Origin of the sequence: Mesorhizobium sp. M8A.F.Ca.ET.208.01.1.1 (assembly GCF_004791315.1) — a bacterium.
Classification (GTDB): domain Bacteria; phylum Pseudomonadota; class Alphaproteobacteria; order Rhizobiales; family Rhizobiaceae; genus Mesorhizobium.
In genome coordinates this window covers 115344-171664 of record NZ_SRUT01000007.1, presented here as the reverse complement: position 1 = coordinate 171664, position 56321 = coordinate 115344, and the positions used below count along the sequence as shown (strand labels likewise).

Genomic DNA, 56321 nt, shown 5'->3' with positions numbered 1-56321 from the left:
ACAGGCCCATCTGCTGCGAATCGACTATTCGGCGAAACTCGGCCTTCACGGGCTCAGGGGATTCATTGGCGATCAGGCGTATGGCGTCGTTCAGCGGCAGGCCGGACTTGACCGCTCGCACGATGATATCGAGCGCGTTTGGAAATTCGTTGAGGAACGCCTTGACGCGGCGGGTACGACGAAAAGAAACGAACCAACGCGGCAAGCCGAGCGCTCCGGCGAGCAATATACCGGGCAAGACGATCATCGGCGCACCGACCATGAACGCGACGATTGTCAGCGCGAGGCCGCATATGGCCGAATAGATATAGAAACGCTCGATCGGCACCTTCATCCCAGCCTGGCGCAGCTGGGCTTTCAGCGGCGGCTTCTTGACGACGCTGTCCTTGGTCTTCTGCTTCTCGTCGAGATCCTTCAGCGAATCCTGCACCGATTTGCGGCGCTTGGCCGCGTCCGCCGCCCGGTCGCGCGTCGCCTTGACGACAGAGCGGTCCGTCTCGGCGGCCTTGATCGTCTCCAGCCGCTTTCCGGCCTGTTTCTCATTGCTGATCTGGTTGAACAGAAATGCATAGGCGACCGCGCCGGCGCTGAAGCCGGCGAGCACGACAAACGCCAATACGGTGCCGTCAATTCCAAACATCGACCAGAACCTTCACGCCCGCGGATGCGTCAGTCAGCACGTTTCTCCATGGCCTCGAGCGCCGTGGCGAGACGCTGCTCCTCGCCATAGTATCGAGCCCGCTCCCAGAAATGGGGGCGGCCGATGCCGGTCGAGACGTGTTCACCCAGCAGCCTGCCGTTGGCGTCCTCGCCCTTGATGTTGTAGAGGACGATATCCTGCGTGATGATGACGTCGCCCTCCATCCCGATCACTTCGGTGATGTGGGTGATGCGGCGCGATCCATCGCGCAGGCGAGCCGCCTGGATGATCACGTCGATGGAGCCGACGACGATTTCGCGCACGGTTTTCTGCGGCAGCGAATAGCCGCCCATGGCGATCATGGATTCGATGCGGTTCAGGCATTCGCGCGGGCTGTTGGAGTGGATCGTCCCCATCGAGCCGTCATGGCCGGTGTTCATCGCCTGCAGAAGGTCGAAGACCTCGGGTCCGCGCACTTCGCCGACGATGATGCGTTCGGGCCGCATGCGCAGGCAGTTCTTGACCAGGTCGCGCATCGTCACCTCGCCCTCGCCCTCGAGGTTGGGGGGACGCGTTTCCAGGCGCACGACATGCGGCTGCTGCAGTTGCAGTTCGGCCGAGTCCTCGCAGGTGATGACGCGCTCATCACGGTCGATGTAGTTGGTCAGGCAGTTGAGCAATGTCGTCTTGCCGGAGCCGGTGCCGCCCGAAATGACGATGTTGCAGCGGACGCGGCCGATGATCTTGAGAACTTCGGCTCCCTGCGGAGAGATGGCGCCGAACTTGACCAGCTGGTCGAGCGTCAGCTTGTCTTTCTTGAATTTGCGGATGGTGAGCGCGGTGCCGTCGATGGCCAGCGGCGGTGCAATGACGTTGACGCGCGATCCGTCGGGAAGACGGGCGTCGCAGATCGGGCTGGATTCGTCGACGCGGCGGCCGACCTGGCTGACGATGCGCTGGCAGATGTTGAGCAACTGCTGGTTGTCGCGGAAGCGGATGCCGGTCTGTTCGACCTTGCCGTTGACTTCGATGTAGACGTTCTTGGACCCGTTGACCATGATGTCGGCGATGTCGTCGCGCGCGAGCAGCGGCTCAAGCGGCCCATAGCCAAGCACGTCGTTGCAGATGTCCTCGAGCAGTTCTTCCTGCTCGGCGATCGACATCGCGAAGTTCTTGATCGCGATGATATCGTTGACGATGTCGCGGATTTCCTCGCGGGCGCTTTCGGGATCGAGCTTGGCGAGTTGCGACAGGTCGATCGTATCGATCAGGGCCGAGAAAACCTGGCTCTTGGTATCGTAATAGGTTTCGCTCTTTTCGCGGCCTCTCCTCGGTTCCGGCGCCATCGGTGGCGCCTCGACCGCGCGCCTGGCGGTTGGCGCGACAGGCGCGCTCGGCTGCGGCGTGGCCGCGGGCCGGGCAAGAACCGCTGTGTCCGCCGAAACCGCGGCGGCCGGCGCGACCGGTGCCGGTGCCGGCGCCGGCTGGCGAAATTCCGGCTTGAACCGGTTGCCGTCGTCGTTGCCTCTTTTACCGAACATGACCGACTACCGACCCCATTGCGTCACTTCTTGTTGCGCGAGAGCTTGCCGAGCAGACTGCCCAGGCCAACCTTCTTTTTCGCCCTGATTTCGCTGCGGCCGGTCAGCACATGAGCAATCTCGTTGATCGTGGCCACAACCGGGTTCTTGGCGTCCATCTCGCCCAGCATGCGCCCGTTGTTTGCGGCATTGCCGAACAGCAAGGGATCAAAGCCGATGACCGACATCGGCGTCAGGCCGAGCGGCTCGGCGAAATCGGATGGCGAGATCTCCGGCCGCTTGGGCACGCCGGCCTGGTTGATGATCAATTTCGGCGGCGGGTCGTTCGGGCGAAGCCGCTTGAGCATGTCGACCAGGTTCTTTGTGTTGCGCAGATTGGCCAGCTCCGGCGTCGCCGTGATGACGATTTCGTCGGCCTTGACCAGCGTGTTCTTGGCCCATCCCGTCCAGACATGGGGAACGTCGAGAACAAGGAGCGGCACGCTGCGCTGCGCGGTATCGACAAGTTGCGCGAAGGCGTCGGGATCGAAGTCGTAGACGCGTTCCAGCGTCGAGGGTGCCGCGAGCAGCGACAGATGCTCGGCGCATTGGGTCAGCAGCCGGTCGAGATAGACTTCGTCGATGCGCTCGGGCGAGAACACTGCCTCGGCGATGCCCTGGGCCGGATCCTGATCGAAATTGATGTTGGCGGTGCCGAAGGCGAGATCGAGGTCGGCCACAACGACCTCTGATTTGAACAGGGAGGACATTGCCCAGGCAACATTGTGGGCGATCGTGGAAGAGCCGACGCCGCCCTTGGCGCCGACGAAGGCGACCGAGCGACCGAGCGGTTCAGCTTCCGGATCGACGAAGATCGACGAGACGACGCTGACGACGTCGGCCATCGACACCGGCGCGATGACATATTCGGAGATGCCGGAGCGGATGAGCTCGCGATAGAGACCAACATCATTGTAATGGCCGATCACCACCACTTTCGAGGATGGATCGCAATATTCCGAAAGCTGGGCGAGCTGCTCCAGCAATTGCTTGGGTTCGCTGCGCGATTCCAGCAGGATCAGGTTCGGTGTCGGCGCCGACTGGTAGAACTCGATTGCCGTGGGGACGCCGCCCATATGGACCTTGAGATGCGCCTTGGTCATGCGGCGGTCCTCGCCGGCGCGCTGGACCGGATTGGCAACGCCCTCCGTCTCGCAGAATGCCTGGATCGAAATGCGCGGAACCGGCCGCAACGCCTGCATCGCGGCGACGTCCTGCAGCGAGGTATCACCGCCCTCCACGGTGGCGTCATAGGCAAGGTTGCTCATGGTCATGCTCTTTCCGTGGCCTGTTCCTGACGTCGCTTCTTTCCGAGGGCGGCTTAGTAAGTCACTTCCGAGTTGCCGAGGAATTCATCCGAAATGCCCCTGTCTTGGTAGACACCGATGGCTTTGCTGCGATTGGCCGCATCAATAGTGGTGGACTTGCGCGGCCCGAGAAGATCTCCCGGATTGGCCACCTGGGCGGCAAGATTGTTCTGATAGGAGCAGCCGAAATCGGCGTAGTGCTTGTTCTCCGACGTCTCCACCAGGTCAGCGGGCCAACGACCGCATTTGTCGGTCTGTGCCCTCACCGCGATGTAGGAGACGCGAACCGGGGCTGATGCCTCGCTCGATCCCGCTTGATAGGAGACCACGACGATCCGGTCGCGCTTGATCCCGGCAGCGACCGCGAGCCGAGCGAAATCATGGCCGGCCGCCGTTGCGGCGACTTCGTTGGCCGATCCGCTTGGAATCTGGATCGTCAATGTCGGAGCGGCACTCTTGTCATAGCCGTCGAGGAAACCCAGGAGCGTGTCGCGCTGCGAGCCGGTCATGCCGCGGTCACCGGCGCCGACAGGAAGATCGATCTTCTGGTTTTTCTCGGCGATGACGATCGGATGATTGGTGCGATAGTCGTCGGGGATGGCGCCGACGGTAACGCTGTCGCGCTGGGCACAACCGGCCAGCAGAGCCGACACCGCCACCGCCATGATCGGAAGCGCTCGCAGGCCTATCCGAGAACGGCCGGAGCGCATCGCCATGGTCCTTGCCTTAAGTGCTGACTGAGACATGTCCGCTTTCCCGTTCACTTGTAGATGAAGCCGACAACGCCGTGATAGCGGCCGTTGGGCCTGTCGGTCTGCATGGTGCCGTAGACGCGATTGACGCGCCCAAGGAACATGCCGGCGCCGTCGCTCGGCGGGTTGAAATTGTCGTCCGGCTTGGCCAGCTCATTGCGCGCCACCGGCTTCACCAGATAGGGCGTGATGATGATGACGAGCTCGGTCTCGTTGCGCACGAAATCCCTGCTGCGGAAGAGCGCGCCGAGCACTGGAATCTTCGTCAGCCCGGGCAAGCCGTTGATGGCCTGCCTGACATCGTCGCGAACAAGGCCAGCGATCATCATGGAGCCGCCGGAGGGCAGTTCCACGGTCGTATCGGCAAGACGCTTGCGCAGAGACAGGATATTCGTGCCGGGACTCGTCACACCCGAGGACAGCGAAACGGACCCTTCGGTGGTCGGCTCGGAGACCGACGTTCTGACTTTCAGGCTGATGCGACCGGGAGACAGCACCACCGGCTGGAACTCCAGGCCGATGCCATATTCGATCTTGTCGATGGTATAGTTCTTCAGGCCGGTCTGGTTGTCGGTCGATACGTTCGCGGTGACGCCGCTCACCATGTTGTATTCACCGCCAACCCGGAACGTCGCCTTCTCGCCAGAAACAGCAGTCAGGGTCGGCTCGGCCAGCGTCTTCATGACCCCGGACTGTTCCATGGCGTTGATATAGGCCTGCAACCCCGAGGCGCCGATCGTGAAGCCGGAATTCGACAGTTGCTTGCCGAGGCCGGTGAAATTGTCGCTGAGCGCGCCGTAGCTGATGCCGTTGCTGCCGCCGCTGCCGACCATGTTGACACCGAGCTGCTTCATCACCGAACGGCTGACTTCGGCGACCGTCACCTTCAGCGTGACCTGATCGTCACCGATGATCTGCAGCAGATTGACGATTTGGCTGACGCGGCGCTCCTGGTCAGGGTTGTTGATGTCGACACCGCTCTGGGCCGAGCCGCCGGCAGCGGTCTGCGAATATTGTCCCGTCGTCGCTTCACCGCCGGACACAAACATGTTTGCCAGCTGTTCGGCACGCTTGGCATCCAAGGGTGTATCCACGGTGCCGGTCAGAACCACGTTGTCATTCAGCAGTTCAACCTTGACGGCCGAGGTCGGAAGGAAGCGCTTAATATAATCCTCCAGGCCGGCGACGTCGCGCTCGATGGCCAGATCCAGGCTGGCGATCTGTTCGCCGTTCGGCCCAAAGACGAAGATGTTGGTTTCGCCGACCGCCTTGCCGAAGAGGTAGATACGCCTTGCGGTGCGGGTCACCGCGTCGGCAACGGAGGGATTGGCGACAAGAATGTCATAGGCATCGCTCGGCAGGTCTATGACCACCGACTTGTTGAGGCCAAGCTTGACGCGCTGGGTGGCTGTCGTGGCCGACACCTGCGTGCTCTTCGCCTCGACGCCCTGCACATTCGCTCCGACGAGCAGCAGGCCGAATGCCGTGGCTAGGATTGCCGGCAGTTTAGCGCTTAGCCTCATTTTCTTGCTCCTACTTCGGAGACTTCGCCCGACTTGATCAGCCTCACCGTTCCCCGGCGGCCATTGCCGGAAACGAGATAGTCGGCCTCATCCACATTCTTTTCCTGGGTGTCAGCGATCGCCCGCAGGGCCAGGGTCAGGCGATCCGCCATCTGCTGGGCAACGGTGATGATCTCCGCCTGTTTGGGGGTCAGCTCCAACGTGGCGGTCTGGCCCACCCTGGTCTTCTTGCCTTCCTCGTCTTCCTGGATGGTCTGGTCGATCGCCAGGACGCGGATATTCTTGAGGATGGTCTCGGTGTTGAAGCCCGCGCCACCGGTGCTGGCATCGGCCCTGCGGGTCATGATGACGTCGACGAAATCGTTTGGAAGGATGAAGCCGCCGGCCGAGGTGTCCGCCGATATTGTCGTTGCGACCGCCCGCATCCCGGAAGGCAGGATGGACGACATGAAGCTTTGTCCCTCGCCGATCAGCTTGGAGCGCCGCACCGGCTCGCCCGCGTACATCGCCACGCGGGCAACCGACCCCTTGAGTTTCTCCAAAGCATCGGGAGCGATGGCCTTGGTGATGAAATTCGCGTTGATGCCGTCAGCCGGCCAGGATTGCCAGGCGATATTGTTCTCGAGCGCGTTGCCCATTGCGACATCGCCCGAGAGCACAAGCACGTCCTGCAGGGACACCGCGGGCGCCTGGGGGCCAGAATCGACGACGACCTGAGGCGGCGGAGCGACCATGTTTTTCGCCACATAGCCAGCTCCGCCCGCCGCGGCCACCGCCACGCTCAGAATAATCAATCGGGATGCTGGCATCTGTCCGAACCCTCGCCCTTGGCAAACCACGTAGCCAAGTCGGACTTTGCAGCGGCAATCGTCAAAACAAGGTTAATGCAATGCTTACGATCGTGATTAATTTAAGGTTTACATAAATTGGACGGATCGCGCCGCGATGCGCGGAAAGGCTGGGCCGCCGCTCCGCAAAGCCGGCGTGTAAGCCATGTCAGCCGACGAAAAATTTGATGAATTCAGCTCGCCAGCCTTGCCAGCGCCCACACCATCAAAGGCGAATCCGGGTAGGTCAGCAGGCCACCAAGGCCGAGCGCGATCCCGTAGGGAACACCGGCCGACTCTTCCGCGAAATGCCGCAGGAATGGATTGCGTCCGGTGAAAACCGCCAGCGGCGATTTCCGGTAAAGCAGGATCGCGATCGTCAGAAGGCCGCCGATGATTGTCGAGGCGACCAGATATTCGACGAGCTGCACGTTGAGCCCCATCCACACGGCCGTGGCGGCCAGCAGCTTGGCATCGCCACCGCCCATGCCACCCAAGGCGAACAGGCCGAACGTAACGGCCAGGACGATGGCGCCGGCGGCGAAATGCCAGCCATAGGCCGCCCAGTCCATGCCCGTCAGCGGCGCCACCAGGGCGAAGACGACGACAAGCAGTACCGGCACACGATTGGCGATCGTCATCGACAGCATGTCGGAGATCGCGGCAAACAGCATGCAGAACGGAAAGACGACGAAGATCAGGGCTTCAAGCATCGGCGATTGTGCCTATTGTGCGGATTCCACAGAAACTCAATCTAGGCTGGTTCGATTAACGATTGATGAGGTCAGTGGTGAAAAGACGACTGTTCCGCCGCGGTCCGAAACAAGTAAAATAAAACAGGGGCCACCCTGTGGCGGCCCCTGTCCTGAATGCGATCCGATCGATCGGCAATAAGCAGATTAGCTGCCGCTGCTGTTCAGCGTGCTGCCGATCGAAGTGAACTTGGCGTTGATGGCATTGCCGAGTGCGCCGGCGCCGGTGATGATGGCGAGCGCGATGAGGGCGGCGATCAGACCATATTCGATAGCGGTCGCGCCGGATTCGTCCTTCACGAAACGTGCAAAAAGGTTAGACATTCGAGAGCTCCTACTCCACGTGTTACAGCACTTCCGTCAACTTCTGTGATGGTTGATCGGATGCTGCCAATCTAGGGAGAAGCTCTTTCGATCGGCTTAATAAACAGCCTTACCGATTCCTTTCCCGGCTCGAACCAAGTGCGTGGTTAACTCCATACTAAGCGCTGGCTAATGTTTCGTTTCGCGGGTCAACGCCGCAAAAGGCAAGGGCTTGGGGAAGCTTGCGACCCCCCGCGCCCATCCGGCCAGGCGGGCAGCCATGCCGACCGCTCCATCCGCCGGCGGCAAGCCCACTTAACCGTTGGTTCACCAATCTCGTTCATGTTCCGTTGAACAGTCCGCTTGCGTGGAGCGCCTTGATGGCCGTGCCGAGATCCTCAATCCTGATTGCCGCGCTTCTTGCCGCCGCCAGCTTGATTACACCCGCCAGGGCTGGCGCCGACATCGAAGTCACCATGAATCAGGCCAAGATCGTGAAACTGTCGCGCCCCGCCGACACGATCGTCGTGGGCAACCCGGCAATCGCCGACGCTTCCGTCCAGGATGCCTCGACGATCGTGCTCACCGGCAAGGGTTTCGGTGTCACCAACCTCGTCGTTCTCGACCAGGAAGGCAGCCCGATCGTCGACACACAGGTTACCGTGGTTCGCCAGGCAGCCTCGTCGGTTCGCATTTACCGCCGCGCGGATGTCCAGACCATGTCATGCACGCCCTATTGCGAAAGCTCCTACAAGAGCGATGCGGAGAAATCGTCCGAAGCCGAGATGAGCGTCAGCAAATAGGCGGCACGGGAGCGCGCCATCGCCCAGGTTACCTGCTGGTTAAAACGCGTGCGCCGACTTTAACGATCATTCAAACCGGACCTCAATCGGTTTGGGTTAATACACCTGTCAGCACCGTCCAGGGATGGCAGGAACATCGCATGAGCATGGAACTCGGCTCGACAGATCAGCGCAAGGTGGAGCGTACCGGGCCTTTCCAACGCTTCGTGCGCGACCGACGCGGCAGCACGGCGCTGGAGTTCGCCTTGCTTGCCATACCGTTCGCACTCCTGGTGTTCGCCATCCTCGAGAGCTGCATCTCGTTTGCCAGCCAGGAGGTGATGGCCAACATCACCGACGATGTCGCGCGCCGGCTGCGCACCGGCCAGTTGAAGGCCGCGGACATCGCCGGGGACAATTTGAAGAACATGATCTGCGACAAGCTGGAAATCATTGTTTCCCAGGATTGTCCCAATCAGTTGAGCGTCGATCTTCGCCAATACACGACATTCGCCGACGCGGCCCTGGCCGGCTTCAGGATTCAGGGCGGTAATATTCAGCTGACGAAAAGCGGCGCGGATGTGCCCTTTACCGTCACGGCGGGTGCGGCGGAGTCAAGGAACATGCTGCGGGTCTTCTACAAATGGCCCATCATGACCAACCTGATGGCGCAGTCGATGGGAGGTAACAAAACCCTGCATTTCGCTTCGGTGACCTGGCAGAACGAGCCGTTCGACAATTGATGCTATCACGGAAGCAACAACAAGAAAAAAGGCAATGAGTATGATGCGTGCGGGGGCACATCTGGGAATTACGGGGCTTTGGGGCAAATCAGCCCGATTCTGGTCCAATCGCCGCGGCGTCGCGGCGGTCGAGTTCGCGCTTATCGCGCCTGTCCTGCTGATCATGTATTTCATGACCATGGAGGCCTCGCAGGCCATCGAGACGAGCAAGAAGGTCAGCCGCATCGGCAGCATGGTCGCCGATCTCGTCACGCAACAGCCGACCATCGTCAAGGCGGACCTCGATGCCATCATGAAGATCGGCAGCGTAACCCTTCAACCCTACAACCGCTCGGTGCCGGACATCACCATCACAGCCATACAGGTCACCACCGATCCCACGCCAAAGGTGTTGGTGGTGTGGTCACGCAAGGTGACCAGTGGTGCATACAGCGTCGGTGCAGCGGCGGGCTCGACCACTACGGTTCCGACAGCGCTCAGGGTCGCCGGGACCTTTCTCGTCCGCGTCGACAGCACCCTGGGCTACAAGCCGATCGTCGGTTGGACGACAGACACCCAACAGAAGCTTGGGTTTATCGAGACGCTCGCCAAAGGCATGACGATGAGCGAAACATATTATCTGCGCCCCCGCAGAAGCGTCACGATCCCTTGCAGCGACTGCTGAGGGCTCATTGCCGCCCACCATCGACCGACACCATCCGCACGATGGCCTCCGCCGCAGCATAGTCCTTGGGAACCACGGGCATGAAGCCGCCGGCATGCCTCGCTTCCAGAAGGTCGTAGACATCCGGCGTCGTCGATTTGAGATTGGTGAGGAACACGGTCAGCCGGCGCTTGGCTTCCGGATCGAGATCGCTGCGTACCGCATGCGGGCCGTATCTCAGCAGACCCGACGTCCACACCACCTGGGTGGCCGATGCCGAAAGGCCTGATGCCTCGAGCCTTGCCTGCGTGCCCCCGGCCAGTCGCGGCTGGCCGTCGGCCGCCGCCTTCATCCAGCCGAACATGGCGTCGGCCTGGCCGTCGACAAGCATGGTTTCGGCCGCCGACGCCGAGGCGGCGGGGACAAGAAACGGTGCATCCTCGGCGATCTCGACGTGTTCGGCGGCTAACCCCGCCAAGGGCAAAAGCGAACCGCCGACGCTGTCCGGCGGCGGCACGGCGATCCGGTGGGTCTCCATATCGGCCAGGCCGCGCAGTCTGCCATCCCGGGTCAGCAATACCGAGCGGATGCCGGCCGCACCGTCGGAATCGACCGGCGCCACGAGCGGCTCGATGCATCCGCAGCGTTGCAGCGCCGTGGCATAGGCGGTCGCCGAATAGATGGCGTATTCGATCCGTGCATTGGCCTGTCCCTCGATCAATGCCGCATAATCGCGGGCGACGACGAATTCGACCTTCATGCCGAGCGCATCGGTAAAGGCTTGCGTCAACACCGCAAGCCCCGGAACGGCGTTGCCGGCGCCGGGCTCGGCCACGACGCCGATGCGAAATGTGCCGATATCATCGCGCCAGTCCGCCCAGGCCGGTCCACACCAGAATGCGCCGTTCACAGCCATGAGGGCAGTCCAAGCCTTGAGCGCAGCCTTCATGACAGGACCGCCTTGCCCTTTGTTCCGTCCATGGACATGCCCAACTCGTCGCGGCACCTGAACTTTGCGCCTGTATCTCATTGTCCAAACCGCGCATGGATCCCTTAGCTTGTCCATGTCGTTGTCGCAAAACCGCTGCGCACTTTTGGGCGACATGGACTTGAGTATCGCGCCAAGCGGTTGCGGTTTGGTTTCCGAATTGCCAACGTCGCCGTGGAACCCTATGTCTGGGCGTCCACACTGGCAACAAATGACCCGATGGCGCGTGCTTTCCTCTTTGTCCTGGATTCCTTCGGCATCGGCGGCGCGGCCGACGCCGAAAGCTATGGCGACGCTGGCGCCAACACGTTGGCGCACATCGCCGAAGCTTGCGCGGAAGGGCGCGCGGATCGCGAAGGGCTTCGCCGAGGACCACTGTTCGTCCCCCATATGGCATCGCTGGGACTTGGAAAGGCGGCCGAAACGGCGACAGGACTGGGTTTTACGCATTTCGGAACGAACCTGCTCGCCAATGCCTTCCATGGCGCGGCGCAAGAGATTTCAAGTGGCAAGGACACGCCTTCCGGCCATTGGGAGATCGCGGGCCTGCCGGTGCGCTTCGACTGGGGTTTTTTCCCGGACACGGTTCCCGCCTTCCCGGCCGACCTGACCGAGGCGATGATCCGCGAGGGCAAGGTACCCGGCATCCTCGGCAATTGCCATGCGCCAGGTACCGAGATCATCGAGCGGTTCGGCGAGGAACACATCCGCACCGGCAAGCCGATTTGCTACACGTCGGTCGATTCCGTCCTGCAGATCGCCGCGCATGAGACCCATTTCGGCCTCGAGCGGCTCTATGAATTCTGTCAGGTGGTGCGTCGGCTGGTCGACCCGCTGAGGATCGGACGGGTGATCGCGCGTCCGTTCGTCGGCGAGACATCAGCCACCTTCGAGCGGACCTACAATCGCCGCGACTACGCCGTGCCGCCGCCCGAGCCGACATTGCTCGACCGGCTGACGGCGCGCGGCAGCCGCGTCATCGCCGTCGGCAAGATCGGCGACATCTTCGCCCATCGCGGGATTTCGCAAGTCCGCAAGGCCGCGGGCAACATGGCCATGTTCGACAAGGCGCTGGTCGCGATGGACGAGGCCACCGACGGGGACCTCGTCTTCGCCAATTTCGTCGATTTCGATACAGAATTCGGCCATCGCCGCGATGTCGCCGGTTATGCGGCCGCCCTCGAGGCCTTCGACCGGAGGCTTCCGGAGGCGTTCGCCAAGCTGAAGCAGGGCGACCTTCTCATCCTGACCGCCGATCACGGCAACGACCCGACCTGGCGCGGCACCGACCATACGCGTGAACGCATCCCGGTCATCGGCACTGGACCCGGCCTCAAAGGCGGCGACATTGGGCTGAGGGCGACATTCGCCGATATCGGCGAGACCGTTGCCGAACACCTCGCGCTGGCGCGCGGCCGTAACGGCACATCCTTCCATGCGATGATTGGCGGCCATGCCTGAACTGCCTGAAGTCGAGACCGTCCGGCGCGGGCTGCAGCCGGTGCTGGAAGGCGCCCATCTGGCCAAGGTCGAGATGAGACGGCCCGACCTGCGCTTCCCCTTCCCCGAACGGTTTTCGGAGCGGCTGACAGGCAGGACGATCACGGCGCTCGGCCGGCGGGCCAAATATCTGACCATGCATATGCAGGGCGGTCCGGTACTGATCTGCCATCTCGGCATGTCCGGCTCCTTTCGCATCGAGACCGGCGACGACGACGAGACGCCGGGCGTGTTCCACCATGAGCGCTCGAAGAGCGCGGCGCACGATCATGTCGTGTTCCATGTCGTTTCCGCGGCCGGCGGGCGGTCACGTGTCATCTTCAACGATCCGCGCCGCTTCGGTTTCATGCTGTTTGCGGAAGAGCCGCCGGAGACGCATCCGATGCTTGCCGGACTGGGCGTCGAACCCACCGGCAATGCGCTGGACGGCGTTCTGCTTGCCTCGTTACTGAAAGGCCGCAGATCGCCGCTCAAGACGGCGCTTCTCGACCAGAGGCTGATCGCCGGCTTAGGCAATATATATGTCTCGGAGGCGCTCTGGCGTGCCGGCCTGTCACCGCTGCGCGAGGCAGGCACCATTGCCAGGCCAGGCAAGAAGGCCAGGGAACAAAGCGATCGCCTCGCCGAGGCGATCCGCTCGGTCATATCGGATGCCATCGCGGCGGGAGGATCTTCACTGCGCGACTATATGCACACCGACGGATCGCTGGGTTATTTCCAGCATTCCTTTGCCGTCTACGACCGCGAAGGTGAGCCTTGCCCGAAGCCCGGCTGCGGCGGCCATGTCGAGCGCATCGTGCAGAGCGGACGCTCGACCTTCTATTGCCGGGCGTGTCAGACGTGAGCTAGACCGGTGTCGAGGAAGGAGAAGCAGCCAATGGCCTATGAGACAATCATCACCGAGAGGCGCGGCAAGGTCGGGCTGATCACGCTGAACCGGCCAAAGGCGCTCAACGCCCTCAATTCGCGGGTCATGGCCGAGGTGGTGGCGGCGGCGAAGGATTTCGGCGGCGACACGGGCATTGGCGCAATGGTCATCACCGGCTCCGACAAAGCCTTCGCGGCGGGTGCCGACATCAAGGAAATGCAGGAGATCGCGTTCGTCGATGCCTATGTGGAGGATTTCTTCGTCGGCTGGGAGGAACTGACGCGGGCGCGAAAGCCGATCATTGCGGCGGTGGCCGGCTATGCGCTCGGTGGCGGGTGCGAACTCGCCATGATGTGCGATTTCATCATTGCCGCCGACACGGCCAAATTCGGCCAGCCCGAGATCACGCTCGGTGTCATTCCCGGCATGGGCGGGTCGCAACGCCTGACCCGGTTCGTCGGCAAATCGAAGGCGATGGACATGTGCCTGACCGGACGGATGATGGATGCCGCCGAGGCAGAACGTTCGGGCCTCGTGTCGCGGGTCGTTCCGGCCGGCGAGCTAGTCGAAGAGGCCGTCAAGGCGGCCGCCAAAATCGCCGATTTCTCGCTGCCGTCGGTGATGATGGCCAAGGAAGCGGTCAACCGGGCCTATGAGACGACGCTTGCCGAGGGATTGCGCTTCGAACGCCGCCTATTCCATTCGCTTTTCGCGCTCGAAGACCAGAAGGAAGGCATGGCGGCGTTCGCCGAAAAACGGAAGCCGAATTTCACCAACCGGTAGGGTGTTGCGGGCCGGCGCCCAAAACCCGTGGCCTTGGCCAAAAAGAACGCCAGGCGGCGTTGACGCGCCGGAAAAGCTGAACTATAAGCCGCACCAACCGAGGCGGCCCCGTGGCTGCCCGTTTGTTTTTTGCGCCCTGCGGCACGCCGCGTGCGCCGACCAGATCAGAAGAGAGGCATCATGGCCAACACATCCTCGGCCAAAAAGGCAACGCGCAAGATCGCCCGCCGCGCAGCGATCAACAAGAACCGCCGCTCGCGCGTCCGCACCTACGTCCGCCAGGTCGAGGAGGCACTCGCCTCCGGCGACAAGGCCGCCGCACAGGCCGCCTTCAAGGCTGCCGAGCCGGAATTGATGCGCGCCGCGACCAAGGGCGTGATCCACAAGAACACGGCATCCCGCAAGGTGTCGCGCCTGGCCCAGCGCCTCAAGGTGCTGTCGGCCTGACATCGCCTTCCCAGGACGATCTTCTTCGAACCCGGCCGATCGCGCCGGGTTTTTTCGTTTGCCGGCAAGTACTTAAAAAGAATAGCCGCAAACAGCTGCAAATGCAGATTCCAGAGTTCGAAATGCTTTGCCGGCACATGCATGCCCGCTGATGATCGGCACGCTTGAAAAGCGGCGCCTAGAAAAATCCCGCCTCACAGAAATACCCAATATTTTTCAATTGGTTAGCGACAGTCATCCACAGCTTGTCCACAACGCGCCGAAGCGACGGGAGGACAACTGGCTGTCAAGAGAATTATTTCAGAAAATTTCGCGCCGGCCCGGCTTTTTCATATTCGTCGGAAAAGGGTTTGAATCACAATGGCTTTGTCAAAATAAGCCACTGCGGCATGGCGCTCGAACCCGCCCGAGGTAACCAGATTCCTTAAAAATCCGTTAGACGTGGCCTTGCCCTATCCACAGCGATTTCGGTAATGTCGATCTATCGAAAGGGACGGGCCTCTTGCCCTTAACCCAGCCTGACGCGGCCAGCTAAAATTGGCGGGATTTGCGACGCGGATCAAGTCCGTGGACGGGTATGGTTTGCTCTTTTTCGATACGGTAGGGGACTGGCGTAACTAGACATGGCAGGTAGGACGGCGCGCCGGCGCTCTTTCGCCGGACGGTCTCGTATTGCCCTGACATACCCAACGCGGACTGGCTTCCATGGGCCGGCACCGGTTCCCTTGGATAGTGGGCGACGTTCATTGCCAGCGGCGGCAACGGGCATCGTAGCGAAGACACGGTCGCTGGAAAAAGGATGCAGGAGGCGCATCCCCGGCGAAAAAACAGGTACAGAAAGGCAAGGAACTCGATCATGCAGAGCGGCATCGAAAGGGAGCTTACGGGCGACCTCCCATTTCCTGGAACTTTGATCGGAGCAAACGAGATGGCGGTCTCCAGCGACGCGGAACAGAAATTCGACCGGGTCAAGGCCCAGTTGAAGGCGCGCCTGGGAACCGAAGTCTATTCCAGCTGGTTCGGCCGCATGAAGGTCGCGGAAGCTTCCAAGGGCATTGTCCGCATCTCCGTGCCCACCGCGTTCCTGCGCTCGTGGATCAACGGCCACTATCACGATCTCATTTCCGAGCTGTGGAAGCAGGAGGATCCCGAGCTTCTCAAGATCGAGATCGTCGTGCGCACGGCGACCCGCCAGGGACGCAGCCAGCCTGAACCGGAATTGGCGCCGGCGCGCAAGATGACGCGGCAGACGCAGACGGCGCTGGCCGCCGGCACGGTCAGCCCAGGCAGGGTGGAGCGGTCTCCCATGCCGCGTCCGGGTGTGCCGGTCGAGAGCGAGTTCCGCCACAACGTACTGGGATCGCCGCTTGACCCGCGTTACACGTTCGGCTCCTTCATCGAAGGACCGTCGAACCGCGTGGCCTTCGCCGCCGCCAAGGCCGTGGCGGAATCGCAGTCGAGTGCGGTGCGCTTCAATCCGCTTTTCCTGCATGCTACCGTCGGGCTCGGCAAGACGCACCTCTTGCAGGCCATTGCCGCGGAATCGCTGAAGCAGAACCCGAAGTCCCGCGTCGTCTATCTCACCGCCGAGTATTTCATGTGGCGCTTCGCCACCGCGATCCGCGACAACAACGCATTGACGCTCAAGGAGCAGTTGCGCGACATCGACCTCTTGATCATCGACGACATGCAGTTCCTGCAGGGCAAGTCGATCCAGCATGAATTCTGCCATCTGATCAACATGTTGCTCGACAGCGCCAAGCAGGTCGTCGTCGCCGCCGACCGGCCACCGTCGGAGCTGGAATCGCTCGAACCGCGGGTCCGTTCGCGCCTCAATGGCGGCGTCGCGCTCGAAATGTCGGCACCCGACTTCGCCATGCGGCTCGGCATGCTCAAACTGCGCCTGGCCACGGCCAGGATCGACGATGCATCGCTCGACATTTCCGAGGAGATCCTCAACCACGTTGCCCGCACCGTGACCGGCAGCGGACGCGAACTGGAAGGCGCCTTCAACCAGCTCCTGTTTCGCCAGTCGTTCGAACCGCAGATCACGATCGACCGCATCGACGAGATCCTCGGCCATATCTACCGCACGGGCGAACCGAAGCGGGTCCGCATCGAGGACATCCAGCGCATCGTGGCGCGCCACTACAACGTCTCGAAGACGGAACTTTTGTCCAACCGGCGCACGCGCACCATCGTCAAGCCGCGGCAGGTCGCGATGTATCTGTCGAAGGTGATGACGCCGCGCTCGCTGCCGGAAATCGGACGGCGCTTCGGCGGTCGCGACCACACGACGGTGCTGCACGCCGTGCGCAAGATCGAGGATCTTTCCGGCAATGACAACACGCTGGCGCAGGAACTGGAATTGCTGAGAAGGCTGATCAACGACCAGGCCTGAGCGGCCGAAAACCGCCCGCTCGTGGGGTTGGCCAGCTTTATCCCCAGAAAGCCCGCGTAACCGGCCCGAACCGGTGGCGCGGGCTTGCGTTCACTGGTTTTTTCCTGTCAGTTTGCGTAGATTCTGAAGCCTGTTCAGAGCTTTCGCGGGGCGCCGGTAGCCGGAGACCCGTTCATTCATTCAAGCGAGCCTGTTTCGTCATGCGTGTTATCCTGGAACGGTCAAATCTCCTGAAGTCGCTCAACCACGTGCACCGCGTGGTCGAACGGCGCAACACCATACCGATCCTGTCCAACGTGCTGCTCAGCGCCGAAGGCGCCAGCCTCGAAATGAAGGCCACCGACCTCGACCTGGAGGTGACGGAAGCGACGCCCGCCAAGGTCGAGCGCGGCGGCGCGACGACGGTCCCCGCGCACCTGCTCTATGACATCGTGCGCAAGCTTTCCGACGGCGCCGAGGTGATGCTGAAGACGGATGAGGACGGCAACGCCATGACGGTGACGTCGGGCCGCTCCAGCTTCCGCCTGCAGTGCCTGCCGCAATCCGACTTTCCCGAGCTTTCGGCCGGATCCTTCTCGCACATCTTCCGCCTCGACTCGGTGGCGCTGAAGGGCCTGATCGAGAAGACGCAGTTCGCCATCTCCACCGAGGAGACGCGCTACTATCTCAACGGCATCTACCTGCACACGCATGAAGTCGGCGGCAAGCTGAAGCTGCGCTCGGTGGCGACCGACGGCCACCGCCTGGCGCGCGCCGAGATCGACGCACCGGCTGGCTCCGAGGGCATGCCGGGCATCATCATTCCGCGCAAGACGGTAAGTGAACTGCAAAAGCTGGTCGACGATCCGGACGTCGCCGTGACCACCGAATTGTCCGACACCAAGATCCGCTTCACCATCGGCAGCGTCGTGCTGACCTCGAAGCTGATCGACGGCACCTTCCCCGACTATCAGCGGGTCATCCCGACCGGCAACGACAAGAAGCTGATCCTCGACCGCCAGAGCTTCGCAGCCGCGGTCGACCGCGTCTCGACCATCTCCTCCGAACGCGGCCGCGCGGTGAAGCTCTCGATCAGCGAAGGCCAGGTGACGCTTGCCGTCAACAATCCGGATTCGGGCAGCGCAACGGAAGAACTGGCGGCAGACTATTCGGCCGACCCGATCGAGATCGGCTTCAATGCCAAATATCTGCTCGATGTCGCCGCGCAGCTGACCGGCACGGAAGCCAAATTCATGCTGGCCGACGCCGGTTCACCGACGCTGATCCACGACATGGCCGACGAGACCGCGCTTTACGTGCTGATGCCGATGCGGGTATAGCCGGCGCGGCGGCGCCTGGCGAATACGGCCGGCGGCGGGCGTTGGTTGCGGTGACTTCCACGGGCGGATAGCGGTTGCCGGCACAAACCCATATAAGTAAGCTTACGCTTACCAATTTTCGTAACTACGCGACCCTGGCGATAGATGTTGCGCCGGGCGCCGTGGTCTTTTCGGGCGACAATGGTGCCGGCAAGACCAATCTCCTCGAAGCGATCTCCTTTCTGACGCCCGGGCGCGGCTTGCGCCGCGCACCTTACGGGGATGTGGCACGTGAGGGTGGCGATGGCGGCTTTGCCCTGCATGCCCGGCTCGACGGGCCTGGCGGCGAGGTCGAGATCGGCACGGGCATCTCCGGGGGCGACACGGCGGAAAGCGGCAGGCGGGTGCGTATAAACGGAGCCGCCGCGCGGGCCGAGGGCATGCTGGAGTGGCTGCGGGTCGTGTGGCTGACGCCGGCGATGGATTCGTTGTTCACCGGACCTGCCGCGGATCGCCGGCGCTTTCTCGACCGGCTGGTGCTGGCGATCGATCCCGGACATGGCCAGCGTGCGCTCGATTACGAGAAGGCGATGCGGGGCCGTAACCGTTTGCTGACGGAAGGCTCGCGGGATGCCGGCTGGTTCGAGGCGATAGAGACGCAGATGGCAGAGACCGGCGTGGCGATCGCCGCGGCGCGCGCCGAAATGGTGCGGCTGCTGGCCGCCATGATCGGCAGGCTGCCCGACACCGGACCGTTTCCGCAGGCCGATATCGGCCTTTCGGGTGACCTGGAGGCCGAGATTGCCGGCGCCCCGGCGGTCGACGTCGAGGAGCGGTTCCGGCGGGCGCTTGCCGATGGCCGAGACCGTGACCGCGCCGCCGGACGCACCCTCGAAGGCCCGCACCGCTCAGACCTCATGGTCCGGCACCGGCCCAAGGCGACGCCGGCCGAACTCTGCTCGACCGGCGAACAGAAGGCACTGCTGGTCGGCATCGTGCTGTCGCATGCCCGGCTGACCGGGGAAATGTCCGGGCTGACGCCGATCCTGCTGCTCGACGAGATCGCGGCGCATCTCGACGGCGGACGGCGCGCGGCACTGTTCTCGATCCTGGAGGAACTGAAATGCCAGGCTTTCATGACGGGAACCGATGCGGCGCTGTTTTCCAGCCTGCGTGGACGAGCGCAGTTCCTGACTGTCGACCATGGTACGGTTGGGCCAACCGAAGACCCCTGACAAGCTTTTTCGACCACTATATGGTCCTGATATGACCACAGCGCTCACCGCCGACGAGATCGAACGCTATGCCCGCCACATCGTGCTGCCCGAGGTCGGCGGCGCGGGCCAGCAGAAGCTCAAGCAGGCGCGGGTCCTGGTGATCGGCGCCGGCGGGCTCGGTGCGCCGGTGCTTGAATATCTCGCAGCGGCCGGCGTCGGTACGCTCGGCGTGGTCGACGACGACGCCGTTTCTCTCTCCAACCTGCAGCGCCAGGTCATCCATGGCACCGATACGATCGGCATGCTGAAGACCCAAAGCGCCGAGGCGGCGATCGCTCGTATCAATCCCAACATATCAGTCGAAACGCACACATTCCGGCTGACCGCCGAGAACGCCCCCGCCCTCGTCGCCAGGTACGATGTCGTCGTCGATGGGTCCGACAATTTCGAGACGCGTTATGTGGTGGCCGATGCCTGCGCCAGCCAAGAGAAGCCGCTGGTGCATGCAGCCGTTGGACGCTTCGATGGCTCGGTGACCGTGCTGAAGCCTTTCGAAAACGGCAGTGACGGCAAGCCAAACCCGAGCTATCGGGATCTGTTTCCCGAGGCCCCGCCGCCGGGGCTTGTGCCGTCCTGCGCCGAGGCGGGGGTGCTCGGAGCGCTGACCGGGGTCGTCGGCACGCTGCAGGCGATGGAGGCGATCAAGCTGATCACCGGCATAGGCGAGCCGCTGATCGGCCGGCTGCTGCTCTATGATGCGCTGGCCGCGCGCTTCGAGACGATCCGCTACAAGAGACGCTGATCTTGGAACATTCCCATGTTTCGATCACGCGGATCCCAGCCGATTTCGGCCGCTGGGGTGATGTGCTTGCCCTCATCATGGGTGCCTTCGCCTTTATGGACGGCATCATCGACCCGCCGTCGTCGGCTCACCTGCTCACAGCCGATGCGCTGCGCACCAAGGCGCTGCGGGAGACCGGCTTCCTGGCACTCGACGGCGACAGGATCGTGGGCTGCGTTTTTGCTCTTGAAAGAGCTGACGGTCTTTATGTCGGCAAGCTCGCCGTCGCCCCGGACCGCCAGGGGCACGGCATTGGCCGACGGCTGATGCAAGCGGCCGAAGATCTGGCCCGCAGCCGCGGCAAGGCCGCCATCGAGCTCGAGACGAGGATCGAGCTCACCACCAATCTTGCCGCCTTCGCCCGGCTCGGATTTCGCGAAACCGGACGGACGGCGCATGACGGCTATGACAGGCCGACCTCCATCACCATGCGCAAAACGATCTCGTAAGCGTCGCGTTACATTGAACGGCGAGCCTGCGCCTGGACAGTTTCAGGTCCTGAGCGGCAGCACGCGGTCCGGCGGACGATGGCCGTCGACGAAGGCGCGGATATTGATGATGACCTTCTCGCCCATGTCGATGCGGCCCTCGAGCGTGGCCGAGCCCATATGCGGCAGAAGCACGACCTTGTTCCTGGCGGCGAGTTTCAAGAGCTTGGCGTTAAGGGCCGGCTCGTGCTCGTAGACGTCGAGGCCGGCGCCGGCGATCTTGCCGTCCTGGATGAGCTTGACCAGCGCTTCTTCGTCGATGATGTCGCCGCGGGCGGTGTTGACGATATAGGCGGTGGGCTGCAGCAACGCCAGCCGCCGGGCCGACAGAAGATGGAAGGTTGCCGGCGTCGACGGACAATTGACCGAGATGATGTCCATGCGGGCCAGCATCTGGTCGAGACTCTCCCAATAGGTCGCCTCCAACCCATCCTCGACCGCAGGCAGCACGCGGTGCCGGTTGTGATAGTGGATGGACAGCCCGAAGGCCTTGGCCCGCCTGGCAACGGCGGTGCCGATGCGGCCCATGCCGACAATGCCGAGCCGCTTGCCCCAGATGCGCCGGCCAAGCATCCAGGTCGGCGACCAGCCGGCCCATTTCTTGTCGCCCGTGAGCACGTTGGCGCCTTCCGCCAGCCGGCGCGGCACAGCCAGCATCAATGCCATGGTCATGTCGGCGGTATCTTCGGTGAGCACGTTGGGCGTGTTGGTGACGGTGATGCCTTTCTTGGCCGCCGCCGCCACGTCGATCTTGTCGACGCCGTTGCCGAAATTGGCGATCAGCTTGAGGTTGTCGCCGGCCTGGGCGATCAATGCGGCATCGATGTGGTCGGTCACGGTCGGCACCAGCACGTCGGCTTCCTTGACCGCGGCGACCAGTTCCGGCTGCGTCATCGGCCGGTCCTCGACATTCAGCCTTGCGTCGAACAGTTCGCGCATGCGGGTCTCGACCGGGTCGGGCAGCTTTCGCGTGATGACCACGAGAGGCTTCTTTTTGCCTGGCATTGTTTCCCTCGTTGAGACCTCTTTAACCAAGACCGGCGAAACTGAAAGCTGGTCGCGGTAGCCGATTTTACCCATGTAACAAGCGGTGCCGCCGAAGACAAAGAAAAAGGGGTGCCGCAGCCGTCGGGCCGGCGCCGAAAGGAACGAAAGTGTCTGGTTTCGCGTCGCTTCGCCTGGCCCTCAGCGCAGCATTTCTCGGCGCTCTCCTCTATTCTCCGCTTGCCGGCGCGCAGAGCGCGGCCGCCCCTGCCCAGAGCGCCATCACGCTCGGACCGAGTGGGCTGCCGCTGCCGCGATTCGTCAGCCTGAAATCCGGCCGCGTCAACTCGCGCGTCGGCCCCGGCGCCAACTATTCGGTCGACTGGATGTATATGAAGGCTGGCCTGCCGATGGAGATCATCCAGGAGTTCGATACGTGGCGGCGCGTGCGCGACGCCGATGGCTCGGAAGGATGGATCAACCAGTCGCTGCTGTCGGGCCGGCGCACGGCGATCATCGCGCCCTGGCAGCGCGGCAAGGGCGGCCAGGTCAATCTTCTGAAAGGTCCCGACAAGGATGCCAGGGTGGTGGCGATCGTCGAACCGGGCGTTATGGGCACGATCAAGTCCTGCGACGGCCAATGGTGCGAAATGACGCTCGACGGCCACACCGGCTGGCTTGCCCAGTCGGTCGTCTGGGGCGCCTATCCGGGCGAGCGGGTCAAGGACTGAACGTCTCGCGTTTGCGCCCGATAGGGCCAAGATGGGTGTCCTGAAACCCCGTTGACAGCTTCAAGCCGTAACCCAGTGCACGGTCGATTGCGATATGAGCGATCCAGATCAGTGCGATGGCGCTGCCGACCGCACTGCCGGCGAGATGCCCGGCAAGCAGCAGAAGCACCGGTACGATCAGAATGTGCAAGGCGTTGTAGGCAAGGGCGCCGATGCGAGGTCCACCGAGATAACCCAGCATCGACAGGTCCGGCGCCAGGATGAGCAACGCGAAAAGCCACCAGGAAACGCCCGTCGCGCCATAGAAGCCGATTGCGGCAACCGCCACGACGGCCCATTCGAGCCGCACTATCCAATCCAAGGGTTTCATCCACACCGATTGTTCCGGCTTCGCCGGTCATTCCGGACGCTTGGGACGCAGCCTCACCACGATATCGACATTGGCGATTTCCATGCCCTCGGGCGGGTCCGGCAGGTTGGTGACCGTGACCGGGCCGTTGGCGATGTCGAAAATCCTGTTTTCGCCTTCGATATAGAAATGGTGGTGATCGGAGGTATTGGTGTCGAAATAGGTCTTGGAACCTTCGACGGCGAGGATACGCAGCAGCCCCGCCTGGGTAAACTGGTGAAGCGCGTTGTAGACGGTGGCCAGCGACACCGGCACGCCGGCGGCCTGCGCCTCCTCGTGCAGTTCCTCAGCCGACAAATGGCGGTCGCCCTTGGCGAAAAGCAGGTCGGCCAGCGCAATGCGCTGACGCGTCGGCCTCAGGCCGGCTTCACGTACCCGCTTGTCCACAGCGACATTTTCCTTCCGGCAGCCCCGGTCCATCTGGTCTTCCAAGCTCACAGTCCCGCTTCAAGACACGCCCAGAGTGGCAAAAAAATGAATATATGCCGAACCCGGACCCCGGTTGACATATATTCTGTCGCCCGAATGCGATCAATAGCGCGCATTGACCCGGGCAGACTGGCGGGTTAAGCGCAAACGCCGGTTTCCGGCCTGAAACAGATTGTGTTAGGACACCAACGACAAGGGCGCGCTACCGCCCGGACGATATGGGGAGAAATTGATGGCGGGTTCGAAATCCAGCTACGACTACGAAGAATTGCTGGCCTGCGCCCGTGGCGAGCTGTTCGGAGAGGGCAATGCCCAGCTGCCCTACCCGCCGATGCTGATGTTCGACCGTATCACCGAAGTCAGCGAGACCGGCGGCGCCTTCGACAAGGGTTTCATCCGCGCCGAATTCGATATCAAGCCCGACCTGTGGTTCTTTGCCTGCCATTTCATCGGCAATCCGATCATGCCTGGCTGCCTCGGCCTGGACGCCCTGTGGCAATTGACAGGCTTCTATCTCGGCTGGCTCGGCGAACCCGGCAAGGGAATGGCGCTGTCGACCGGAGAGGTCAAGTTCAAGGGCATGGTCACGCCATCGGTCAAGAAGGTCGAGTATGGCGTGGATTTCAAGCGTGTAATGCGCGGCCGGCTGGTGCTCGGCATCGCTGATGGCTGGATGAAGGCGGATGGTGAGCCCATATACGCGGCGACGGACCTGAAGGTCGGTCTGTCAAAGCAGTCGGCGGTCGCTTGACCGCAGCCCTGGCCCGCACACTGGCCAGCATCCCTGGAAGGAGTTGCGAATGAGACGTGTCGTAGTCACAGGCCTCGGCATCGTGTCGTCGATCGGCAACAATGCCAATGAGGTGCAGACCTCGCTGCATGACGCCAGATCCGGCATCAGCTTTTCCGATTCCTTCGCGGAGCATGGCTTCCGCTGCCAGGTCTGGGGCGCGCCGACGCTCGACCCTTCCGCCATGATCGACCGCCGCGCGATGCGTTTCCTGAGCCAGGGCGCGGCCTGGAATCACGTTGCCATGGACCAGGCGATCGCGGATGCAGGCCTCGGCGAGAGCGACATCACCAACGAGCGCACCGGCATCGTCATGGGTTCGGGCGGTCCTTCCACCCGCACCATCGTCGAGGCCGCCGAGACCACGCTCAAGAACGGCAGCCCCAAGCGCATCGGTCCCTTCGCGGTGCCGAAGGCGATGTCGTCGACCGCGTCGGCGACGCTGGCCACCTGGTTCAAGATCCATGGCGTCAACTATTCGATCTCGTCGGCCTGCTCGACCTCGGCGCATTGCATCGGCAATGGTTACGAATTGATCCAGTGGGGCAAGCAGGACATGGTCTTTGCCGGCGGCCACGAGGATCTCGACTGGACGATGTCGGACCTGTTCGACGCCATGGGCGCCATGTCGTCGAAGTTCAACGACAGGGCCTCCACCGCATCGCGCGCCTATGACGCCAATCGCGACGGCTTCGTCATCGCCGGCGGCGCCGGCGTGCTGGTGCTGGAAGAGCTGGAACACGCCAAGGCGCGCGGCGCCAAGATCTACGCCGAGATCGTCGGCTATGGCGCGACGTCGGACGGCTACGACATGGTGGCGCCCTCGGGCGAAGGCGCGGTTCGCTGCATGCGCCAGGCGCTGGCGACGGTCTCCACGCCGGTCGACTACATCAACACCCACGGCACCTCGACCCCGGTCGGTGATTCCAAGGAAATGGGCGCGATCCGTGAAGTGTTCGGCGAGAAGATGCCGTTCATCACGTCGACGAAATCGCTGACCGGCCATTCCCTGGGCGCGGCCGGTGTGCAGGAATCCATCTATTCGATCCTGATGATGCAAGGCGGCTTCATCGGAGAAAGCGCCCATATCGAGACGCTCGATCCGGAATTCGAGGGCATGCCGATCGTGCGCAAGCGCATCGACAACGCCGCGATCGACACCGTTCTGTCGAATTCCTTCGGTTTCGGCGGCACCAACGCAACGCTCGTTTTCCAGCGCTATTCCGCATAGGGCCAAGTTTTACATAAGGATTGCCGGCCATGGACGGATTGATGAAGGGCAAGCGCGGGCTTGTCATGGGTGTCGCCAACGATCATTCGATCGCCTGGGGCATAGCCCGGAAATTATCCGAACATGGGGCGGAACTCGCCTTCACCTACCAGGGCGACGCTTTCGGCCGCCGGGTCAAGCCGCTCGCCGACAAGCTCGGCGCTTCGCTGGTCGTTCCCTGCGACGTCGAGGACAGCGCTTCGGTCGCCGCCACGTTCGAGACGCTTGGCAAGGAATGGGGCGGGTTGGACTTCGTCGTCCATGCCATCGGCTTTTCCGACAAGAACGAGTTGAAGGGCCTCTATGCCGACACCAGCCGGGACAATTTCGTCCGCACCATGGTGATCTCCTGCTATTCCTTCACCGAGGTGGCGCGCAATGCAGCGCCGCTGATGACTGCCGGCGGCTCGATGATCACGCTGACCTATGCCGGCTCGGTCCGCGTCATGCCGAACTATAATGTCATGGGCGTCGCCAAGGCCGGGCTCGAGGCCAGCGTGCGCTACCTCGCCAATGACTACGGTCCGCGCGGCATCCGCATCAACGGCATCTCGGCCGGTCCGGTGCGCACACTGGCCGGCGCCGGCATTTCGGACGCCCGCCACATGTTCTCCTACCAGCAGCGCAATTCGCCGTTGCGCCGGACCGTGACGATCGACGAGGTTGGCGGCTCCGCGCTCTATCTCCTGTCCGACCTCGCTTCCGGTGTCACCGGCGAAATCCACTATGTCGATTCCGGCTACCATATCGTCTCGATGCCGACGCTCGATGAATTGAAGCAGACGGATGGCGGCGGAGACTGAAGAGCGGTCCCGTCAAGCAGGTCCTTTTCCCAGTCAAGAAAATAATCCTCTCCAGTAAAATTGAATGCATTCGCGGAAACTCATTTTAAGAGGGTTTCCGCTATAGGGTCTCCGACCTGGGGACCTTTTCATGCCTGCCGTCAGCAACCCGAAGCGAACGCCAGTGTTCCGACTGCTCACGATAGCAAGTTCGGGCATTGGCAGTTTCGTCCTCGGCATCTGGGGCCTGAAGCACGGTCTCGGCGAGGGGTTTGCCGGCATATCAGCTGACATGATGGTCGCGATCATGGCCGCGCTTTGCGCGCTTGCGGCATCGGTGGCGGCAATGTCCTTCTTCGCAGGCATCGATGAATCGGCGGATTTCGTCTTCAACGAAACCCATTTCGACAAGCTGACCGGACTGCTGGCGCGGCCGGCCATGGTCGGCAAGATCGCCGAGGCGGCATGCGCGACAAGCCGTACCGGGGAACCGGTGTTCCTGATCGACATCGACATCGACCGGTTCAAACAGATCAACGACGCGATCGGCTACACCCAGGGCGACGAACTGATCCGCGCCTTCACCAAGCGGCTGCACAGCTGCGTGCCCGCGCGCGCGCCGATCGGACGCATCGGGGCCGGCGAGTTCGCGGTGCTGCTCCCGGACCATCTGATCCAGGGAACCTTGGAAAGCATGGTCGAGAGGCTCATCGACGAAATGATGGAGCCGTATGAACTCAGCAGCCACCAGCAATCGGTGAGCCTGTCGGTCGGCATCGTGGCGATGCCCAAGGACGGTGTCGATCCGGTCCTCATCCTGCGGCGCTCCAACCTGGCGCTGCAGAATGCGCGTGCGAGCGGAGTTGGCAACTGGTCGGTCTTCGACAGCGAGATGGGACGCGTGGCCGACCATCGCCAGTGGGTCGAATCCGAGCTGCACAGCGCCTTTGAACGCGGTGATTTCGACCTGCACTACCAGCCGCAGCTCGACCTCCCGACCGGCCGCATCGTCGGCTACGAGGCGTTGATCCGCTGGCAGCATCCCGAACGCGGCATGATCCCGCCGATGGAGTTCATCCAGATCGCCGAGGAGACCGGCATGATCAACCCGATCGGCGAATGGGTGCTGCGCAAGGCCTGCAGCGATGCCCGCCATCTGCCGGACGACTGTTTCGTCGCCGTCAACATCTCGCCGGTCCAGTTCATGACCAAGGACTTCGTCGGCCTTGTACGCGACACGATGCGGACCACGGGCATCAAGCCGTCACGGCTGGAGCTGGAAGTCACCGAGACGGCGATGATGCAGGACCGCGACCGCGCGGCCGCCATCCTGAAAGAGCTTGCCGAGATGGGCATCTCGGTCGCCGTCGATGATTTCGGCACCGGTTATTCCAACCTCAGCTATCTGATCGACTTCTCGTTCGGCAAGCTGAAGATCGATCGTTCCTTCATCAGCCGCATCGATACCGACGCCAGCTCCGGCGCCGTCGTGTCGACCATCGTCGGGCTGTCGCGGGCGCTCGGCGTCAGCATCATCGCCGAAGGCGTCGAGACCGAAAGCCAGGCGACGCTGCTCAGGGCCGCCGGCTGTGAGGTGGTGCAGGGCTACCTCTTCGGCCGGCCAGCACCGCTCGAGATCAGCGTTGGCGACGGGCATGTCGCAGACGGCATGAGGCGCGTCGCCAACCTGCATTGATGACCCGCCCGCTGCATTACCGGCGCGCCGAAAACACCTTGAACATGCCGTCACGGGCAAGCTCGGCGTGGCTGGCGAAGGCCGCTGACAGGACGGCTTCGTAAGGAAGCTGGCGGTTGGCGACCATGAACAGGCGCCCGCCGGGCTTCAGGGCCTTGGCTGCCGCGCGGATCATGCCGGCACCAATCTCAGGCTCCGCCGCACGGCTGCGATGGAAGGGCGGGTTCATGGCGATGACGTCGTAGCGGCGCTCGACAGGCTCGGCGAGCAGGTCCGTCCAGAAGAAGCCCTGTGCCAAGATGTTGCCGAGATTGCCCCTGGCCGCCTCCAGCGCGTCGAAATCGGCCTCGTACAGATCGAGCGACAAGCCCGGCGAGCGGGCGGCCATCTCCGCCGCCACATAGCCCCAGCCGGAGCAGAAATCGGCCGCGCTGCCACGCAGATCGCCTGGCAGGTTGTCGACCAGCAGTTTCGAACCGGCATCGACGCGATCGAAGGAGAACATGCCGGGCTCGGTGTGGAACCGGTCCGCAACCAGCAATGCGGGATTGGCGGTGCGAAGTACGGCGGCGGCCTGCATGTCAGCCGGGCGGCGCAGCCAGAAGGCAATGCCGTGATATTTCGGCATGTGGCCATCGAGCGGCGCAAGATCGCCAACACGCTTGCGCAGGCTGGCAATGCCATCCTCCTTGCCACCGGCAATGACGATCAATCCGCCCTCTGCCACGCGCTCCATAGCCTCGGCGATGCGCAATTCGTTCTGGCCGCGATGGCGGCCGGCGAGCACCAACGCGGCATCAAAACCGTCACCGGCCGATTGCGGCGTGACCGTGAAGCCGGCCGCCTGCAACGCACGGAAATACGGCCGGAAGCCCTGTACGAGATTGAGCGTAGCCTCGAAAGCCGGCGGCAGGCGCAGGCCGGGTTCGGCGCCAAGGAAGAGAACGCGCTGGCCCTGCCGCGGCAAGGAAAGAGCCTCGGCCTCGAACGGGTGAAAAAGCGTCTTCAGCGCTTCAGCGGACATAGCCGTGCTCCATAAACAAAAACGGGCGCGACCTAAGCCGCGCCCGCCTCGTTTTTCCGTCGGACCGATCAGGCGGCGTTTTCTTCGCCTTCGGTCTTCTTGTCGCGGGCGATTTCCTTGCCGGTGGCCTGGTCGACGACCTTCATCGACAGGCGAACCTTGCCGCGCTCGTCGAAGCCCATCAGCTTGACCCAGACCTTGTCGCCTTCCTTGACGACGTCCGAGGTCTTGGCGACCCGGTCGTTGGCGAGCTGCGAGATGTGGACGAGGCCGTCACGCGGACCGAAGAAGTTGACGAAGGCGCCGAAGTCGGCGGTCTTGACGACCGTGCCTTCGTAGATTTCGCCGACTTCCGGCTCGGCGACGATGGTGTGGATCCACTTCTTGGCCGCCTCGATCTCCTTGGCGTTCGAGGAAGCGATCTTGACCGTGCCGTCGTCCTCGATGTTGATCTTGGCGCCGGTCTTCTCGACGATCTCGCGGATGACCTTGCCGCCCGAACCGATGACGTCGCGGATCTTGTCGGTCGGGATGTGCATGACCTCGATGCGCGGCGCGAACTCGCCGAGTTCGGGACGGGCGCCGGTCAGGGCATGGGCCATTTCGCCGAGGATGTGCAGGCGGCCGTCCTTGGCCTGGCCAAGGGCGATCTTCATGATCTCCTCGGTGATGCCATCGATCTTGATGTCCATCTGCAGCGAGGTGATGCCGCCTTCGGTGCCGGCGACCTTGAAGTCCATGTCGCCGAGATGATCTTCGTCGCCAAGGATATCGGAGAGCACGGCGAAGCGCTCGCCTTCCTTGATCAGGCCCATGGCGATGCCGGCAACCGGCTTGGCCAGCGGCACGCCGGCATCCATCAGCGCCAGCGAGGTACCGCAGACGGTGGCCATCGACGACGAACCGTTGGACTCGGTGATCTCCGAGACGACGCGCAGCGTGTAGGGGAACTGGTCAGCGGAGGGCAGCATCGGACGGATGGCGCGCCAGGCGAGCTTGCCGTGGCCGATTTCGCGGCGGCCCGGCGAACCCATGCGGCCGGTCTCACCGACGGAATAGGGAGGGAAGTTGTAGTGAAGGAGGAACTTCTCCTTGTACATGCCGGTCAGGGAATCGACATACTGCTCGTCCTCGCCGGTGCCGAGCGTGGCGACGACCAGCGCCTGGGTCTCGCCGCGGGTGAACAGCGCCGAACCATGGGTGCGCGGCAGGACGCCGACTTCGGAAACGATCTTGCGAACCGTCTTGAGGTCGCGGCCATCGATGCGCGAGCCGGTGTCGAGAATGTTCCAGCGCACGACCTTGGCCTGGAGCTCCTTGAACACCGAGCCGATCTGTTCGGAGGTGTACTTTGCGTCCTCGCCTTCAGCGGGGGCAAACGCGGCCTTGACCTTCGCCTTGACGGCGTCGACCGCGGCGTAACGCTTCTGCTTGTCGACGTTCTTGTAGGCATTGCTGAGCTCGTCGCCGACGATCTTCAGCATCTCGGCCTCAAGCGCGGAATAATCCGGCGCGGTGAAGTCGCGCGGTTCCTTGGCTGCAACTTCGGCCAGCTTGATGATGGCGTCGATGACCGGCTGGAAACCCTTGTGGCCAAACATGACGGCGCCGAGCATCAGCTCTTCGCCAAGTTCCTTGGCTTCCGACTCGACCATCAGCACGGCGTCGGCGGTGCCGGCGACAACGAGGTCGAGCTTGGATTCCTGCATCTCATCGACATGCGGGTTCAGCACATATTCGCCGTTGATGTAACCGACGCGGGCGCCGCCGACCGGGCCCATGAACGGAACGCCGGAGAGCGTCAGGGCCGCCGAGGTGGCGACGATCGACAGGATGTCCGGATCATTTTCGAGATCGTGCTGCACGACGGTGACGACGATCTGCGTGTCGTTCTTGTAGCCGTCGGCGAAGAGCGGGCGGATCGGGCGGTCGATGAGGCGGGAAACCAGCGTTTCCTTTTCGCTCGGACGGCCTTCACGCTTGAAATAGCCGCCCGGGATCTTGCCGGCGGCATAGGTCTTTTCCTGGTAGTTGACGGTCAGCGGAAAGAAATCGAGGCCGGGCTTCGGCTCCTTCATCGAAACGACGGTGGCCAGCACCTTGGTCTCGCCATAAGTGGCGAGCACAGCGCCATCGGCCTGGCGCGCGATCTTGCCGGTTTCCAGGATGAGCGGACGGCCGCCCCATTCGATTTCCACTTTGTGGTGATTGAACATGTCTTGTCCTTAATAAGCGGAAAGGGGCGCGCCGTTTCACGGTGCGCGGATGCCCTTTCCCTGGCTTCCTTTCTCGGGCAGCCACGGGCAAGACAACGGGAAGCTCGGATGATTTAGGCGCGACGAGCGCGCACGAGCGTCCTGCAATCCTGCCCCATGACCGTCCATGGGCGGTTTCGAGTGGCCCTCTGCATGCTCGAAACCGGGTCTGGCCAGCCGATACGGCTGGCAGAATGCGTGACCGGCGGACTTTCCGAAGAAAGTCCGCCGGTCAATTCGTCAACGGCGCAGACCGAGCTTCTCGATCAGTGTCTGATAGCGCGTGTCATCCTTGCGCTTGAGATAATCAAGCAGGCTGCGGCGCTGGGACACGAGAGCGAGCAGACCACGGCGGGAATGGTTATCCTTCTTGTGGTCCTTGAAATGGTCGGTCAGGTTCTTGATGCGCTCGGAAAGGATGGCCACCTGGACTTCCGGAGACCCGGTATCGCCCTTGGCGGTTGCGAATTCACCCATCAATTCCTGTTTGCGCTCGGCAGTAATCGACATCGTGTTTTTCCTTATCTGTTTGAGGAAACGGGTCGCCCACAGCCGGGATGTCGTCCAGCAGGGGCCGTGCATGCAAAGCGTCAAGGCGCTATGCTGCGGCGCATATAGTGCAATTCCCCGAAAAACACCAGCCCAATTCACAAGCCGGCTTTGTCGCGGCTTTTGCGGCATGAAAGAAGCCTTTCGCCGTGGCTAAAGCCACTTCTTCCATCTGAAGAAGGCGATCAGCCCGACCGCGACGAGCAGCATGAAGACGAGTGCCGCCGGATAACCATAGTAGGATCGCAGCTCCGGCATGTTCCATGGCGAGGCGTCGGGACTGAAGTTCATGCCCCAGACGCCGACGAGGAAGGTGAGCGGCATGAAGATGACCGAGACGATGGTGAGGTAAGAGATGACGTCGTTGGTGCGCGCCTGGCTCAGCGACAGGTGCATCTCGATCAGCCCGGTCAGCATGTCGCGCTGGGTCTCGACCAGCTCGATCAGCCTGAGCGAATGGTCGAGCGTGTCGTTGAGGAAGACCTTGGTTTCAGCCCTGACATAGGACACGTCGTTGCGGATCAGCGTCGCCAGCGCATCGCGCATCGGCCACAGCACGCCTTTCAGGACATTGGCATCGCGCCGCAATTCGTGCAGCTGCCGCATCTGGTGCTTGTGCGTCGAATGCAGCATCTGGTCCTCGATGCTGTCGACCAGGTCGCCGGCAGCCTCGATCGGCGGGAAATAGCTGTCGACGATGGCGTCGATCAGCGCATAGGCGAGATAATCGGCGCCGCGAGTGCGCAAGCGGTTGGGCGCCGAACTCTCGATACGCTTGCGCACGGGATCGAAGGGATCGCCCTCGCGCTCCTGGAAGGTGACGACGAAGTTCTCGCCGAGGAAGAGAGCGATCTGCTCGTAACGATGCGACGTGACATCGTCGATCATGCGCACGACGACGAAGGCGTGATCCTCGAAGAAGTCGACTTTCGGCCGCTGGCCGGTGTTGACAACATCCTCCAGCGCCAGCGGATGCAGGCTGAAGATGCGGCCGATCTCCTCGATCAATTGGATGTTGGCGAGGCCGGTGCAGTCGAGCCAGATGACGGGCCATTTCCGGCAATTGGCCTTGACATCGTCGATGCTGGCATTCTCGATGGTCTTGAATTTCTGCGGCGAGATCAAGGTCAGCCGCAATTCGGAGCGCCGCGCCGCCGGATCGGCGATCAGCGTACCGGGCGAGGCGCCGACAGGCGGCCGCCTCGTCTTCACCGGCGCGCGCTTCTTGACCGTGTCAGCCTTTGCCATGGAGCCCCTCTGCCGCGATGTCGCACCGACATTAGATGAGTGGCATCACCCGGCAAAGACCCGCTTGGGCTTGAACATGCCTTGCTCGATCGCGCCGATGGCGACCAGCTTGCCGCGTGACGTCGCGCAGGCCTCTTCGGCCTCCACCGGTGCGTCACGGCCACGAATGATGACAGGATTGCCGAGGCGGATCTTTGTCGCCGCGTCATCGCTGATGGCGATCTGCGGCAGGCAGTCGAGAGCAGCCGAGGTGTCGACCAGAAGCGTGTCGATGGCGCCGAAGTCGACCGGCTTGGCCACTGCGTCTGCCGGTTCGGCGTCGTCGGCCGCTTCCGAATTCTCATCGCCCTTGGCGCCGAAGCGGGCGGCCTCGAGTTCGGCAATGGTGACGAAGTCCTCTGGCGTGAACGGCTCGACCTCGACCCGGCGCAGCTCGCTGATATGGCCGAAGCAGCCGAGGTCGCGGCCCATGTCGCGGGCCAGCGAACGCACATAGGTGCCCTTACCGCATGCGACTTCGAAAATCGTCTGGTCCGGCTTGTGCTCGACAATATCGAGCCGGCCGATCTCGATCTCACGGGGCGGTATGTCGACCATCTCGCCTTCGCGGGCGAGGTCGTAGGCGCGCTCGCCCGCAATCTTGATCGCCGAAAACTGCGGCGGCGTCTGCATGATGACGCCGGTGTATTTCGGCAGCAGCGCCCGCACCTCGGCTTCCGCCGGACGCAGGTCGGAGCTCTTCGTCACCGGCCCTTCAAGATCGTCGGTGGAGCGCTCATCGCCCCAGGCAACGGTGAAGCGGTAGGTCTTGGCGCCGTCCTGCACGTAGGGCACGGTCTTGGTGGCTTCGCCGAGCGCGATCGGCAGCATGCCGGAGGCAAGAGGGTCTAGCGTGCCGGCATGGCCGGCCTTTTCGGCCTGGAACAGCCATTTGATCTTGGAGACGGCTTCGGTCGAGCCCATGCCGACCGGCTTGTCCAGCACCACCCAACCGGAGACCGGCCGGCCCTTCTTCTTGCCGCGACGCGCCATCATTCTTCTTCCTTGTTGTCGTCGGTATCCAGATCGCGCGCCACTTCGGGCGATTTCAGCAGGTCGTTGATCCTGGCGAAATTGTCGAAGGAGGTATCGAGCCGGAAGCGGAATTCCGGCATGTATTTCATCTGCCTGAGCGCGCCGGAGACGCGGCCACGCACGAACTTGGCATGCTTGTTCAGCGCCTCGATCACCGCGTTGGCATCCTTGGCGCCGAGCGGAGAAACAAAGGCGGTGGCGATCTTGAGATCGGGCGACATGCGCACTTCCGAGACCGAAACGACCGAATTTTCAATCAACGGGTCGATGATTTCGCCGCGCTGCAAGGTTTCGGAGAGTGCATGGCGCACCTGCTCGCCGACGCGCAGCATGCGCTGGGATGGGCTTGATGTTGTGGAACGGGGCATTTTTCTCAATCCTGAAAGCGTGAGGCGCGGGATAGGACCGTGCCGCATGTCTCAAACGGTCATTCTCAATAGCACTGAGGCGGCGGTCTTTCGACCACCGCCCAATATCGACAAGCCACTCGAACTCAGAGTGTGCGGGTCACCATCTCGACGCGGAAGCACTCGATGATGTCGCCGACCCGCATGTCTTCGTAGTTCTGGAAGGCCATGCCGCATTCCTGGCCGCCCGGGACTTCCGAAACCTCGTCCTTGAAGCGCTTCAGGGTCTTCAGCGTGCCTTCGTGGATGACCACGTTGTCGCGGATCAGGCGCACGCCCGCGCCACGCTCGACCTTGCCCTCGGTGACACGGCAGCCGGCGATCTTGCCGACCTTGGTGATGTCGAAGATCTCGAGGATCTCGGCATTGCCGATGAAGGTCTCGCGACGCTCCGGCGACAGCAGGCCTGACAGAGCCGCCTTCACATCATCCACCAGGTTGTAGATGATCGAGTAGTAGCGGATCTCGATGCCCGCGGCCGCGGCCGCGGCACGCGCCTGCACATTGGCGCGCACGTTGAAGCCGATGATCGCCGCGCCGGACGTTTCCGCCAGCGAGACGTCGCTTTCGGTGATGGCGCCGGCGCCGGAATGAACGATGCGCGCACGCACTTCGTCGGTGCCGAGCTTGTCCAGGGCAGCATTGATCGCTTCGATCGAACCCTGCACGTCGCCCTTGATCACCAGCGGGAATTCCTTCAGCCCGCTCGTCTGCAACTGCGACATCATCTGTTCGAGCGAGCCACGCTGGCCGGCATGCCTGGCCACCGCCTTCTCGCGTGCCAGACGCTGGCGATATTCGGTGATCTCGCGGGCGCGGGCCTCGTTGTTGACCACCGCGAAGCGGTCGCCGGCCTGCGGGGTTCCCTGAAGGCCGAGCACCTCGACCGGCATCGCCGGCGGCGCTTCCTTGATCTGCTCGCCGCGATCGTTGACGAGCGCGCGCACACGGCCCCATTCGTTGCCGGCGACGAGGATGTCGCCCGGCATCAACGTGCCGGTCTGCACCAGCACGGTGGCGACGGGACCACGGCCCTTGTCGAGCTGCGCCTCGATGACGACGCCTTCGGCGGTGCGGTCGGGGTTGGCCTTGAGGTCGAGGATTTCGGCCTGCAGCAGGATCGCTTCGAGCAACTTGTCGAGATTGGTGCCCTTGGTCGCCGACACTTCGACGTCCAGCACCTCACCGCCCATCGATTCGACGAAGACCTCGTGGCGCAAGAGTTCCGAGCGCACTTTCTGCGGATCGGCGTCATGCTTGTCGATCTTGTTGATCGCCACGATGATCGGAACGCCGGCCGCCTTGGCATGGCTGATCGATTCGATCGTCTGCGGCATGACGCTGTCGTCGGCCGCAACCACCAGGATGGCGATGTCGGTCGCCTGGGCGCCACGGGCGCGCATGGCCGTGAAGGCGGCGTGGCCGGGCGTGTCGATGAAGGTGATCTTCTGACCGTTCTTCTCGACCTGATAGGCGCCGATATGCTGGGTGATGCCGCCGGCCTCGCCGGAAACGACATTGGCGTTGCGGATGGCATCGAGCAGCGACGTCTTGCCGTGGTCGACGTGGCCCATGATGGTGACGACCGGCGGACGCGACACGAGGTCTTCCGGGCGGTCGGCGATGTTGAACAGGCCTTCCTCGATGTCGGACTCGGCGACGCGGCGAACCGTGTGGCCGAATTCGGTGGCCACCAGCTCGGCCGTGTCGGCGTCGATGACGTCGCCCGGCTTCAGGATCTGGCCCTGCTTCATGAAGTACTTGACCAGGTCGACAGCACGCTCGGACATGCGCTGCGCCAGTTCCTGGATGGTGATGGTCTCGGGCAGGATCACTTCGCGCATGACCTTTTCGCGCGGCTCATTGTGCATCGCGCGCTTGAATTTTTCCTGGCGGCGACGCATCGACGACAGCGAACGGGCCCGCGCATCCTCGTCGGACAACGCGGAATTCAGTGTCAGCTTGCCACGGCGGCGGTCTTCCTCGCTCTTGGTCGGCTTGGCCGGGCGCGCCACTTCGGGCGTGACCAGGCGGCGCACCGGCGCACCAGCGATCGCCCGCTTCGGCTTGACCTCTTCCTCCTCGTCGGCGGTCGCCAACTCAGCGGCTTGCGGTGCGCGGCGGCGAGCCTCTTCCTCGGCGCGACGGCGCGATTCGGCCTCGGTCTGCAGCCGTGCCTCTTCCTCGGCCTGGCGGCGCGCGGAGTCCTCGCGTTCGCGCTTGCGGCGCTCTTCGTCCTCGGCGCGGCGCTTGGCCTCTTCGGCCGCGCGCTGACGGTCTTCGACCTCGCGGACCTTCGAGCCCTCGAGCGCCCTGCGGCGCGCGTCCATTTCGCTGCGCGACAATTCGTTCAGCACCATGCCGCTGCGCTCGACCGGAGGCCGCGGCGGGGGCGGCGCCTTGGGCGCTTCCTGCACGACAGGTGCCGCCACGACCGCCGGCTTCGGCGTGAAGACGGGCGCAGCCGGAGCGGCAACCGGCTCCGGCTTATCGCCGGGCAGCGAGAACTTGCGCTTCTTGGTCTCGACCACGACCGACTTGGTACGGCCGTGCGAGAAGTTCTGGCGCACAGTGCCTTGTTCCATGCCGGGGCGCTTCAGCGTCAAGGTCTTCTTCGGTGTAACACTCAACGTCTTGTCGTCGCCCGATTTCGTATCGTTCATTCCATATCCTCTGCAGCATCATCTTCGTCAGCAACGGCCGCAAGCATTGCAAGATCGTCCGGGGTTCCGCCCCGATATCGGTCGAGCGCAACCATGCGCTTCTGGACCGCCTTACCCGCGTCTCCCGCGAGGACGGCAGCATGTATCACATTTGTACCCCCCAATGCCAAGCTCAACTCGGCCTCGGAGAAAAGTTTGTAGGCAAGGATGGAAGGGCCGCCAATATGGACGGTCGCCCGCCGCGCCTGGCTGATCTTGCGTACGCCGTCGTCGGATGCCTCGGTCGCGTGGAGCACGAAAAGCGCCAGCCCGCCGCGCACCGCGCTCTCCACCTTGGTGGCACCCAGCGAAATCGCGCCTGCCTTGCGGGCAAGGCCCAGCATGCCTAGAGCGGATCTGGAGAGCAACCCGTCGACCATGCCGCCGAGATCGGGCGGTACGACCACCTGTGCCTTGAAGGCGCGGGCAAAAAGGTTCTTGGCCGCCGCCTTCTCGATATGTAGGCGGTCGGCACTCACCCAGCAACCACGGCCGGGCAGATTTCGCTTGAGATCGGGAACGACGGCCGAATCCGGACCGACGACGAACCGGATCAGTTCATCCGGTTCGGCCTGTTTTCGGGTGACGATGCAGGTGCGATCGTTCATCTCGTCCAAGGGCGGGTTGTGTGCGATGCGGTTTCACCTCACGCACCAACGGCTTCGTCAGCCGTTTCTTCTTCGGCCGCAAGCTCGTCCTCGGTGATCCAGCCGGCCTTGAGGCGAGCGGCCAGAACCATCTGCTCGGCATCGGCGCGCGAAACGCCGTGGTTGGCCAGCACGCCGGGATAGACCTTGGTCTCGCCGTCCTTGCGTTCCTTCCAGCCCGTGAGGTCGTCGGCGGCATAGCCGGCGAAATCCTCGATCGTCTTCACGCCGTCCTCGCCGAGCGTCACCATCATGGCGGTGGTGACGCCTGGAATTTCGCGCAGATCATCCGAAACGCCCAGCGCCTTGCGCTTCTCGTCGTGCTCGGCTTCGATCTTCTCCAGATATTCGCGGGCGCGGGTCTGGATTTCAGAGGCGGTATCCTCATCGAAGCCGTCGATGGAGGCGATTTCGCCGGCATCGACATAGGCGACTTCCTCGACGCTGGTGAAACCTTCGGAGGCCAGCACCTGACCGACCATCTCGTCGACATCGAGCGCTTCCATGAACAGCGCCGAGCGCTCGACGAATTCCTTCTGACGGCGCTCGGATTCCTCGGCCTCGGTCAGGATGTCGATATCCCAGCCAGTGAGCTGCGAGGCAAGGCGCACGTTCTGGCCGCGGCGGCCGATGGCCAGCGACAGCTGATCGTCGGGAACCACCACTTCGATGCGCTCCGCATCCTCGTCGAGCACGACCTTGGCGACTTCCGCCGGCTGCAGCGCATTGACGATGAAGGAGGCGGCCGAAGGCGACCACGGAATGATGTCGATCTTCTCGCCCTGCAATTCGCCGACGACGGCCTGGACGCGGCTGCCGCGCATACCAACGCAGGCGCCGACCGGATCGATCGAGCTATCACGCGAGATGACGGCGATCTTGGCGCGCGAGCCCGGGTCGCGGGCGACCGACTTGATCTCGATGATGCCGTCATAGATCTCAGGCACTTCCATGGTGAAGAGCTTGGCCATGAACTGCGGATGGGTGCGCGACAGGAAGATCTGCGGGCCACGCTGCTCGCGGCGCACGTCGTAGACATAGGCGCGGACGCGATCGCCATATTTGTAGTTTTCACGCGGAATCAGCTCGTCGCGACGAATGATCGCTTCGCCACGGCCGAGATCAACGATGACGTTGCCATATTCGACGCGCTTGACGGTGCCGTTGACGATCTCGCCGATACGGTCCTTGTACTCGTCGTACTGGCGGTCACGCTCGGCCTCGCGCACCTTCTGCACGATAACCTGCTTGGCGGACTGGGCGGCGATGCGGCCGAAATCCATCGGCGGCAGCTGTTCGGCGATGAAATCGCCGAGCTGGGCGTCGGGATTGCGCTCGCGGGCGGAGGAAATGGCGATCTGGGTGGCGTAATCGTCGACCTTCTCGACCACTTCCATCAGCCGCTGCAGCTTCATCTCGCCGGTGTTCGGGTTGATGTCGGCGCGGATGTTGGTCTCCTGACCATAACGCGAACGCGCCGCCTTCTGGATCGCATCGGCCATGGCGGCGATGACGATCGACTTGTCGATCGACTTTTCACGCGCGACCGCATCGGCAATCTGCAGCAGTTCAAGTCTGTTGGCGCTTACAACCATGTTCTTTCTCCCGAGCCTGTTCGCCGGACCTTTGCGCCCGGCAGCTCAATCAAATTTCCTGTTCGTGTTCTTCCGTGGCGTCCGGTTCCGCACCCTCGGACACATCGTCGTCCGGTTCACCGCGGCGTCTCTTGGCTTCCTTGCGCGCCCTGTTGTCCTTCGACAACGCTTCGCGAATGAGGTCGTCGGTCAGGATCAGCCGGACATCGGCAATGGCATCGTAGGGCACGCGCACCGTCGGCTCCTCACCATAGGCCGCCTTGTCGCGCTCGATCAGCACATCGTTCTCACCGGCCTCGGCGATCTTGCCCTTGAAACGCTTGCGATCGGCGACGACGACCGAAGTCTCCATCTTCACCAGATGACCGGTCCAGGTCACGAAATCCGATTTGCGCACCAAGGGCCGATCGATTCCGGGCGAAGAAACTTCGAGATGATAGGCCTTTTCGATCGGATCATCGACGTCGAGCGCCGGCGACACCGCGCGGCTGACCTCTTCGCAATCCTCGACGGTCATGGTGCCGTCCTCACGCTCGGCCATGATCTGCAGCGTCAGTCCGTTCTGGCCGGACAGATGCACGCGCACGAGGCGAAAGCCGATGCCGCGCAGCACCGGCTGGACGATCAGCGCAATGCGCGCATCGATGCCGCTTTCGCGGATGATGCGGTCGTCACCTTCGCTTGCCGTTGCAGTCATCAATTGCCTGTCGTTCGTTTCGAACCTATCGGCAGGTAATAAAAAAGAGCGGGACCGGGTGGACCCACTCTTCGTCATACCGACCAAGAATTTGAGGCTGATATAAACGATCCGGGCTGGTGTTTCAAGTCCGCAGTCCCGGCCGGACAAAAGCCTGTGGGTTCAGGGTTGTTCCAGGCGCATGGCCGCCATGCGGCAATCCCCCTGTGAGAGCCCGCGTCGCGCTCTTATTTGTTAGCCATCAAATGAATTGAATTGGCGCGCGCTGGCGCGCGGAAGGACAAGATCATGAGCAACCGCAGGATATTCTCCGCCTTGGGCGATCTCTTCACCACATTCGGCAGCGCCGTTGCCGCATCGCGCGCCGTGGAAGCCGGGCGTAAGCCACGAGCCGACGACCTGCGCAATCTCGGCATGGACCCGGCCATATTCAACAGGATCGGCCGTTTCTGACTGCGATGAGCATTCGATTCGGCTCCCGGTAAGTTGCCGGAGCCGTCGACGGTCGGGAGCGCCTACGTCCTGATGAAGGTAAGATAGGCCGGCCGGCGCCCCTCGCGAGTGGCCTTGGCCTCATAGCGTGTACCCGGCCAACCCTCATAGGGACGATGCCAGTCGGCTGCCTCATCCGCCTGCCACGCAAAAGCGCCATGCGCCCGGCAATGCAGCAAGGTCCAGTTCACATAAGTGTCGATGTCGGACGCGAAGCGGAATTTTGAGCCCGGCTTCAGGACGCGCGCGAAACGGTCGAGATTGACCGGGCTGACGAAACGCCGCTTCCAGTGCTTCTTCTTAGGCCAGGGGTCGGGATAGAGAAGGTCGATACCGTCGAGCGAGGACGGCGGCAGCCAGTCAAGCAACTGGGTGGCGTCGTCGTCGTAGACCCTGAGATTGGCCAGCGGCGCTGCCCGCACCGCCATCATCATCTTGGCCATGCCGTTGACGAAGGGCTCCACGCCGATGAAGCCGATCGTCGGCGCCTCGGTCGCGCGATGCAGAAGATGTTCACCGCCGCCAAAGCCGATCTCGAGCCGAACCGCCGAAACCTCGGTTTTGAACAGGGTCCGCGGATCCGACGGGGCTTCAGCCGTCAGATCGAGCCGATAGGCGCCAAGCCCGCTTTCCAGCGCGGCCGCTTGCTGCGGGCGAACGGGTTTGCCGCGCCGACGGCCGAAGAAGGCTTCGGTCGTGCGGCTTGGCCTGTCCCCGTCACGCATCGATTGGCGCAAGTCCTGCCGCCGCCCTCAGGCCGCGACAGCATCCTTGAGCGCCTTGGCCAGATCGGTCTTTTCCCAGGAGAAAGACCCGTCACGGCCAGCCTTGCGGCCAAAATGGCCGTAAGACGACGTCTTGGCGTAGATCGGCTTGTTGAGATCGAGATGACGGCGAATGCCGGAAGGCGACAGGTCCATCACGGTGCGCAGGGCATCCTCGAGTTTGGCCTCGTCGACCTTGCCGGTGCCGTGCAGGTCGACATAGACCGACAGCGGCTGCGCGACGCCGATGGCGTAGGACAGCTGGATGGTGCAGCGGTCGGCAAGCTTCGCCGCCACGACGTTCTTGGCCAGGTAGCGCGCCGCATAGGCGGCCGACCGGTCGACCTTGGTGGTGTCCTTGCCGGAGAAGGCGCCGCCGCCATGCGGGGCCGCGCCGCCATAGGTGTCGACGATGATCTTGCGGCCCGTCAGGCCGGCATCGCCGTCCGGACCGCCGATGACGAACTTGCCGGTCGGGTTGATGTACCACATGCAGTCGTCAGCGATCTTGAGGTCGCCCAATGCCTCGCGGATATAGGGTTCCACGACCTTGCGGACCTTCTTGGAATCCCAGCTCGAATCGAGATGCTGGGTCGACAGCACGATCTGCGTCGCCTCCGCGGCCTTGCCGTCGACATAGCGAACGGTGACCTGGCTCTTGGCATCGGGGCCAAGCTTGCCGGCCTCGCCATTGTTCTCGTGACGGGCGGCGGCCAGGAGTTCGAGGATCTTGTGGCTGTAGTAGATCGGCGCCGGCATCAGGTCAGGCGTCTCGCGGCAGGCATAGCCGAACATGATGCCCTGGTCGCCGGCACCTTCCTCGCCCTGACGGTCGGCCGCGTTGTCCACGCCCTGGCCGATGTCGGGCGACTGGCCATGCAGCAGGACCTCGATCTTGGCCGTCTTCCAGTGGAAGCCGGCCTGCTCGTAGCCGATCTCGCGGATCGCCTTGCGGGCGACGGATTTGAACTTCGCCGGATTGACGATCGGGTGGCCCGCGGCATCCTTGAGGATGTTGCCGGCCTTGTCCTTCTTCAAGAGCGTCTCGGGGACGCGCACCTCGCCGGCGATGACGACGCGGTTGGTGGTCGCCAGCGTCTCGCAGGCCACACGGACTTTCCACGGGTCCATGCCGGTCTTCTTGGCTTCACGATAGACCAGATCGACGATTTCGTCGGAGATCCGGTCACAGACTTTGTCGGGATGGCCCTCGGCAACGGATTCCGAGGTAAAGAAGTAGTTCTGCCGCGTCACGGGTGTCCCCTCTTGAAAAACGATCGGAAGGCTGCCGATTTTGGCGCGCCACGTGTTAGCGGGGCAAAGCGCTGCTCGTCAAGCGTTGCCGCCGGTCTGGCCTGAATGTCGGAGACGATATCTTGTGCCACCGGCGGCGCACGCCGCCGGTGCGAAGCGCATCGCGGATCAGTCGAGATCGTCCTCGGCGAGCGATTTCACCAGGTCTATGATCCTGCGGCGCACCTTGACGTCGGCGATCTTGACAAAGGCCCGGTTGAGCTGAAGCCCTTCGGGACTGCCGCAGAATTCGACGGCGAAAGCCATCGAGCTATCCTCGGCAAAACCACGGTTGGCCGTCAGCTCCTGGCCCGGCGCATCCTCGAAAAAGAAGGCGACGGGCACACCGAGTATGGAGGCTATCGCCTGCAGACGGCTGGCGCCGACGCGATTGGTGCCCTTTTCATATTTCTGGATTTGTTGAAACGTGATGCCGAGATTCTCGCCCAGCTTTTCCTGGCTCATTCCGAGCATATTGCGGCGAAGCCGGACCCGGCTTCCAACGTGGATGTCGATGGGATTCGGTTTCTTCTTGTTTTCTTCTGTCATTTTTTCCTCGCCGAATTTTTTCGGCTTTGTGATTTTTTTCCTGCCCAAAGAAAACCGGAGGCGACTGCCCCAACAGAACGATCCACCGGCTTCGAGAAATTTTCAGGCGGTACAGTATGAGTTTCTAATGTGCCAACTGTCAATTCACCCGTAGCCTTTGCCTTACGTTCAACAGCACCCCTCCCAGCGCAAACAGCAACATGATCAGCGTTCCGTTAATGCGCCGCTGACGGGACGAAATCACCGTCTGTTCGGAAACAGGAACCTTCACATCGATGGCCCCGCGCGCGTCGATGGCCAGCGCATCGACGACGCGGCCACGGGGGTCGACAAAGGCCGAGATGCCGTTGTTGGCAGCACGCAACAGGGGCAATCCGTTCTCCACCGCGCGAATCTGGGCCTGCCTGAAATGCTGATACGGTCCCGGCGTGTCGCCGAACCATGCATCATTGGTAACGTTCACAATAAGCTGCGCTGACGTTGCGTCAACTGCCACCAGATCGGGAAAGATCACCTCATAACAGATAAATGGCAGGGCACGAATGCCACCCGGCAGCGTGATGGGATGACGCTCGTTGCCAGCCGTGAACGTCATCGGCCCAGCGACGAGCTGTTCGATGCCGAAACGGCCGAGCAGGTCGGCAAAAGGCAGGTACTCGCCGAACGGCACCAGATGAACCTTGTCCACGGCATCGGCGATCTCGCCCTTGTCGTTGATCGCCACGACGGAGTTGTAGTAGCGGCTGTCGGGGCTTGCCGCCGAGCCGCCCTCTTCGCGCACGACGCCAGCGATCAGCATCTGGCCGTCGCCCAGCATGTCGCCCAGCGCCGTCAAGGCATCGGGGCGCTCGGTGAAAAGGAACGGCACCGAGGTTTCCGGCCAGAGAATCAGTTGCGGTCTTTCGTGACCTGGATCCGGCGCCTTGGAAGACAGGCCCAGCAAGGTGGCGAAGATGCGGTCACGCACCGAGGCATCCCACTTTTCCGACAGGTCGACGGCCGGCTGGACGATACGGACATCGAGACTGCGCGCCGCCGGCTTTTCGGGGGCCGCGATCCTGACATAGCCAAAGCCGGCATGGGCGGCGACGAGCAGGACAAACAGGGCGGCGCCCAGCCGAAGATGCCGGCGCGCCGCCAGCAGCGCCGGCAGTGCGAAAAGGAAAACCGCGAGCGCGTTCATGCCGATCATGCCGGTCACCGAGACGCTTTGCATCAAAAGGGGGACCGGCATCGCCGCGTAGCCGATGGCATTCCAGGGAAATCCGGTGAACAGGAAGCCGCGCAGCCACTCCGCCAGCGCAAAACCGAAGGCAAGGGCAGCGATACGGCCGATATCGCTGCTCCACAGGAGCCGGGCGACCATCGTTGCGAAGCCATAGAAAAATGCGAGCGCGAAAGGAATGCCGACCACGGCGAAGGGAAGCGCCCAGGCAAAATCGTCGGCCTCGACCAGCAGCGCCGAGCCGATCCACCAGAGGCCGGCGAGGAAATAACCGAAGCCAAACCACCAGCCGACGGCGAAAGCCGGCCGCAGGCGCCGGACCAGGCTGCCGGAGGCTTCGCCGGTCGCGCCGTCGAGCAGCCAGACCAGCACCGGAAACGAAATGAAACAGGCGGCGAAGAAATCGTAAGGCGCCTGGCCCAGCACCGCCAGCGCTCCGGCGAGAAAGGCCACCAGCGCGCGGCGCCAGCCCCAGAGCAGAATTATCCGGCCGGCAAGGCGCACCATGAATACTTCCGAGTCGCGCGAATCAGGAGCCAAGATTTATCAGGCCGCGGCCTGCACTCCAAACGCCGGCCGCATGACCGACCATGGCTCTACCGGTGCCAACCCTCGATGCGCAAGCCACCCAGGCGCTCGGCCTCTTCACGGGAAACAGAACGGATTGGCTGCGTGAACGTCCAGATATGGCCTTCGGGATCGCGCGCCCGATACTGGCGTTCGCCGTAGAACTGGTCCGCCGGTTCCTGGATTATGGCGGCACCGGCCGCGCGGGCCTGCTCGCAATGCGCATCGAGGCCGTCTTTCAGCCTGATATAGACCGACTGCGTGTTCTTGCCACCGACCGATGCGGGGCTCGCGAGATGATCGGCCCATTCAGAATCGACGATGATACAACCATCCCCGAACCGCATCTCGGCATGGATCAGTTTCCCGCCGGTATCGCGGACCACCATGCTGGGCTCGAAGCCGAAGGCCTCTTCGAGCCAATCCAGCGCCGCACGCGGGTCGCGGTAGAACACGCCAGACCGAGGACCGGATGCTTGAACGGATCCTCGATTGTCATTGCGCGGCAGCTTTTCAGGCCTGTTCGGTGCGCGCCGTGGCGCGCCGGCGGCGCTCGCCCTTCTGGCTCTGCACGATGCGCACGCGCTTGACGCGGCGCGGATCGGCATCGAGCACATGGAACTCGAAGCCAGGGATGGCCTGCACCACCTCGCCACGCGCCGGCACGCGGCCGAGCGTGTTGAAGATCATGCCGCCAATGGTGTCGACATATTCGCCATGTTCACCCGCGGCGAAATCCTCGCCGATCATCTTGGCGACCTCGTCGATCTCGGCCTTGCCGTCGACGATGAACACGCCGTCGCCGGTCTGGGTGATCATCGGCTCATCGTCGTCGTGCTCGTCCTCGATGTCGCCGACCACCATCTCGACGATGTCCTCGAGCGAGACGAGGCCGTCCGTGCCACCATATTCATCGATGACCAGGGCCATTTGCGTGCGCGTCGTCTGCATGCGGCCCATCAAGTCGGAAGCAAGCATCGACGGCGGCACGAACAGGACCTGGCGGATCAGATTGAGCTCGCCGATGGTGCGCGCGAGGTCGACCTGGGCAAGATCAAGAACCGTGGCGACGGGCGTTTTGCGGCTCGTGCGGCCTTTCCTGACGCGCGCCAGCTTGGTGATATGGGCCAGCACGTCTCGGATATGGACCATGCCGCGCGGGTCGTCGAGCGTCTCGGAATAGACCGGCATGCGGGAATGGCCGGATTGTTCGAACATGCCAAGCAAGTCACCAAGCGTCGTGGCGATCTCGACCGCCTCGATATCGGCGCGCGGAACCATGACGTCCTCGACGCGCACTTCGCGCAGGCGCAGGATGTTGTTGAGCATGGCGCGCTCGCCAGGCGAGAAGGATTCGACATCGCTCGTCGTCTCGGCGAGCGCGCCGGCGATCTCCTCGCGCAGGCTGGTGCCATTGCGTTGCCGGAACAGGCCCAGCACGCGGTTGAACAGGGAGGGACCGGCAGGCGACGGCTCGATGGCGGCGCTGCCAGTGATGGTACTCGGACTTGATCCCTCTTCCGACGTATCGGAAGCCTTGGTCGCACTGCCGGCGTCGGGGCGGGCGGCAGTCTCTGGTTTGTCGTTCATCGTCGTCCGGTCAATTGGTCTTTTTTAGTTACGCGTAGGGATCGGGAATGGCAAGCCTTGCAAGCGCGTCGCGCTCGATGGCTTCCATCTCCTCGGCCTCGGCGTCGGTCTCGTGATCATGGCCCATGAGGTGCAGCAGGCCATGGATGACGAGATGGCAGATATGGTTCTCCAGCGGCTTGTCTTCCAGTGCCGCTTCGCGCGCCACGGTTTCGGCGGCAAGCACGATGTCGCCGAGCATCGGCGGCAGTGGGCCACCATTCACATGCGGAAAAGCCGGGAAAGACAAGACGTTGGTGGGCTTGTCCTTGCCGCGCCAGTCCGCATTCAAGGTACGGATATGGGCATCGTCGGAAAAAACAATGCTGAGTTCGGAATGGCCCGTCACACCGATCTCGGCAAAGGCGGCATCAACCGCGCGATCGACCAGCCGCGTCAGGCTTGCTTCATCGGGCCAGCCGCCCGCTTCAATCGATATATCGATCTCGACGGGAACCGGAAGGCTCCCGCCGCCGGATGTGTTGTCCTCAGGCATGAGGCCGCATCGTCACATCAATTCTCGGCGCCAAGGCCGCGCGCCAGCTTGGCGTCCCGGTCATAGGCCCTGACGATTTCAGCCACCAGCGGATGGCGAACGACGTCGACATCGTTGAAGCGCACGGTTACCGCGCCTGCAACACCGTCAAGGACACGCAAAGCCTCGACCAGGCCCGATTTGGTGCTCGGAGGAAGATCGATCTGGGTCGGATCGCCGGTGACGATCATGCGCGAATTCTCGCCGAGACGGGTGAGAAACATCTTCATCTGCATCGGCGTGGTGTTCTGCGCCTCGTCGAGGATCACCGCGGCATGCGCCAGCGTGCGGCCGCGCATGAAGGCTAGCGGCGCGATCTCGATCACTTCGGCCGCAATGGCGCGCTCGACCTTGTCGGCCGGCATCATGTCGTAGAGCGCGTCGTAGAGCGGACGCAGATACGGATCGACCTTCTCCTTCATATCGCCCGGCAGGAAGCCCAGTCGTTCGCCGGCTTCGACTGCCGGCCGCGACAGGATGATGCGCTCGACCATGCCACGCTCGAGCAGCATCGCCGCATGCGCCACCGCCAGGTAGGTCTTGCCGGTGCCGGCCGGACCGATGCCGAACACCAGCTCCGAACGCTCCAGCGCCCGCATATAGGCGTCCTGGTTGAGCGAACGGGCATAGATCGTCTTCTTGCGGGTGGCGATCTGGGCGGCGGAAACCTTGCCCTTGCGCTCCAGTGTCGGCAGTGTGAGCTGGTCGTCGGCGGCGATAGCCATGCGAACGGCACCGTCAACATCGGACTGGCCGATATCGACGCCTTTCTGCAGGATGCCGTAGAGATTGTCCAAGGCACGGCGCGCCTGTTCGGCGGCGGACGCCGATCCTTTGATGGTCAGCTGGTTGCCGCGCGAACGGATATCGACGCCGAGCTTCTGCTCGAGCCGGGCGAGGTTTTCGTCGAACTGGCCGTAAAGGGCGCTGGCAAGCTTGTTGTTGTCGAAAGTCAGAACGATGTGCGCCATGTCAGAAGCCCCGGATGCCGGTACCGGGGGCAGATTCTTCAGCTCCGCTGCGCTCAACCGTCTCTCCTCATCTGCCGAGACCATCAGGCCAATTCGGCGAACAGGCTGTTGTAGCCCGTCTTCGTGATTCGCACCTTGATAATGTCACCGATTTCGCCGGCCTTTTCATCAACAATAACCGGCTGCAGCCAAGGCGAGCGGCCGACCTTCTGGCCGGCCTGACGGCCGGGCTTCTCGATCAGCGTATCGATGGTGCTGCCGACCAGGCTCGAGCCGAAATCCTGCTGTTGTTTCAGCAGCAATGCCTGCAGGCGCTGCAAGCGCTCGTCCTTGACCGTTTCCGGCACGTGGTCAGGCATGTCGGCCCCCGGCGTGCCGGGACGCGGCGAATATTTGAACGAGAAGGCCGAGGCGTAGCCCACCTGGCGCACCAGTTCCATGGTCGCCTCGAAATCGGCCTCCGTCTCGCCGGGGAAACCGACGATGAAGTCGCCCGACAGCGCGATATCGGGGCGCGCGGCGCGGATGCGGTCGAGCAGCGCCAGATAATCCTTGGCAGTATGCCTGCGGTTCATCGCCTTCAGAATGCGGTTTGAGCCCGATTGCACCGGCAGATGCAGATAGGGCATCAGCGACGGCAGGTCGCGGTGCGCCGCGATCAATTCGTTGTCCATGTCGCGCGGATGGCTGGTGGTGTAGCGCAACCGCGCCAGGCCGGGGACTTCGGCCAGCCGGAACAGCAGGCGGCCGAGACCCCATTCCGCGCCATTATCGCCCTCGCCATGCCAGGCGTTGACGTTCTGGCCGAGCAGCGTCACCTCGCGCACCCCGGCCTCGGCCAGGCGCTCGGCCTCCGCGACGATCTGCGCCACCGGCCGCGACACTTCCGAGCCTCTCGTATAGGGCACGACGCAGAAGGTGCAGAACTTGTCGCAGCCTTCCTGGACGGTGAGGAAGGCGGTGACGCCGCGCTTGATCAACTCGGCGCGCTTCGGCTGCGGCAGATGTTCGAACTTGTCCTCAATGGCGTATTCGGTCTCGACGATCTTCTCGCCGCCGCGCACCCGCGCCAGCACATCGGGCAGACGGTGATAGGTCTGCGGACCGATGACCAGGTCGACGGCCGGCGACCGGCGGATGATCTCGGCGCCCTCGGCCTGCGCCACGCAGCCGGCGACGCCGATCAGCATCTCGCGGCCGGCACCGGCGCGTTCGGCCTTCATGTCGCGGATGCGGCCGAGTTCGGAATAGACCTTTTCGGCGGCTTTTTCCCTGATATGGCAGGTGTTGAGCAGCACCAGATCGGCTTCGCCGATGGCATCGGTCGGGGTATAGCCGTCGGCGGCCAGCGCGTCGGTCATGCGCTGTGAATCATAGACGTTCATCTGGCAGCCATAGGTCTTGATGAAGACCTTCTTCTCTGCCGTGGCGCGCACCGCCGGCTGTCCGGCCACAGTGCCGATGTCGTCGCTTTCAATCGTGTTCAAGTCCATCCGGCGGCTTCTAACGCCTTTCCGTGACAAAAAACAGACGATTCTCGGCATGCGCAGGCTGGCGCCTGCCGGCGGCTAACGGCTCGGGAGCGGATCGGCGAGCGCCGCCTGCATCATCTCGCGCACCCGGCCTTCCATCAATTTGGCCGTTTCCTTGCGGTTGGAGCCCTTGGCAAAGGCGATCGGTTCGCCGAAATGCACCTCGACGTCGAGCGCGCCCTCGGCCATCAGCACCTTGAGATGCGGCATCAGGTCCTCGTCGCCGATCCAGGCCGCGATCGGGCGGTGGCGGCGGCCAAGCGGCACGCCGTGCAGGCGCGTGTAGACGATCGCCACCGGCTGGATGAACACTTCCTGCGCGGCACCTTCCGAGATCGCCATCGAGGCCGCGCCGAACAGCGTGCTCTTGAAAGGCAGGACGATATTGCCGTCACCGGTCGACCCCTCCGCGAACAGCACCATGGCGTCGCCCTTGGCCATGCGGCTGGCGATCTCGCTGGCCTGATCGCCCGAGGAGCGCTTGCGCTCACGCTCGATGAAGACGGTGCGCTGCAGCTTCGACAGCATGCCGATCAGCGGCCAGCCTTCCATGTCGGCCCGGGCGATGAATTTCACATCGGCAAAAGAGCCCAGCACCATGATGTCGGTCCAGGAGATGTGGTTGGAGGCAACCAGCAAGGGGCGTTTGTCGGAGAGCGTCCCCTTGACATGAATACGCATGCCGAGCGCCCGGATGATCAGCCTATGCCAGATCTTGAGGATGACGGTTTCCGGCCACCAGCCGGTTTTCATCGACAGGATCTGCAGCGGCACGAAAACCAGCGACCCGGCGACGACGAGGCCCAGCGCCAGGAAAATCCTGATTTTTCCGATCATCTGTCCTGGCCCTACCCGATCCCTCGCTAGCGAAGATCGCGGCGCATGACAAGCGCGCCTGTCGGCCGGCGATCGGGCGACTTGTAGTAATCCGGGCGCTTGCCGACTTCCCGAAAACCCAGCCGACGATAGAGGGCGATCGCGGCGGCGTTGGTCTCGTCGACCTCGAGGAACAGGGCCTCGGCGCGTTGCGAATGCAGTTCGCGCAGCACGGCGTCCATCAACTGCCAGCCCAATCCCTGGCGGCGATGCGACCGCGCCACCGCGACGGTCAGGATTTCGCCTTCGCCAGCGGCCAGCCGGGCGAGGACGAAGCCAACAGGCGGCTTGGCGCCCTGCCCGGTTTCGCGGGCGGCATAACCGAACACGGTGTCCTGTTCGAGCAAGGCGGCGAACTCACCGTCGGTCCATGGGCGGACAAAATCCTCGCGGTGCAGCACCGATATAGCGGGGCTGTCGGTGATCCTGAGCGGCTCGAGCGCGTAGTCCCGGCGACGCGATTGAAGAAAAGGTATGCGCATTAACTCTCGTTTTCTCGTCTGACCATGACCTCTGGACAAACGGGGCCGTTTGTCCGCGAAAACCGGCTTCCACTTTTCGGGATCATGGTCTTTGCCTCGAAAGTATAAACCCGGCCTGTGGCTTGGCATCGGCACCGCGCAGATAAAGCGGTTTCGGCCTTTCGCCCTGCCCCTTCGCGGCAGCCAGCCGGGCGTAGGTGAGAATGTCGGCGGTGGCCGTCCGAGGCCCGATGTCGAACGCGCGGCCGGCCGCTTCAGCGATCGGCGCCGCGGCCGTGCCGGCAAGCACCGCGGAACGTTCCGATGCCATGGCCGCCGCATTCGCAAGCGTGGCCACGGCCGGACCGTAAGTCAAAACTGACATTTCATCGTAGAGAGCGGCATGGATTTCCTCCCGTCCGGCATCGAGCGCCGCCACCACGGCACGACCTGGAAATGCGGTTGCCGCCTCGGCGGCCAGCGCCTCGAGCGTCGTTACCCCGATTGCCGGCACCTTGAGCGCCAGCGCCAGGCCGCGCGCGGTCGACACGCCGACACGCAGGCCGGTGAAGGAACCGGGGCCGACCGAGACGGCGATGGCGCCAAGGCCGGCGTAGTCGGTCGCGCCGGCCCTCAACGCCCCTGCAATGACGGCCATCAGGTGCTCGGCATGGCCTTTGCCCAGATCAAGAACCGAACGGCCGAGTTCCTGCCCGCCCGCCGCGTCGTAGACGCAGGCGGCGCAGAGGCTGGCGGCACAGTCGATGGCGAGTACCTTCATGAAACGACCGGTTCCTAGAAACAATTCCCTGTGCCCGCCACAGCGCGCAACCGCAAGGGTATAGTGCACAATTTGTTAAGCGGCTTCGGTTTGGGCTGGCAGAAGAGCTTATGCCGCCTGCTCTATGCGCAGCATGTGATTGTCCCAGACATAGTCCGGTTCCGACCGCGTGGCACCACTGTCCTCGATGATCTCGCCGGCGCCCGTTGTGGCCATGAACCCGGCCCCGTCAGGGGCCACGCCGCAGACCTCGACCAGCGTATTGGAGGAGACGACCCCGCCGCTGCCCGCATCGATGACGACCAGCGAATTGCCCTCCGGCGAGGATACGGCAACGGTACCGGCAACAGGATTGGCGGCGACCGAGCCGATATAGTTGCGGAAGCCGGATAGCAAAGTCTGCGGCATGTCGAGCAAAGCCAGATCCTTGCCACGCGCGGCGCGGCCGACCAGCAACGGACGATCGGTGCCCGGCCCCCGGTACTGGCAACCGAACCAGACGGTGCCGGACCGGTCTGCATCCATGTGGCGGATCGACAGCTGGTGCAAAGCAGCCGGCAATTCATGTTTTTCGATCAGATCCCCGGTGACGCGGTCGACCAGCACATAGGACGGTTTCATGGTGGCGATGTTGAGCTCGGCGCGGCCATAGTCGGGATGGGTCTCGATGCCGCCATTGGCGACCGCGATCGTCCTGCCGTCGCCCAAGAGCAGAAGTTCGTGCGGACCCATGCCGTAGGTGGGGAATTCGCCGATGCGATTGAATTTCGCCCGCGCGTCATAGACGCCGACCACGCCGGCCGCGTTGTCGAAATCGTTCTCGGTGGCGTAGAGCAACGCGCCGTCGGGCGAGAACACGCCATGGCCGAAGAAATGCCGGCCGGCGATGCTGGCGATGGTCAGCGGAGCGTCGCGCCCGGTGTGATCGAACACGACGGCGAAGGTGCCGGGCTGGCGGGCGAAAACCACCGAACGCCTCGATGCGGGATCGAAGGTGACGTCGTGGCCGCGATCGGGCAGGTCGATCGCATGCAGCACCTTGCCGGCCTCGGACAGGACGGCGGCGCCAAAACTGCCATCGCGCTTGACGAAGGCGGTGGCAAAGACGGCATCCGCAGCAAGCGTGGTTGCCCAGGCTGAGGGCGTCACCGCGGCGGCAAAGCCGATGCCGGCGGCCCTGAGGAAATCGCGGCGATCGATGAGCAATCTCTTCATGCTCAGTCCCCATCCAGCGACGAGAAGCCGGCGGTCAGGCCGAATTCGGCGGTCAGCCTGGTGCCGATCAGGGTCGACAGGCTGGAGGTGATCAGGACGAGATGCTCGAGTTTTTCGCGCAGCGCCGGATCGGCGAGCGCCCTGTCGATCGGGCCTTGGACGGCCTTGGCAGCCGCAACGCCGTTGACCAGCTGGATGTGGATCGATTCCGCCATCCAACGCGCATCCGGCGGCAGCGCGTCGCCAAGCTTCGACACCTGAAACAGCGCATCGATGCCGGCCAGATTTCCAGCCAGCGCATTGGCGGTGTTTTGCGAACGCCAGTAGATCGCCTGTTTTGGCTTGTCGGCGTCGGGCGTAGCGCCCAGAAAGCCTTTGAGGCGGACATCCCGGACCATTTCCAGCTCGTTGATGAAGACGCCGACCAGTTCGGTGACCGTTTCGTTGCCATCGCGATAGAGCGCATTCCGCGGCCCCGGATTGGCCCAGAGTGCCGCGAAGCCGTCCGGCTTGCTCCAGGCCGCGCTGACATCGGCGGCGATGGTTTCGATGTTGCCTGCAACGGACGCGCCATAAGCGCAGCGATAGGGTTCGTCCTTGCCCGTCAAGGCATCGGCGCCGTCGCCGTAAAGCACGAATTCCAGCGCGCCGAGCCCCTGCATGGCAACGCTCTTGTCGGCAAGCTGCGCAGGATCGGTGGCGGTGGGATCCTTGCCCGACAGCGCCGCCTGCACCTGTTTCAGACCGATGCTCTTGCGGTCCGGCCAGAACAGCATGCGCTCCGCCCTGTTGTTCTCCTTGATCGGCCCGAAACCGATGATCTCGGCCGATGACCAGGCATAGACGGTAGCCGAGAACGCCGCGCGCGCCGCATCAAGCTCCCCTTGCGAGGGCGCCTCGCAGAGCTTGTGCATCGCCTTGGCGAGGGCTTCCGTATGCTGGTGCAGATCGGCATAGGCCGGGCGGACAAAACCGTCGATCGCGCGCTGGACGACGTCCGAGGCTTTGACCGCGGCCGATGCGGGCAATGCGGCCAGTAGAACCAGCGGAAGAACGAGAACCAGCGCGAAACGCTTCAGCATCACAGTGACTCCAGGAATTTGACCAGCGCATCGCGCTCGGTGGCGTTTGCGGCGGCAAAGCGGTCGCGCGCCTTTTGCGCCTCGCCACCATGCCACAGGATAGCCTCGACCAAAGACCGCGCACGGCCGTCGTGCAGATAGAAGGAATTGCCGTTGACCGTTTCGGTGAGGCCGATCCCCCATAGCGGCGGGGTGCGCCACTCATTGCCTGTCGCCTCGCCCACGGTCTGGCCGTCGGCAAGGTCCGGCCCCATGTCGTGCAGCAGGAAATCGGAATAAGGCCAGATCAGCTGGAACGCCTGCGCCCTGTCGGGCGCATCGCGACGGGTGACGAATTTCGGCGTGTGGCAGGCAACGCAGCCGATTTCGTAAAAGACCTTCTTGCCGGCGAGCACATCGGGCGAGGCGAGATCGCGCCGCGCCGGCACCGCCAGGTTCCGCGAATAGAAGGTGACGAGATCCATCACCGGCGCCGGCGCCTCGGCCGGGCCGAGGCGCGCCTGCACGCCGTTGGGCATGGCGAGGCATTTCTCCTGCGCGGCGGTGCAATCCCCCCAGTGTTTCGGCTCCTCGGGTGTCGAGATGCCGATGTCGCCGGCAAAGGCGTCCGCGGCCTGCCGGCGGATCGACGCGGCCTGCGCCTTCCAGCCGAAGCGGCCAAGCGTCAGTTCACCGCTCAGGCCATCACGCACTATGTTCGGCTTGCCGGAGATGCCATCGCCGTCCCTGTCGTCCGGGTCGGCATGGGCCAGAATGTCCGCCGGCGCGATCTGTTCGATCAGGCCAAGGCCGATCATCGGCGGCGTCAGGCGCGGCGACAGCGTGGTGCGCGGATCGAGCGGCCCATAGCCAAGATCGTCTACCGCGTAGGTGGGTTTGCGCAGGGAAATGACGGTGCCGTCCGTCAGCTCCACCTTACGTTCCTGATAGTCGACACGCATGCTGCCCTCGCCCTTGAGGCCAGGGACGGCTAGTTCCTGCAACTGCGTGCCATAGACCGGGTCCGGGAGATTGAGCAGCCTGTGGTCGGCAAGCGCCGCCTTCTCTTCCGCGCTGCTTGCGTCGCGCGCCAGCCGCAGGAACATCGAGGTGGTGCCGGCATCGCCTTGTGGCGGCCCGCCACGGCCATCCTTCAGATGGCAGTTCTGGCAGGCCCGTTCGTTGAACAGGGGCCCGAGTCCGTCCGAGGCCTGCGTCGAGGATGGCGACGACACCCAATTCTTGCGGAAAAGCGCGTTGCCGAGCTTGAAGGTGCCTTCTTCCTCGAAGGTGAGGTTGACTGACGATTGCGAGAAGGAATCACGGCTGACGTCCTTCAGCGAGGTGCCGGCGCCACCTTGCATCAGTTCGAAGGGCTCGGGTTTGGAGAAATCCGTGGTCGGCCTGCTGACGGCGGTGACGCGCGCCTGATCCTTGGCATTGAGGTCGGTGCGCGAAGTGGCGAGGCCGGCGGGTTGAAGGTCGCCGGCGATGGCGGAGGATGTCAGCGCCAGCATGACAATGATGCCGCGCCGACCAGCCGATATGGCTGGTGTTTTCCGGAGGGGCAGCGTGGCTTTTGCCCGCCGCAAGCGGCGCGGGAAGTCTAAGAGGCGCCGCATTCCCGCATATCCTTAGTCCGCCTCGTCCGCCGATGCGGCGTTGAGCTGGCCGTATTTTTCCTCGCCGATCGAGGCCAGCAGGTCGAGCTGCGTCTCGAGGAAGTCGATATGGCTTTCCTCATCGGTCAGCAGTTCCTCGAACAGTTTCATCGTCACGTAGTCGCCCGCTTCCTCGCAGATTTCGCGCGAGCGCTTGTAAGCAGTGCGCGCGTCATACTCACCGGCAAGGTCGGATTCGAGTACTTCCTTGACGTTCTGGCCGATGCGCAGCGGCGCCAGGGACTGCAGGTTGGGGTGGCCTTCAAGGAAGATGATGCGGGCGACCAGCTTGTCGGCGTGGTGCATCTCCTCGATCGATTCCGCCCGCTCCTTCTTGGCCAGCTTGGCGTATCCCCAATCCTCGAGCAGACGGAAATGCACCCAATACTGGTTGACGGCGCCGAGCTCCAGAAAAAGAGCCTCGTTAAGCCGCTCGATGATCTGTGGTTCGCCTTTCATTGGCTCTGCTCCCGTATTGGACGCGCAGGCCCCTGACGCGATCCAGATGTGAAACGATGTCCACGCCGCTCGCCTGCGAGCGGGCGTGGTAGTTCTCGGTGACCCGAATGATCGTTTCGACCACATTTGGGAAGCAGCCGCAACAGCGGCCACGTTTGTGCATGGCGTGATAGACCTTTGCCGGCACGATGAGCTGCCAGGGATCCTGATCCAGCAGGCCGATGATCGTCTGCTCGATCTCCTTCTCGGTGATGATGTTGCAATGGCAGATCAGCATT

General features: G+C 63.1%; 56 protein-coding genes and 1 pseudogene (1 of these 57 only partly in view). 18 read left to right on the top strand and 39 right to left on the bottom strand.

Annotation, left to right across the window (positions count from 1 at the left end; genetic code table 11):
- From EN851_RS26630 to EN851_RS26595, 8 genes are all read right to left on the bottom strand, one after another.
- Positions 1 to 640: the 5' portion of a type II secretion system F family protein gene (locus EN851_RS26630; protein WP_135930323.1), read on the bottom strand. Its footprint begins 374 nt before the window's first position; 640 of the gene's 1014 nt are visible here — the first part of the coding sequence; the start codon lies at positions 638 to 640; its stop codon lies beyond the left edge, outside the window.
- A 29-nt stretch (positions 641 to 669) separates the two neighbouring features.
- Complete coding sequence (locus EN851_RS26625) at positions 670 to 2181, bottom strand: CpaF family protein (RefSeq protein ID WP_135930322.1); 1512 nt, start codon at positions 2179 to 2181, stop codon at positions 670 to 672.
- A 23-nt stretch (positions 2182 to 2204) separates the two neighbouring features.
- Positions 2205 to 3494: a CpaE family protein gene (locus tag EN851_RS26620; protein ID WP_135930321.1), complete on the bottom strand. Its 1290-nt coding sequence runs from the start codon at positions 3492 to 3494 to the stop codon at positions 2205 to 2207.
- A gap of 47 nt (positions 3495 to 3541) precedes the next feature.
- Entirely contained in the window at positions 3542 to 4273 is a 732-nt protein-coding gene (locus EN851_RS26615) for a CpaD family pilus assembly protein (RefSeq protein ID WP_135882859.1), read from the bottom strand.
- Positions 4274 to 4287: 14 nt separating this feature from the next.
- Complete coding sequence (locus EN851_RS26610; RefSeq protein ID WP_127278981.1) at positions 4288 to 5802, bottom strand: type II and III secretion system protein family protein; 1515 nt, start codon at positions 5800 to 5802, stop codon at positions 4288 to 4290.
- The gene (gene cpaB, locus EN851_RS26605; RefSeq protein ID WP_135930320.1) at positions 5799 to 6611 is read right to left on the bottom strand and encodes a Flp pilus assembly protein CpaB; all 813 of its coding nucleotides are present in this window, start codon (positions 6609 to 6611) and stop codon (positions 5799 to 5801) included. Before cpaB ends, EN851_RS26610 begins: the two co-directional genes overlap by 4 nt.
- A 212-nt stretch (positions 6612 to 6823) precedes the next feature.
- Complete coding sequence (locus EN851_RS26600; RefSeq protein ID WP_127870752.1) at positions 6824 to 7342, bottom strand: prepilin peptidase; 519 nt, start codon at positions 7340 to 7342, stop codon at positions 6824 to 6826.
- Positions 7343 to 7528: 186 nt separating this feature from the next.
- Positions 7529 to 7705, bottom strand: coding sequence for a Flp family type IVb pilin (locus EN851_RS26595; RefSeq protein WP_056569967.1), 177 nt, complete (start codon positions 7703 to 7705; stop codon positions 7529 to 7531).
- Positions 7706 to 8064: 359 nt separating this feature from the next.
- On the opposite strand from EN851_RS26595, the gene EN851_RS26590 reads away from it, so the two are divergent.
- From EN851_RS26590 to EN851_RS26580, 3 genes are all read left to right on the top strand, one after another.
- Positions 8065 to 8487 carry a pilus assembly protein N-terminal domain-containing protein gene (locus EN851_RS26590; protein ID WP_127280726.1) on the top strand — a complete coding sequence of 141 codons (423 nt, stop codon included), beginning with the start codon at positions 8065 to 8067 and terminating at the stop codon, positions 8485 to 8487.
- Between the two features lie 140 nt (positions 8488 to 8627).
- Positions 8628 to 9209 carry a TadE/TadG family type IV pilus assembly protein gene (locus EN851_RS26585; RefSeq protein WP_127280725.1) on the top strand — a complete coding sequence of 194 codons (582 nt, stop codon included), beginning with the start codon at positions 8628 to 8630 and terminating at the stop codon, positions 9207 to 9209.
- A 40-nt stretch (positions 9210 to 9249) separates the two neighbouring features.
- Positions 9250 to 9873 carry a TadE/TadG family type IV pilus assembly protein gene (locus EN851_RS26580; protein ID WP_135930356.1) on the top strand — a complete coding sequence of 208 codons (624 nt, stop codon included), beginning with the start codon at positions 9250 to 9252 and terminating at the stop codon, positions 9871 to 9873.
- A gap of 4 nt (positions 9874 to 9877) precedes the next feature.
- On the opposite strand, the gene EN851_RS26575 is transcribed toward EN851_RS26580, so the two are convergent.
- A complete protein-coding gene (locus EN851_RS26575) occupies positions 9878 to 10801 on the bottom strand; it encodes a phosphate/phosphite/phosphonate ABC transporter substrate-binding protein (protein ID WP_135930319.1) in 924 nt (307 codons plus the stop codon).
- 258 nt (positions 10802 to 11059) lie between these two features.
- Between EN851_RS26575 and EN851_RS26570 the strand changes: the two genes are divergently transcribed.
- From EN851_RS26570 to EN851_RS26530, 9 genes are all read left to right on the top strand, one after another.
- Positions 11060 to 12301, top strand: coding sequence for a phosphopentomutase (locus EN851_RS26570; RefSeq protein ID WP_135930318.1), 1242 nt, complete (start codon positions 11060 to 11062; stop codon positions 12299 to 12301).
- Positions 12294 to 13184, top strand: a complete 891-nt coding sequence (gene mutM, locus EN851_RS26565; protein WP_135930317.1) for a bifunctional DNA-formamidopyrimidine glycosylase/DNA-(apurinic or apyrimidinic site) lyase — start codon at positions 12294 to 12296, stop codon at positions 13182 to 13184. Before EN851_RS26570 ends, mutM begins: the two co-directional genes overlap by 8 nt.
- Positions 13185 to 13217: 33 nt before the next feature.
- Positions 13218 to 13991 (top strand): enoyl-CoA hydratase, encoded by a 774-nt coding sequence (locus EN851_RS26560; RefSeq protein WP_135930316.1) that lies wholly within the window; start codon positions 13218 to 13220, stop codon positions 13989 to 13991.
- A 180-nt stretch (positions 13992 to 14171) separates the two neighbouring features.
- Complete coding sequence (gene rpsT, locus EN851_RS26555; protein WP_027026587.1) at positions 14172 to 14438, top strand: 30S ribosomal protein S20; 267 nt, start codon at positions 14172 to 14174, stop codon at positions 14436 to 14438.
- Positions 14439 to 15294: 856 nt separating this feature from the next.
- Positions 15295 to 16839, top strand: coding sequence for a chromosomal replication initiator protein DnaA (dnaA, locus tag EN851_RS26550; protein ID WP_127870750.1), 1545 nt, complete (start codon positions 15295 to 15297; stop codon positions 16837 to 16839).
- 200 nt (positions 16840 to 17039) lie between these two features.
- Positions 17040 to 18158 (top strand): DNA polymerase III subunit beta, encoded by a 1119-nt coding sequence (dnaN, locus tag EN851_RS26545; protein ID WP_127276856.1) that lies wholly within the window; start codon positions 17040 to 17042, stop codon positions 18156 to 18158.
- A 74-nt stretch (positions 18159 to 18232) separates the two neighbouring features.
- A complete protein-coding gene (gene recF, locus EN851_RS26540) occupies positions 18233 to 19372 on the top strand; it encodes a DNA replication/repair protein RecF (protein ID WP_135921045.1) in 1140 nt (379 codons plus the stop codon).
- Positions 19373 to 19403: 31 nt separating this feature from the next.
- Positions 19404 to 20156 (top strand): molybdopterin-synthase adenylyltransferase MoeB, encoded by a 753-nt coding sequence (locus tag EN851_RS26535; protein WP_127870749.1) that lies wholly within the window; start codon positions 19404 to 19406, stop codon positions 20154 to 20156.
- A 2-nt stretch (positions 20157 to 20158) separates the two neighbouring features.
- Entirely contained in the window at positions 20159 to 20644 is a 486-nt protein-coding gene (locus tag EN851_RS26530; RefSeq protein WP_245520814.1) for a GNAT family N-acetyltransferase, read from the top strand.
- Positions 20645 to 20686: 42 nt separating this feature from the next.
- On the opposite strand, the gene EN851_RS26525 is transcribed toward EN851_RS26530, so the two are convergent.
- Positions 20687 to 21688 (bottom strand): D-glycerate dehydrogenase, encoded by a 1002-nt coding sequence (locus EN851_RS26525; RefSeq protein ID WP_127276862.1) that lies wholly within the window; start codon positions 21686 to 21688, stop codon positions 20687 to 20689.
- Positions 21689 to 21837: 149 nt separating this feature from the next.
- Here EN851_RS26525 and EN851_RS26520 point away from each other — a divergent pair, with 149 nt between their 5' ends.
- Entirely contained in the window at positions 21838 to 22398 is a 561-nt protein-coding gene (locus EN851_RS26520) for an SH3 domain-containing protein (protein WP_127276864.1), read from the top strand.
- On the opposite strand, the gene EN851_RS26515 is transcribed toward EN851_RS26520, so the two are convergent.
- Positions 22388 to 22768, bottom strand: a complete 381-nt coding sequence (locus tag EN851_RS26515) for a DUF4260 domain-containing protein (protein WP_135921047.1) — start codon at positions 22766 to 22768, stop codon at positions 22388 to 22390. The genes EN851_RS26520 and EN851_RS26515 overlap by 11 nt on opposite strands.
- Positions 22769 to 22795: 27 nt before the next feature.
- Positions 22796 to 23227, bottom strand: a complete 432-nt coding sequence (gene irrA, locus EN851_RS26510) for an iron response transcriptional regulator IrrA (RefSeq protein ID WP_027142023.1) — start codon at positions 23225 to 23227, stop codon at positions 22796 to 22798.
- Between the two features lie 241 nt (positions 23228 to 23468).
- Here irrA and fabA point away from each other — a divergent pair, with 241 nt between their 5' ends.
- The 4 genes from fabA to EN851_RS26490 all read left to right on the top strand — a co-directional run bounded on the left by fabA (position 23469) and on the right by EN851_RS26490 (position 27774).
- Entirely contained in the window at positions 23469 to 23987 is a 519-nt protein-coding gene (fabA, locus tag EN851_RS26505; protein WP_127276870.1) for a 3-hydroxyacyl-[acyl-carrier-protein] dehydratase FabA, read from the top strand.
- Between the two features lie 49 nt (positions 23988 to 24036).
- Positions 24037 to 25257 (top strand): beta-ketoacyl-ACP synthase I, encoded by a 1221-nt coding sequence (gene fabB / locus EN851_RS26500; RefSeq protein ID WP_127870747.1) that lies wholly within the window; start codon positions 24037 to 24039, stop codon positions 25255 to 25257.
- A 29-nt stretch (positions 25258 to 25286) separates the two neighbouring features.
- Positions 25287 to 26099 carry an enoyl-ACP reductase FabI gene (fabI, locus tag EN851_RS26495; protein WP_135921051.1) on the top strand — a complete coding sequence of 271 codons (813 nt, stop codon included), beginning with the start codon at positions 25287 to 25289 and terminating at the stop codon, positions 26097 to 26099.
- A 130-nt stretch (positions 26100 to 26229) separates the two neighbouring features.
- On the top strand, positions 26230 to 27774 hold the full coding sequence (locus EN851_RS26490) for a bifunctional diguanylate cyclase/phosphodiesterase (protein WP_127276876.1): 1545 nt from the start codon (positions 26230 to 26232) through the stop codon (positions 27772 to 27774).
- Between the two features lie 16 nt (positions 27775 to 27790).
- Here EN851_RS26490 and EN851_RS26485 read toward each other — a convergent pair whose 3' ends face one another.
- From EN851_RS26485 to rimP, 10 genes are all read right to left on the bottom strand, one after another.
- Positions 27791 to 28798, bottom strand: a complete 1008-nt coding sequence (locus tag EN851_RS26485) for a class I SAM-dependent methyltransferase (RefSeq protein WP_135930315.1) — start codon at positions 28796 to 28798, stop codon at positions 27791 to 27793.
- Positions 28799 to 28866: 68 nt separating this feature from the next.
- A complete protein-coding gene (pnp, locus tag EN851_RS26480) occupies positions 28867 to 31014 on the bottom strand; it encodes a polyribonucleotide nucleotidyltransferase (protein WP_127276880.1) in 2148 nt (715 codons plus the stop codon).
- Positions 31015 to 31293: 279 nt separating this feature from the next.
- Positions 31294 to 31635 carry a 30S ribosomal protein S15 gene (gene rpsO, locus EN851_RS26475; protein WP_280940095.1) on the bottom strand — a complete coding sequence of 114 codons (342 nt, stop codon included), beginning with the start codon at positions 31633 to 31635 and terminating at the stop codon, positions 31294 to 31296.
- A gap of 120 nt (positions 31636 to 31755) precedes the next feature.
- A complete protein-coding gene (corA, locus tag EN851_RS26470; RefSeq protein WP_135862091.1) occupies positions 31756 to 32850 on the bottom strand; it encodes a magnesium/cobalt transporter CorA in 1095 nt (364 codons plus the stop codon).
- A gap of 45 nt (positions 32851 to 32895) precedes the next feature.
- Positions 32896 to 33882: a tRNA pseudouridine(55) synthase TruB gene (gene truB, locus EN851_RS26465; RefSeq protein WP_135921193.1), complete on the bottom strand. Its 987-nt coding sequence runs from the start codon at positions 33880 to 33882 to the stop codon at positions 32896 to 32898.
- Positions 33882 to 34292 (bottom strand): 30S ribosome-binding factor RbfA, encoded by a 411-nt coding sequence (gene rbfA, locus EN851_RS26460; RefSeq protein ID WP_127870742.1) that lies wholly within the window; start codon positions 34290 to 34292, stop codon positions 33882 to 33884. Before rbfA ends, truB begins: the two co-directional genes overlap by 1 nt.
- Positions 34293 to 34417: 125 nt before the next feature.
- Complete coding sequence (infB, locus tag EN851_RS26455; protein WP_127279032.1) at positions 34418 to 36994, bottom strand: translation initiation factor IF-2; 2577 nt, start codon at positions 36992 to 36994, stop codon at positions 34418 to 34420.
- On the bottom strand, positions 36991 to 37641 hold the full coding sequence (locus EN851_RS26450; RefSeq protein WP_013891268.1) for an RNA-binding protein: 651 nt from the start codon (positions 37639 to 37641) through the stop codon (positions 36991 to 36993). The genes infB and EN851_RS26450 overlap by 4 nt, the downstream gene beginning before the upstream one ends.
- Before the next feature lie 38 nt (positions 37642 to 37679).
- Positions 37680 to 39275, bottom strand: coding sequence for a transcription termination factor NusA (gene nusA / locus EN851_RS26445; RefSeq protein ID WP_027142036.1), 1596 nt, complete (start codon positions 39273 to 39275; stop codon positions 37680 to 37682).
- A 49-nt stretch (positions 39276 to 39324) separates the two neighbouring features.
- Positions 39325 to 39972 (bottom strand): ribosome maturation factor RimP, encoded by a 648-nt coding sequence (rimP, locus tag EN851_RS26440; RefSeq protein WP_135921055.1) that lies wholly within the window; start codon positions 39970 to 39972, stop codon positions 39325 to 39327.
- Positions 39973 to 40260: 288 nt separating this feature from the next.
- Here rimP and EN851_RS26435 point away from each other — a divergent pair, with 288 nt between their 5' ends.
- Positions 40261 to 40425: a hypothetical protein gene (locus EN851_RS26435; protein ID WP_127279034.1), complete on the top strand. Its 165-nt coding sequence runs from the start codon at positions 40261 to 40263 to the stop codon at positions 40423 to 40425.
- A gap of 62 nt (positions 40426 to 40487) precedes the next feature.
- On the opposite strand, the gene EN851_RS26430 is transcribed toward EN851_RS26435, so the two are convergent.
- The 17 genes and pseudogenes from EN851_RS26430 to EN851_RS26350 form a co-directional block, all read right to left on the bottom strand.
- Positions 40488 to 41189, bottom strand: coding sequence for a tRNA (guanosine(46)-N(7))-methyltransferase TrmB (locus EN851_RS26430; protein WP_135930314.1), 702 nt, complete (start codon positions 41187 to 41189; stop codon positions 40488 to 40490).
- Between the two features lie 27 nt (positions 41190 to 41216).
- A complete protein-coding gene (gene metK / locus EN851_RS26425) occupies positions 41217 to 42482 on the bottom strand; it encodes a methionine adenosyltransferase (RefSeq protein WP_127279030.1) in 1266 nt (421 codons plus the stop codon).
- A 168-nt stretch (positions 42483 to 42650) separates the two neighbouring features.
- Positions 42651 to 43070, bottom strand: coding sequence for a helix-turn-helix transcriptional regulator (locus EN851_RS26420; RefSeq protein ID WP_127279029.1), 420 nt, complete (start codon positions 43068 to 43070; stop codon positions 42651 to 42653).
- 139 nt (positions 43071 to 43209) lie between these two features.
- Complete coding sequence (gene lnt, locus EN851_RS26415; RefSeq protein ID WP_135930313.1) at positions 43210 to 44802, bottom strand: apolipoprotein N-acyltransferase; 1593 nt, start codon at positions 44800 to 44802, stop codon at positions 43210 to 43212.
- Positions 44803 to 44891: 89 nt separating this feature from the next.
- Positions 44892 to 45361: pseudogene (locus EN851_RS26410) on the bottom strand (VOC family protein).
- Positions 45362 to 45375: 14 nt separating this feature from the next.
- Complete coding sequence (locus tag EN851_RS26405) at positions 45376 to 46452, bottom strand: hemolysin family protein (protein ID WP_127279026.1); 1077 nt, start codon at positions 46450 to 46452, stop codon at positions 45376 to 45378.
- A gap of 28 nt (positions 46453 to 46480) precedes the next feature.
- Positions 46481 to 46987 (bottom strand): rRNA maturation RNase YbeY, encoded by a 507-nt coding sequence (gene ybeY / locus EN851_RS26400; protein ID WP_135930312.1) that lies wholly within the window; start codon positions 46985 to 46987, stop codon positions 46481 to 46483.
- A 17-nt stretch (positions 46988 to 47004) separates the two neighbouring features.
- Positions 47005 to 47997: a PhoH family protein gene (locus tag EN851_RS26395; protein ID WP_224536181.1), complete on the bottom strand. Its 993-nt coding sequence runs from the start codon at positions 47995 to 47997 to the stop codon at positions 47005 to 47007.
- Between the two features lie 83 nt (positions 47998 to 48080).
- Complete coding sequence (miaB, locus tag EN851_RS26390) at positions 48081 to 49490, bottom strand: tRNA (N6-isopentenyl adenosine(37)-C2)-methylthiotransferase MiaB (protein ID WP_135930311.1); 1410 nt, start codon at positions 49488 to 49490, stop codon at positions 48081 to 48083.
- Between the two features lie 75 nt (positions 49491 to 49565).
- Positions 49566 to 50366 carry a 1-acyl-sn-glycerol-3-phosphate acyltransferase gene (locus tag EN851_RS26385; protein ID WP_127280631.1) on the bottom strand — a complete coding sequence of 267 codons (801 nt, stop codon included), beginning with the start codon at positions 50364 to 50366 and terminating at the stop codon, positions 49566 to 49568.
- Positions 50367 to 50392: 26 nt separating this feature from the next.
- Complete coding sequence (gene rimI, locus EN851_RS26380) at positions 50393 to 50887, bottom strand: ribosomal protein S18-alanine N-acetyltransferase (protein WP_127280630.1); 495 nt, start codon at positions 50885 to 50887, stop codon at positions 50393 to 50395.
- An 82-nt stretch (positions 50888 to 50969) separates the two neighbouring features.
- Positions 50970 to 51647: a tRNA (adenosine(37)-N6)-threonylcarbamoyltransferase complex dimerization subunit type 1 TsaB gene (gene tsaB, locus EN851_RS26375; protein WP_135930310.1), complete on the bottom strand. Its 678-nt coding sequence runs from the start codon at positions 51645 to 51647 to the stop codon at positions 50970 to 50972.
- Positions 51648 to 51755: 108 nt separating this feature from the next.
- The gene (locus tag EN851_RS26370; protein WP_135930309.1) at positions 51756 to 52862 is read right to left on the bottom strand and encodes a DUF1513 domain-containing protein; all 1107 of its coding nucleotides are present in this window, start codon (positions 52860 to 52862) and stop codon (positions 51756 to 51758) included.
- A gap of 2 nt (positions 52863 to 52864) precedes the next feature.
- A complete protein-coding gene (locus EN851_RS26365) occupies positions 52865 to 53944 on the bottom strand; it encodes an imelysin family protein (protein WP_135882883.1) in 1080 nt (359 codons plus the stop codon).
- On the bottom strand, positions 53944 to 55545 hold the full coding sequence (locus EN851_RS26360) for a di-heme oxidoredictase family protein (RefSeq protein WP_135882884.1): 1602 nt from the start codon (positions 55543 to 55545) through the stop codon (positions 53944 to 53946). Before EN851_RS26360 ends, EN851_RS26365 begins: the two co-directional genes overlap by 1 nt.
- A 12-nt stretch (positions 55546 to 55557) precedes the next feature.
- Positions 55558 to 56043, bottom strand: a complete 486-nt coding sequence (gene bfr / locus EN851_RS26355; protein ID WP_127870732.1) for a bacterioferritin — start codon at positions 56041 to 56043, stop codon at positions 55558 to 55560.
- The gene (locus tag EN851_RS26350; RefSeq protein ID WP_135882885.1) at positions 56009 to 56320 is read right to left on the bottom strand and encodes a (2Fe-2S)-binding protein; all 312 of its coding nucleotides are present in this window, start codon (positions 56318 to 56320) and stop codon (positions 56009 to 56011) included. The genes bfr and EN851_RS26350 overlap by 35 nt, the downstream gene beginning before the upstream one ends.
- Position 56321: the final 1 nt, after the last annotated feature.

Coding starts and splice junctions, on each gene's coding strand:
- EN851_RS26370 (WP_135930309.1), bottom strand. CDS start 52,862: ATGAAGAGATTGCTCATCGATCGCCGCGATTTCCTCAGGGCCGCCGGC.
- miaB (WP_135930311.1), bottom strand. CDS start 49,490: ATGGACTTGAACACGATTGAAAGCGACGACATCGGCACTGTGGCCGGA.
- EN851_RS26485 (WP_135930315.1), bottom strand. CDS start 28,798: ATGTCCGCTGAAGCGCTGAAGACGCTTTTTCACCCGTTCGAGGCCGAG.
- EN851_RS26450 (WP_013891268.1), bottom strand. CDS start 37,641: ATGAACGATCGCACCTGCATCGTCACCCGAAAACAGGCCGAACCGGAT.
- rbfA (WP_127870742.1), bottom strand. CDS start 34,292: ATGCCCCGTTCCACAACATCAAGCCCATCCCAGCGCATGCTGCGCGTC.
- rpsT (WP_027026587.1), top strand. CDS start 14,172: ATGGCCAACACATCCTCGGCCAAAAAGGCAACGCGCAAGATCGCCCGC.
- EN851_RS26515 (WP_135921047.1), bottom strand. CDS start 22,768: ATGAAACCCTTGGATTGGATAGTGCGGCTCGAATGGGCCGTCGTGGCG.
- tsaB (WP_135930310.1), bottom strand. CDS start 51,647: ATGAAGGTACTCGCCATCGACTGTGCCGCCAGCCTCTGCGCCGCCTGC.
- EN851_RS26610 (WP_127278981.1), bottom strand. CDS start 5,802: ATGAGGCTAAGCGCTAAACTGCCGGCAATCCTAGCCACGGCATTCGGC.
- EN851_RS26575 (WP_135930319.1), bottom strand. CDS start 10,801: ATGAAGGCTGCGCTCAAGGCTTGGACTGCCCTCATGGCTGTGAACGGC.
- EN851_RS26595 (WP_056569967.1), bottom strand. CDS start 7,705: ATGTCTAACCTTTTTGCACGTTTCGTGAAGGACGAATCCGGCGCGACC.
- EN851_RS26580 (WP_135930356.1), top strand. CDS start 9,250: ATGATGCGTGCGGGGGCACATCTGGGAATTACGGGGCTTTGGGGCAAA.
- fabI (WP_135921051.1), top strand. CDS start 25,287: ATGGACGGATTGATGAAGGGCAAGCGCGGGCTTGTCATGGGTGTCGCC.
- EN851_RS26535 (WP_127870749.1), top strand. CDS start 19,404: ATGACCACAGCGCTCACCGCCGACGAGATCGAACGCTATGCCCGCCAC.
- EN851_RS26620 (WP_135930321.1), bottom strand. CDS start 3,494: ATGACCATGAGCAACCTTGCCTATGACGCCACCGTGGAGGGCGGTGAT.
- EN851_RS26350 (WP_135882885.1), bottom strand. CDS start 56,320: ATGCTGATCTGCCATTGCAACATCATCACCGAGAAGGAGATCGAGCAG.
- dnaN (WP_127276856.1), top strand. CDS start 17,040: ATGCGTGTTATCCTGGAACGGTCAAATCTCCTGAAGTCGCTCAACCAC.
- dnaA (WP_127870750.1), top strand. CDS start 15,295: ATGCAGAGCGGCATCGAAAGGGAGCTTACGGGCGACCTCCCATTTCCT.
- corA (WP_135862091.1), bottom strand. CDS start 32,850: ATGGCAAAGGCTGACACGGTCAAGAAGCGCGCGCCGGTGAAGACGAGG.
- EN851_RS26585 (WP_127280725.1), top strand. CDS start 8,628: ATGAGCATGGAACTCGGCTCGACAGATCAGCGCAAGGTGGAGCGTACC.
- ybeY (WP_135930312.1), bottom strand. CDS start 46,987: ATGCCTGAGGACAACACATCCGGCGGCGGGAGCCTTCCGGTTCCCGTC.
- EN851_RS26435 (WP_127279034.1), top strand. CDS start 40,261: ATGAGCAACCGCAGGATATTCTCCGCCTTGGGCGATCTCTTCACCACA.
- EN851_RS26385 (WP_127280631.1), bottom strand. CDS start 50,366: ATGATCGGAAAAATCAGGATTTTCCTGGCGCTGGGCCTCGTCGTCGCC.
- fabA (WP_127276870.1), top strand. CDS start 23,469: ATGGCGGGTTCGAAATCCAGCTACGACTACGAAGAATTGCTGGCCTGC.
- EN851_RS26405 (WP_127279026.1), bottom strand. CDS start 46,452: ATGAACGACAAACCAGAGACTGCCGCCCGCCCCGACGCCGGCAGTGCG.
- pnp (WP_127276880.1), bottom strand. CDS start 31,014: ATGTTCAATCACCACAAAGTGGAAATCGAATGGGGCGGCCGTCCGCTC.
- EN851_RS26525 (WP_127276862.1), bottom strand. CDS start 21,688: ATGCCAGGCAAAAAGAAGCCTCTCGTGGTCATCACGCGAAAGCTGCCC.
- EN851_RS26615 (WP_135882859.1), bottom strand. CDS start 4,273: ATGTCTCAGTCAGCACTTAAGGCAAGGACCATGGCGATGCGCTCCGGC.
- EN851_RS26395 (WP_224536181.1), bottom strand. CDS start 47,997: ATGGCGCACATCGTTCTGACTTTCGACAACAACAAGCTTGCCAGCGCC.
- EN851_RS26420 (WP_127279029.1), bottom strand. CDS start 43,070: ATGACAGAAGAAAACAAGAAGAAACCGAATCCCATCGACATCCACGTT.
- irrA (WP_027142023.1), bottom strand. CDS start 23,227: ATGGACCGGGGCTGCCGGAAGGAAAATGTCGCTGTGGACAAGCGGGTA.
- EN851_RS26360 (WP_135882884.1), bottom strand. CDS start 55,545: ATGCGGCGCCTCTTAGACTTCCCGCGCCGCTTGCGGCGGGCAAAAGCC.
- nusA (WP_027142036.1), bottom strand. CDS start 39,275: ATGGTTGTAAGCGCCAACAGACTTGAACTGCTGCAGATTGCCGATGCG.
- mutM (WP_135930317.1), top strand. CDS start 12,294: ATGCCTGAACTGCCTGAAGTCGAGACCGTCCGGCGCGGGCTGCAGCCG.
- lnt (WP_135930313.1), bottom strand. CDS start 44,802: ATGGTGCGCCTTGCCGGCCGGATAATTCTGCTCTGGGGCTGGCGCCGC.
- cpaB (WP_135930320.1), bottom strand. CDS start 6,611: ATGCCAGCATCCCGATTGATTATTCTGAGCGTGGCGGTGGCCGCGGCG.
- rimI (WP_127280630.1), bottom strand. CDS start 50,887: ATGCGCATACCTTTTCTTCAATCGCGTCGCCGGGACTACGCGCTCGAG.
- truB (WP_135921193.1), bottom strand. CDS start 33,882: ATGGCGCGTCGCGGCAAGAAGAAGGGCCGGCCGGTCTCCGGTTGGGTG.
- EN851_RS26590 (WP_127280726.1), top strand. CDS start 8,065: ATGGCCGTGCCGAGATCCTCAATCCTGATTGCCGCGCTTCTTGCCGCC.
- EN851_RS26560 (WP_135930316.1), top strand. CDS start 13,218: ATGGCCTATGAGACAATCATCACCGAGAGGCGCGGCAAGGTCGGGCTG.
- bfr (WP_127870732.1), bottom strand. CDS start 56,043: ATGAAAGGCGAACCACAGATCATCGAGCGGCTTAACGAGGCTCTTTTT.
- EN851_RS26365 (WP_135882883.1), bottom strand. CDS start 53,944: ATGCTGAAGCGTTTCGCGCTGGTTCTCGTTCTTCCGCTGGTTCTACTG.
- EN851_RS26600 (WP_127870752.1), bottom strand. CDS start 7,342: ATGCTTGAAGCCCTGATCTTCGTCGTCTTTCCGTTCTGCATGCTGTTT.
- EN851_RS26625 (WP_135930322.1), bottom strand. CDS start 2,181: ATGTTCGGTAAAAGAGGCAACGACGACGGCAACCGGTTCAAGCCGGAA.
- fabB (WP_127870747.1), top strand. CDS start 24,037: ATGAGACGTGTCGTAGTCACAGGCCTCGGCATCGTGTCGTCGATCGGC.
- rimP (WP_135921055.1), bottom strand. CDS start 39,972: ATGACTGCAACGGCAAGCGAAGGTGACGACCGCATCATCCGCGAAAGC.
- EN851_RS26490 (WP_127276876.1), top strand. CDS start 26,230: ATGCCTGCCGTCAGCAACCCGAAGCGAACGCCAGTGTTCCGACTGCTC.
- EN851_RS26430 (WP_135930314.1), bottom strand. CDS start 41,189: ATGCGTGACGGGGACAGGCCAAGCCGCACGACCGAAGCCTTCTTCGGC.
- EN851_RS26570 (WP_135930318.1), top strand. CDS start 11,060: ATGGCGCGTGCTTTCCTCTTTGTCCTGGATTCCTTCGGCATCGGCGGC.
- infB (WP_127279032.1), bottom strand. CDS start 36,994: ATGAACGATACGAAATCGGGCGACGACAAGACGTTGAGTGTTACACCG.
- rpsO (WP_280940095.1), bottom strand. CDS start 31,635: ATGCACGGCCCCTGCTGGACGACATCCCGGCTGTGGGCGACCCGTTTC.